The 57,671-nt window shown below is 59.9% G+C and carries 50 protein-coding genes, 1 tRNA gene and 5 pseudogenes (2 of these 56 cut by a window edge); 36 read left to right on the top strand and 20 right to left on the bottom strand.

The window, feature by feature from the left end:
• The 16 genes and pseudogenes from AB4O05_RS14570 to AB4O05_RS14495 form a co-directional block, all read left to right on the top strand.
• Positions 1–889 (top strand): annotated as a pseudogene (locus tag AB4O05_RS14570) (MFS transporter); it begins 300 nt to the left of the window's first position.
• Positions 890–979: 90 nt separating this feature from the next.
• A complete protein-coding gene (locus AB4O05_RS14565; protein ID WP_460136907.1) occupies positions 980–1,900 on the top strand; it encodes a LysR family transcriptional regulator in 921 nt (306 codons plus the stop codon).
• 322 nt (positions 1,901–2,222) lie between these two features.
• Positions 2,223–3,245, top strand: a complete 1,023-nt coding sequence (locus AB4O05_RS14560; RefSeq protein ID WP_460136908.1) for an aldolase catalytic domain-containing protein — start codon at positions 2,223–2,225, stop codon at positions 3,243–3,245.
• A pseudogene (locus tag AB4O05_RS14555) lies at positions 3,245–4,408 on the top strand (isocitrate/isopropylmalate dehydrogenase family protein); the annotation flags it as partial. The gene AB4O05_RS14560 and the pseudogene AB4O05_RS14555, both read left to right, overlap by 1 nt.
• A 22-nt stretch (positions 4,409–4,430) precedes the next feature.
• Positions 4,431–5,138, top strand: coding sequence for an RraA family protein (locus tag AB4O05_RS14550; RefSeq protein ID WP_460136910.1), 708 nt, complete (start codon positions 4,431–4,433; stop codon positions 5,136–5,138).
• Between the two features lie 40 nt (positions 5,139–5,178).
• Positions 5,179–6,347 (top strand): annotated as a pseudogene (locus AB4O05_RS14545) (LLM class flavin-dependent oxidoreductase).
• The gene (locus AB4O05_RS14540; RefSeq protein WP_460136911.1) at positions 6,344–6,904 is read left to right on the top strand and encodes a flavin reductase family protein; all 561 of its coding nucleotides are present in this window, start codon (positions 6,344–6,346) and stop codon (positions 6,902–6,904) included. The pseudogene AB4O05_RS14545 and the gene AB4O05_RS14540 overlap by 4 nt, the downstream one beginning before the upstream one ends.
• A 28-nt stretch (positions 6,905–6,932) precedes the next feature.
• Complete coding sequence (locus AB4O05_RS14535) at positions 6,933–7,301, top strand: antibiotic biosynthesis monooxygenase family protein (protein WP_335943970.1); 369 nt, start codon at positions 6,933–6,935, stop codon at positions 7,299–7,301.
• A 47-nt stretch (positions 7,302–7,348) separates the two neighbouring features.
• Positions 7,349–8,338: an NAD(P)H-dependent flavin oxidoreductase gene (locus AB4O05_RS14530; RefSeq protein WP_460136912.1), complete on the top strand. Its 990-nt coding sequence runs from the start codon at positions 7,349–7,351 to the stop codon at positions 8,336–8,338.
• A 19-nt stretch (positions 8,339–8,357) separates the two neighbouring features.
• Positions 8,358–9,134, top strand: coding sequence for an alpha/beta fold hydrolase (locus tag AB4O05_RS14525; RefSeq protein ID WP_460136913.1), 777 nt, complete (start codon positions 8,358–8,360; stop codon positions 9,132–9,134).
• Positions 9,131–10,000 carry a DUF6282 family protein gene (locus AB4O05_RS14520; protein ID WP_460136914.1) on the top strand — a complete coding sequence of 290 codons (870 nt, stop codon included), beginning with the start codon at positions 9,131–9,133 and terminating at the stop codon, positions 9,998–10,000. Before AB4O05_RS14525 ends, AB4O05_RS14520 begins: the two co-directional genes overlap by 4 nt.
• A gap of 170 nt (positions 10,001–10,170) precedes the next feature.
• Positions 10,171–10,952, top strand: a pseudogene (locus AB4O05_RS14515) (transposase family protein); the annotation flags it as partial.
• Positions 10,953–11,609: 657 nt separating this feature from the next.
• On the top strand, positions 11,610–13,133 hold the full coding sequence (gene ltrA / locus AB4O05_RS14510; protein WP_460136915.1) for a group II intron reverse transcriptase/maturase: 1,524 nt from the start codon (positions 11,610–11,612) through the stop codon (positions 13,131–13,133).
• 80 nt (positions 13,134–13,213) lie between these two features.
• Positions 13,214–13,694, top strand: a pseudogene (locus tag AB4O05_RS14505) (IS3 family transposase); the annotation flags it as partial.
• Positions 13,695–13,859: 165 nt separating this feature from the next.
• Positions 13,860–14,150, top strand: a complete 291-nt coding sequence (locus AB4O05_RS14500; RefSeq protein ID WP_460136916.1) for a type II toxin-antitoxin system ParD family antitoxin — start codon at positions 13,860–13,862, stop codon at positions 14,148–14,150.
• A 2-nt stretch (positions 14,151–14,152) separates the two neighbouring features.
• Positions 14,153–14,509, top strand: a complete 357-nt coding sequence (locus AB4O05_RS14495) for a type II toxin-antitoxin system RelE/ParE family toxin (protein ID WP_460136917.1) — start codon at positions 14,153–14,155, stop codon at positions 14,507–14,509.
• A gap of 86 nt (positions 14,510–14,595) precedes the next feature.
• On the opposite strand, the gene AB4O05_RS14490 is transcribed toward AB4O05_RS14495, so the two are convergent.
• The 5 genes from AB4O05_RS14490 to AB4O05_RS14470 all read right to left on the bottom strand — a co-directional run bounded on the left by AB4O05_RS14490 (position 14,596) and on the right by AB4O05_RS14470 (position 18,308).
• Positions 14,596–14,671 (bottom strand) — tRNA-Gly (locus AB4O05_RS14490).
• Positions 14,672–14,731: 60 nt separating this feature from the next.
• Complete coding sequence (gene pgsA / locus AB4O05_RS14485; protein WP_012723427.1) at positions 14,732–15,292, bottom strand: CDP-diacylglycerol--glycerol-3-phosphate 3-phosphatidyltransferase; 561 nt, start codon at positions 15,290–15,292, stop codon at positions 14,732–14,734.
• Positions 15,293–15,324: 32 nt separating this feature from the next.
• Positions 15,325–17,148 (bottom strand): excinuclease ABC subunit UvrC, encoded by a 1,824-nt coding sequence (gene uvrC / locus AB4O05_RS14480; protein WP_460136918.1) that lies wholly within the window; start codon positions 17,146–17,148, stop codon positions 15,325–15,327.
• A 1-nt stretch (position 17,149) separates the two neighbouring features.
• Positions 17,150–17,791, bottom strand: coding sequence for a response regulator transcription factor GacA (gacA, locus tag AB4O05_RS14475; RefSeq protein WP_003190387.1), 642 nt, complete (start codon positions 17,789–17,791; stop codon positions 17,150–17,152).
• Positions 17,792–17,942: 151 nt separating this feature from the next.
• Positions 17,943–18,308 (bottom strand): helix-turn-helix domain-containing protein, encoded by a 366-nt coding sequence (locus AB4O05_RS14470; protein WP_460136919.1) that lies wholly within the window; start codon positions 18,306–18,308, stop codon positions 17,943–17,945.
• 82 nt (positions 18,309–18,390) lie between these two features.
• On the opposite strand from AB4O05_RS14470, the gene AB4O05_RS14465 reads away from it, so the two are divergent.
• Positions 18,391–18,630, top strand: a complete 240-nt coding sequence (locus AB4O05_RS14465; protein WP_460136920.1) for a DNA-binding protein — start codon at positions 18,391–18,393, stop codon at positions 18,628–18,630.
• A gap of 35 nt (positions 18,631–18,665) precedes the next feature.
• Here the strand turns inward: AB4O05_RS14465 and AB4O05_RS14460 are convergent, their stop codons facing one another.
• Together AB4O05_RS14460 and AB4O05_RS14455 are read right to left on the bottom strand one after the other, a co-directional pair.
• Entirely contained in the window at positions 18,666–19,097 is a 432-nt protein-coding gene (locus AB4O05_RS14460; RefSeq protein ID WP_460136921.1) for a GNAT family N-acetyltransferase, read from the bottom strand.
• Positions 19,098–19,847 (bottom strand): carbon-nitrogen hydrolase family protein, encoded by a 750-nt coding sequence (locus tag AB4O05_RS14455; protein WP_460137585.1) that lies wholly within the window; start codon positions 19,845–19,847, stop codon positions 19,098–19,100.
• A gap of 614 nt (positions 19,848–20,461) precedes the next feature.
• Here AB4O05_RS14455 and AB4O05_RS14450 point away from each other — a divergent pair.
• Positions 20,462–21,526, top strand: coding sequence for a 3-deoxy-7-phosphoheptulonate synthase (locus AB4O05_RS14450; RefSeq protein WP_460136922.1), 1,065 nt, complete (start codon positions 20,462–20,464; stop codon positions 21,524–21,526).
• 161 nt (positions 21,527–21,687) lie between these two features.
• Positions 21,688–22,506, top strand: a complete 819-nt coding sequence (dkgB, locus tag AB4O05_RS14445; RefSeq protein WP_460136923.1) for a 2,5-didehydrogluconate reductase DkgB — start codon at positions 21,688–21,690, stop codon at positions 22,504–22,506.
• Here dkgB and AB4O05_RS14440 read toward each other — a convergent pair.
• The 7 genes from AB4O05_RS14440 to AB4O05_RS14410 all read right to left on the bottom strand — a co-directional run bounded on the left by AB4O05_RS14440 (position 22,503) and on the right by AB4O05_RS14410 (position 32,777).
• Positions 22,503–22,925 (bottom strand): chemotaxis protein CheY, encoded by a 423-nt coding sequence (locus tag AB4O05_RS14440; RefSeq protein ID WP_460136924.1) that lies wholly within the window; start codon positions 22,923–22,925, stop codon positions 22,503–22,505. The genes dkgB and AB4O05_RS14440 overlap by 4 nt on opposite strands.
• A gap of 134 nt (positions 22,926–23,059) precedes the next feature.
• Positions 23,060–26,674, bottom strand: coding sequence for a transporter substrate-binding domain-containing protein (locus tag AB4O05_RS14435; protein ID WP_460136925.1), 3,615 nt, complete (start codon positions 26,672–26,674; stop codon positions 23,060–23,062).
• On the bottom strand, positions 26,675–27,304 hold the full coding sequence (locus AB4O05_RS14430) for a response regulator (protein ID WP_460136926.1): 630 nt from the start codon (positions 27,302–27,304) through the stop codon (positions 26,675–26,677).
• A gap of 304 nt (positions 27,305–27,608) precedes the next feature.
• Positions 27,609–28,325 carry an MgtC/SapB family protein gene (locus tag AB4O05_RS14425; RefSeq protein WP_460136927.1) on the bottom strand — a complete coding sequence of 239 codons (717 nt, stop codon included), beginning with the start codon at positions 28,323–28,325 and terminating at the stop codon, positions 27,609–27,611.
• Between the two features lie 350 nt (positions 28,326–28,675).
• Positions 28,676–31,381: a magnesium-translocating P-type ATPase gene (gene mgtA, locus AB4O05_RS14420; RefSeq protein ID WP_460164744.1), complete on the bottom strand. Its 2,706-nt coding sequence runs from the start codon at positions 31,379–31,381 to the stop codon at positions 28,676–28,678.
• 450 nt (positions 31,382–31,831) lie between these two features.
• A complete protein-coding gene (locus AB4O05_RS14415; RefSeq protein WP_460136928.1) occupies positions 31,832–32,440 on the bottom strand; it encodes a GNAT family N-acetyltransferase in 609 nt (202 codons plus the stop codon).
• Positions 32,433–32,777 carry an FKBP-type peptidyl-prolyl cis-trans isomerase gene (locus AB4O05_RS14410; protein ID WP_460136929.1) on the bottom strand — a complete coding sequence of 115 codons (345 nt, stop codon included), beginning with the start codon at positions 32,775–32,777 and terminating at the stop codon, positions 32,433–32,435. The genes AB4O05_RS14415 and AB4O05_RS14410 overlap by 8 nt, the downstream gene beginning before the upstream one ends.
• Positions 32,778–33,173: 396 nt before the next feature.
• Here AB4O05_RS14410 and AB4O05_RS14405 point away from each other — a divergent pair, with 396 nt between their 5' ends.
• The gene (locus AB4O05_RS14405; protein WP_460136930.1) at positions 33,174–33,419 is read left to right on the top strand and encodes a DUF6124 family protein; all 246 of its coding nucleotides are present in this window, start codon (positions 33,174–33,176) and stop codon (positions 33,417–33,419) included.
• A gap of 55 nt (positions 33,420–33,474) precedes the next feature.
• Here the strand turns inward: AB4O05_RS14405 and AB4O05_RS14400 are convergent, their stop codons facing one another.
• Complete coding sequence (locus AB4O05_RS14400) at positions 33,475–33,726, bottom strand: hypothetical protein (protein ID WP_460136931.1); 252 nt, start codon at positions 33,724–33,726, stop codon at positions 33,475–33,477.
• A 228-nt stretch (positions 33,727–33,954) separates the two neighbouring features.
• Between AB4O05_RS14400 and AB4O05_RS14395 the strand changes: the two genes are divergently transcribed.
• Complete coding sequence (locus tag AB4O05_RS14395; protein WP_460137586.1) at positions 33,955–35,451, top strand: PAS domain S-box protein; 1,497 nt, start codon at positions 33,955–33,957, stop codon at positions 35,449–35,451.
• 104 nt (positions 35,452–35,555) lie between these two features.
• A complete protein-coding gene (locus AB4O05_RS14390; RefSeq protein ID WP_460136932.1) occupies positions 35,556–35,828 on the top strand; it encodes a DUF1652 domain-containing protein in 273 nt (90 codons plus the stop codon).
• Here the strand turns inward: AB4O05_RS14390 and AB4O05_RS14385 are convergent.
• Together AB4O05_RS14385 and AB4O05_RS14380 are read right to left on the bottom strand one after the other, a co-directional pair.
• Positions 35,791–36,984: an MFS transporter gene (locus AB4O05_RS14385; RefSeq protein ID WP_460136933.1), complete on the bottom strand. Its 1,194-nt coding sequence runs from the start codon at positions 36,982–36,984 to the stop codon at positions 35,791–35,793. The genes AB4O05_RS14390 and AB4O05_RS14385 overlap by 38 nt on opposite strands.
• An 88-nt stretch (positions 36,985–37,072) precedes the next feature.
• Complete coding sequence (locus AB4O05_RS14380; protein ID WP_460136934.1) at positions 37,073–37,381, bottom strand: RcnB family protein; 309 nt, start codon at positions 37,379–37,381, stop codon at positions 37,073–37,075.
• A gap of 301 nt (positions 37,382–37,682) precedes the next feature.
• Between AB4O05_RS14380 and AB4O05_RS14375 the strand changes: the two genes are divergently transcribed.
• The 4 genes from AB4O05_RS14375 to AB4O05_RS14360 all read left to right on the top strand — a co-directional run bounded on the left by AB4O05_RS14375 (position 37,683) and on the right by AB4O05_RS14360 (position 43,115).
• A complete protein-coding gene (locus AB4O05_RS14375; RefSeq protein ID WP_460136935.1) occupies positions 37,683–39,839 on the top strand; it encodes a WG repeat-containing protein in 2,157 nt (718 codons plus the stop codon).
• A 248-nt stretch (positions 39,840–40,087) separates the two neighbouring features.
• Positions 40,088–40,660 carry a helix-turn-helix domain-containing protein gene (locus AB4O05_RS14370; RefSeq protein ID WP_460164743.1) on the top strand — a complete coding sequence of 191 codons (573 nt, stop codon included), beginning with the start codon at positions 40,088–40,090 and terminating at the stop codon, positions 40,658–40,660.
• On the top strand, positions 40,657–42,003 hold the full coding sequence (locus AB4O05_RS14365; protein WP_460136937.1) for a glutamine synthetase family protein: 1,347 nt from the start codon (positions 40,657–40,659) through the stop codon (positions 42,001–42,003). The genes AB4O05_RS14370 and AB4O05_RS14365 overlap by 4 nt, the downstream gene beginning before the upstream one ends.
• A 14-nt stretch (positions 42,004–42,017) precedes the next feature.
• Positions 42,018–43,115, top strand: coding sequence for a DNA alkylation repair protein (locus tag AB4O05_RS14360; RefSeq protein ID WP_460136938.1), 1,098 nt, complete (start codon positions 42,018–42,020; stop codon positions 43,113–43,115).
• 47 nt (positions 43,116–43,162) lie between these two features.
• On the opposite strand, the gene AB4O05_RS14355 is transcribed toward AB4O05_RS14360, so the two are convergent.
• Positions 43,163–44,056, bottom strand: coding sequence for a LysR family transcriptional regulator (locus AB4O05_RS14355; protein WP_460136939.1), 894 nt, complete (start codon positions 44,054–44,056; stop codon positions 43,163–43,165).
• Between the two features lie 129 nt (positions 44,057–44,185).
• Between AB4O05_RS14355 and AB4O05_RS14350 the strand changes: the two genes are divergently transcribed.
• From AB4O05_RS14350 to AB4O05_RS14325, 6 genes are all read left to right on the top strand, one after another.
• Positions 44,186–45,853, top strand: a complete 1,668-nt coding sequence (locus AB4O05_RS14350; RefSeq protein WP_460136940.1) for a GMC family oxidoreductase — start codon at positions 44,186–44,188, stop codon at positions 45,851–45,853.
• Positions 45,854–45,968: 115 nt separating this feature from the next.
• A complete protein-coding gene (locus AB4O05_RS14345) occupies positions 45,969–47,591 on the top strand; it encodes an MFS transporter (protein WP_460136941.1) in 1,623 nt (540 codons plus the stop codon).
• 165 nt (positions 47,592–47,756) lie between these two features.
• Positions 47,757–49,706: a DNA topoisomerase III gene (locus tag AB4O05_RS14340; RefSeq protein WP_460136942.1), complete on the top strand. Its 1,950-nt coding sequence runs from the start codon at positions 47,757–47,759 to the stop codon at positions 49,704–49,706.
• 134 nt (positions 49,707–49,840) lie between these two features.
• Positions 49,841–50,281 (top strand): CBS domain-containing protein, encoded by a 441-nt coding sequence (locus AB4O05_RS14335; RefSeq protein WP_460136943.1) that lies wholly within the window; start codon positions 49,841–49,843, stop codon positions 50,279–50,281.
• Between the two features lie 8 nt (positions 50,282–50,289).
• Entirely contained in the window at positions 50,290–51,135 is an 846-nt protein-coding gene (locus AB4O05_RS14330; protein ID WP_460136944.1) for an NAD-dependent protein deacetylase, read from the top strand.
• Between the two features lie 515 nt (positions 51,136–51,650).
• The gene (locus AB4O05_RS14325; protein WP_460136945.1) at positions 51,651–51,980 is read left to right on the top strand and encodes a hypothetical protein; all 330 of its coding nucleotides are present in this window, start codon (positions 51,651–51,653) and stop codon (positions 51,978–51,980) included.
• Positions 51,981–52,039: 59 nt separating this feature from the next.
• Here the strand turns inward: AB4O05_RS14325 and AB4O05_RS14320 are convergent, their stop codons facing one another.
• Complete coding sequence (locus AB4O05_RS14320) at positions 52,040–52,942, bottom strand: LysR family transcriptional regulator (protein WP_460136946.1); 903 nt, start codon at positions 52,940–52,942, stop codon at positions 52,040–52,042.
• 132 nt (positions 52,943–53,074) lie between these two features.
• Here AB4O05_RS14320 and AB4O05_RS14315 point away from each other — a divergent pair, with 132 nt between their 5' ends.
• From AB4O05_RS14315 to AB4O05_RS14305, 3 genes are read left to right on the top strand one after another with little or no spacing between them, the layout of a single operon-like run.
• Positions 53,075–53,773 (top strand): CoA transferase subunit A, encoded by a 699-nt coding sequence (locus AB4O05_RS14315; RefSeq protein WP_460136947.1) that lies wholly within the window; start codon positions 53,075–53,077, stop codon positions 53,771–53,773.
• A gap of 36 nt (positions 53,774–53,809) precedes the next feature.
• Positions 53,810–54,469: a CoA transferase subunit B gene (locus AB4O05_RS14310; RefSeq protein WP_460136948.1), complete on the top strand. Its 660-nt coding sequence runs from the start codon at positions 53,810–53,812 to the stop codon at positions 54,467–54,469.
• 11 nt (positions 54,470–54,480) lie between these two features.
• Complete coding sequence (locus AB4O05_RS14305) at positions 54,481–55,662, top strand: acetyl-CoA C-acetyltransferase (protein ID WP_460136949.1); 1,182 nt, start codon at positions 54,481–54,483, stop codon at positions 55,660–55,662.
• Between the two features lie 423 nt (positions 55,663–56,085).
• Here the strand turns inward: AB4O05_RS14305 and AB4O05_RS14300 are convergent, their stop codons facing one another.
• On the bottom strand, positions 56,086–57,171 hold the full coding sequence (locus AB4O05_RS14300; protein ID WP_460136950.1) for a DUF1615 domain-containing protein: 1,086 nt from the start codon (positions 57,169–57,171) through the stop codon (positions 56,086–56,088).
• A gap of 144 nt (positions 57,172–57,315) precedes the next feature.
• Here AB4O05_RS14300 and AB4O05_RS14295 point away from each other — a divergent pair, with 144 nt between their 5' ends.
• Positions 57,316–57,671: the 5' portion of a LysE family translocator gene (locus AB4O05_RS14295; RefSeq protein WP_460136951.1), read on the top strand. The gene runs 259 nt beyond the window's last position; only the first 356 of its 615 coding nucleotides appear in the window; its start codon is at positions 57,316–57,318; the stop codon falls past the right edge of the window.

Raw genomic sequence — 57,671 nt, 5'->3', positions numbered from 1 at the left:
CATTCCGGCGTTCTTTCATCCGGTGTATTTCTCGCTGGCGTTTGTCGCGGTGGTCTCTCTATATCCCAAGGAACAGGCGACTCAGGCGACGGCCAAGGCGTTTGTCGGCACCAGCATGGGCATGGTGCTCGGCGTACCTATCACCACCTGGATCGCTGCACGTTTTTCCTACGAAGCGGCCTTCCTGTTCTGCACCGCAGTCAACGTGATCGCCGGGCTGGGCATCATCGCGCGGTTACCCGATACCTTTGCCGGGCAGAGGACGCCTTACGGAGAACAGTTGGCTATCCTGCGCAAACCGACGTTGTGGCTCAATATCCTGGCCTCGACACTGATCTTCGGCGCGATGTTTTCGGTGTATTCCTACAGCGCCGAATATCTGTCTCGGGAAGCCGGAATGAGCGGTGAAGTGATCAGTGCCATGTTGATTCTGTTCGGCGTGGGCGGTGTGGCCGGTAATCTGCTGGCAGGCCGTTTGTTGTCCAAAAATAAAGTGGGTACCACGCTAATGCATCCGATCATGCTGGGGGCGTCGTACCTGATCCTGCATTTCTTTGCCAGTCCAGACATCTTGCCGATGATTCTGATCGTCGTACTCTGGGGCGCCACCCACACCAGTGGCCTGATCGTGACCCAGGTCTGGCTGACCTCCGAAGCCCCGGAGGCACCTGAGTTTGTTACTGGCCTTTACATCTCGTTCATCAATCTGGGCGTGACGCTCGGCGCGACTGCCGGAGGCTGGTTCCTGGCCCGCATGGGGATGGAAGGTACCATCGTAAGCGGCTTGGTTTTCTGCGCGCTGGCAGCCGCGACGATCGCGACCAAGGTACTTGTATACGGGGCGCGACAGCCAGGTCTTGCGACGGAAACCCAAGCGGTTTTGCACTAAAGTCATTCATCGGAGACCGTGGCAAGCCACGGTCTTTCTCGAACTCAGCGGAGTTTCTATCGGTCAGAACCACTCGAATGGAGTCACGATATGGATGTTAGCAGCACCTCATTCACAGCCACGCAGGCCGTCGACTTCCCTGTAGACAGCACCCAGTTCGACTGGGAGAACCTTCGGTACTTCATCGCCTTCGCGCGGATACGCTCCCTGGCCGCCGCAGCGCGATCCTTGAACGTCGAGCACGCTACCGTCTCACGGCGGATAGCAGCCCTTGAAACCGCACTGAAAGTGCGCCTGGTGGACCGACGAAGTCACCGGTACGAGTTGACCGAAAATGGGGAACGAATCGCCCAACTGGGTAACCGCATGCAGGAAACCGCTTGCGCTCTGAGTCGCGCCGTCTGCGCGATCCGCACTGACAAGGTCGCAGACATCACCCTCAGCGCGCCTCCCCACCTGACGACACACTTCATTGCGCCCCATCTGGGTCGGTTAAGGGAACAATGCCCCGGCGTCAACGTGCGGATCCTGTCCAACCCGCGCATGGCTTCCATGGCCAGGCGCGAAGCGGATATCGCCATCAGCGTTGGACGCCCGACCGAGACGGATCTGGTCGTGCGCAAGATCGGCACCCTGGACTTTGGCTTCTTCGCCGCACAATCCTACCTTCAGGGCCGCGTCGCCGCAGACGATGAATTCATTGCCCATGACGATGAGCAGGAGCCCTCCCCTCAGCGGATCTGGCTGGAAAATGCCGCAGGCCAACGGCCCGTGGTGTTAAGAGTCAAATCCTTCGACGTACAGGCCGAAGCGGCCAGGGCGGGGGCTGGTATCGCGTTGCTACCGGTCTTCATGGCCGATGCCCCAGGCAATTTGCAAAGGGTCCCGATCGAAGAGCAACCCTTACATGCTGAACTCTGGCTGGTGGTCCATCGTGACATGCGAACTGCTCCTGGAATACGCGCAATGATGGACTTCGTCATTCATTGTTTTGCCCAGCAACATCGTTAATCACGGATTCGGCCCGACTGGGAATTTTTTAACAGCCACTGTTAAAAACAACCTGTTTACAACCTGTAGGAAATTGTCCAGTATCGAATCAGGTCAGGCAAACAAACTTCGCTTGAAACCATAATCTCAAACAAAGCCGTACCTGCTTAACTCCTATAATAATAAATCCCCCTGCCCGTACGATAAATAACGCTGCCTCTGCTGGCATATCGTTATGCGTATTCGGCTGCGCAAGACATTGTAACTCCTGGTTGCCTCTGTTTATTCGAAGTAGAAACGGCACACTTGCGTGCCTTCGAAACATGAAAAAGGGACTGTATTCATGAGCCAGATAAAGATTATCGATGTCACGCTGCGAGACGGTGGATACCGTAATGATTTCAACTTCACCGTTGATTACGCCCAGTCTGCAATTTCCCAAATGATCGAAGCCGGCATTCCTTATTGCGAAATCGGGTACCGCAACGGTTCGTTCGTACGTAAAGACGAGCATGGACTGACCAGCGCTGTCGATGCCCGGTACCTGAGTGCGGTCGATACCGCTGCAGCGGGTCGGATCGACTTGTGTGTCATGGTGCATCCGCACAATGTCGATGCCAGTGATTTCCAGCTGCTTCAGGAACATGGCGTGTCCATGATCAGGGTTTGTCTACGCCGCGACCGCCTGGAAGACGGGTTGGCGACCGTGCGACTGGCCAAGGCTTATGGCTTCCAGGTGAGCGCCAATATCACCCACGTCACGACCCTGGGGCCAGGGGAAATCTCCGACATGAGCCTGCGCGCGGAAAACGCCGGGGCAGATTTGCTGGTGTTCGCGGACTCCAACGGCAACATGATCCCTGCCGATGTCGACCGGTTGATCACGCGGATCTCCAGTCGGGTGCTGATTCCCCTGGGCTTTCATGCCCACAACAACCTTTCCCTGGCGCTTTCCAATTCCATCGCCGCCATGGATGCCGGGGCCGAATACATCGATGCGTCCATTTGCGGCATGGGCAAAGGGGCTGGCAACCTGCACCTGGGCGTGTTTGTCGCCTACCTGCACCGCGCGGGCATACGCAACGACTACGACCTGGTGAGTGCCCTGCATTTATCCCAGCGCACTGCTGAAACTGTGCCAGCCAGCAGCCTTCCGCTGTCGCTGACGGATGTCATGATGGGCACTTACAACATGCCGTTCGACGTTCAGCAACGCTTGGACGAAGTGATAAAGGCACACAGCCCCGCTTCAACTTTCCATGCCTTGCAGATATTGCATGAACAAGGCAACCGGAAACCGGAAAAGACCATCAAGCCGTTGTCGACAACTCCGTCACCCTCGCTTGCAAGTGGGGGTATCCGCTAATGAGCCAGCGCCAACAAGTATGTGTATTGGCAGGTGATGGCATTGGCGTCGAAGTCACTGAAGCGGTACTGCCTTTATTCGACGCTCTTGAATTGCCCATCGACCTCAGGTTTGGAGATATCGGCTGGAGTTGCTGGCAGAACGAGGGAAATTGTATTCCAGACAAAACCTGGGACCTCATCAATCAAAGTAATGCAACGCTGTTAGGAGCGATTACCAGTAAGCCTCTTCGCGAGGCAGAGGCAGAACTTTCATCGACACTCAGAGGAACCGGACGAGTCTATGTTTCACCGGTTATCCAGCTTCGCCAAAAACTTGGGCTGTTTGCCAATGTGCGGCCTGTTACCGATGTGCTGGGCACCAACCGTTATCGATTTTCGGTGATTCGAGAGAACACCGAGGGCCTCTATGCAGGCCTGGATTTTGCCAGCATTCCGCAAGCCTTCGAGCCGATCCTGGCTGAGCGCGAACGCAATGGAGCGCCATGGACGCGAGAGAGCTGCACCGACGCCACGATGACGGTGCGCCTGCAAACTCGCGCAGGACTTTTGCGCCTGTTCCGCTTTGCCTTCGAGCACGCGCGCCAGCAGGGCTATGACCGCGTCACGCTGGCGGATAAACCCAACGTCCTGAGGTACAGCGGCGCGTTCGCCCGAGAGATCCTGGAGTCGGTTGCCGCTGATTTTCCCGACATCCAATGCAACATCGATAACGTCGACGCCGTTGCGTTGTGGATGGTCCGACGGCCCGAGCGCTTCGGGGTGATCGTGGCGGAAAACATGTTCGGCGACATTCTTTCCGACCTCGGGGCCGGGGTCATGGGTGGACTGGGCCTGGCGCCCAGCGCAAACATCGGGGCCCAGGGTGCCTACTTCGAACCCGTACATGGCAGCGCGCCCGCCTATGCCGGCCAGCATCGGGCCAACCCGAGCGCAATGTTTCTGTCGGTCGCGCTGATGCTCGAGCACCTCGGACATGTGCACGCCGCCGAGGCAACTCGCAACGCCGTCTCCCAGGTGGCACGCAGTGATTGCCGCACCTACGACCTGGGCGGAACGGCCAATACCTTCGAAGTGGCGGCAGCCATTGTCAAGCAAACCCTCGAATGGGCGGAGCGGCTTGATGGGGCGGCCGCCCAGCAGACCGGAAACCAGGACAAGCACGCCCTGAAAAAGGAGCCCACGCATGAACGCGATCATCTCTCCCTCCGTACAGAACAACGATGCGCTGCTCAAAGCTTGCGAGGCTCTCGACACCGCCAGCCTGTCGGATGCACTGGACAGCCTGGGGCTTGCCGGCGGCTTAGCGGGCCTCAACCAGCAGGTACCGGGGACCCGCTGCGTGGGTTTCGCCTACACGGTGTTGTACGAGCCCGTGCAAGAACGAAGCGGCTTCAGGACCGCCGCCAACTACATCGATGAGGTGCCGTCTGACGCGGTCATCGTTTCCAGCAACCCTGGGCGCACCGACTGCACAACCTGGGGCGACATCCTGACCCACGTCGCGATAAGCAAGGGCATTCGCGGCACGCTGATAGATGGTGCTGCGCGGGATATCGATACGGTCCAGCGCCTGAACTATCCACTGTTCAGTCGCGCCCGCTTCATGCAGTCGGCAAAAAACCGAGTGCAGCTCAAGGCGACCCAGGTGCCCGTGCAGATATCCGGGGTGACGGTCAATCCGGGTGACCTGGTGATCTGCGACAGCAGCGGCTGCCTGGCAATACCTACCGACAAGGCCGAACAAGTCATCCAACGCGCCCAGGCCGTCGAACAAACCGAGAAGGAGATCATCCAGAGCGTGAGCGATGGCTACACCCTGGAACAGGCCCGCGCCCTGCACCGTTACGACCAGCCCTGGCTGTCATCCAGGGAAAAGCAGGCCAACGTCTGAGTTGCGACTTATTCCGTTCATTTGAAAGAGTATTGACGACATGACCACTGCAAACGTGTCCACTCGCAAGCCTAACCCGGTGCGCGACAGCCAAAACAAAATCAAACTCGGCGTGTTCGGTTTCAACATTGAAGGCGGCTGCACGCTGACGAGCGCCCCGGAGCGCCACCGGGCGGCCGATTGGCAAAGCAACTTGGCAATCGCCACCCTGGCCGATCGCGCCGGCCTGGAGCTTTTGCTGCCCGTCGGCCGTTGGCGCGGCTGGGAAGGCGCCAGCAACCCGATGGGCGTTTCCTACGAAACCTATACCTGGGCCGCCGGTCTGGCATCGGTCACCGAGCAGATCGCGTTGTTCACCACATCCCACCTGTCCACGGTCCACCCTTTGTTTGCCGCCAAGCAGGCGGCGACCATCGATCACATCAGCGGTGGCCGTTTCGGGTTGAACATGATCTGCGGTTGGTTCGGCCAGGAAATGGGCATGTTCAATGGTCACCAGCGTGACCACGATAAGCGCTACGACCATGCCGATGAGTGGATAGAGATCGCTAGAAAAGCGTGGGAGGCCAACGGGTACTTCGACTATGAGGGCGAGTTCTTCAATGTGAAGCAAGGCTACGCCGAACCCAAGCCGATCAACCGGCCGTTCCTGATGAACGCCAGTGGTTCTCCAAGGGGCCGCCAATTCTGTGCCAAGCATTGCGATGCGGCGTTCCTAATCCTCAAGCACGAGGATGACGACGACACCATACGCGCGCAGATCAAGGCTTACCGCGATCTGGCGCGCCTGGAGCATGGCAAGGAACTGCAAATTTGGGTGTACGCCTACGTCGTTCACGAAGACACCCTGGACCAGGCGCACCAGCAGCTCGACTACTACGTCACCCAGCATGGCGACGACGCCGCGCTGGATAATGTGACCCGCGAGATCGGTGTGCAAAGCGGCATGTTCAAGGACGCCGCCGATGCCGAGCGTTTCCGCTTTCATTTCAAGGCGGGGTTTGCAGGCGTGCCGTTGGTGGGTACCTCCGGATGATCGTCGACCAGATGCAGCGCTGGTCCGACCTGGGCGTGGACGGCATCAACCTGACGTGGCTGGACTACCAGAGCGGACTCCAGCGCTTCGTCAAGGAAGTGTTGCCCTTGATGGAGCAAGCAGGCCAACGCGCGCCGCACAAACCTGGCAGGATCATGGAGGCCGTGGCATGAGCAAACTCTCCCAGGCCCGCAATGCTTCGGGCAACGTCACGGTCTTGCCCATCGCCACCGATGTCGACGCTGACGAATTGGCGGATCAGTTCAAGAACGCCATGCGCAGGCTGACGTCCAGCGTGGCAATCATTGCCAGCCGCGACGGCAATGACCCGGTAGGTATGGTCGCGACGGCAGTGATCTCAGTGAGCACCACGCCCCCCGCGCTACTGATTTGCGTCAACCGCTCGGCCAGCCTCCACAGCCCGCTCATGCTGGCTGGACGCTTTAGCGTCAACCTGCTGAGCGCGGCCCATAGCGCCCTGGTGCCGGTGTTCGCCGGCCAGGTCAAAGGCCCCGCACGTTTCGCCCACGGGCAATGGGAAGACATCCAAGGCCTGCCCTGCCTGACGGATGCGCAATCGAGCCTTATCTGCACCTTGGACAAGCGCCTCAGCTACGGCACCCATGATGTGATCATCGGCCGCGTCGACGCCGTCCAGTTCGCCGAACCTATCCATCCACTGCTTTGGGAAAACGGTAGTCCGGCGATATCCGCCCGGCTGACGCAATGACCCACCCCAATCCCCAGGAGAATGACTCATGACTCAGATCGAACAATTCCAGGCGCCACAACCGGACGAAGACCAGGCCATTTTTCTGGTGAACGTAGTCCATGTGAATCCAGGCCAGCAGGATGCCGCTCTCGCCGTCCTGCGCGACACCGTCCAGTACGTCGCGCAAACCTATCCGGCCTTCCAATGGAGTCGACTGTATAAAAGCCTTGATGGGAAGACCGTCATCAACCAGGCGCAATGGACCAGCAAGGACGCCTTTGACTCGTTGTTCCAGGACGAGTCATTCATGTCCCGTTATTCAGGCCTCAAGGACACCGGAACCTGGGAGTTCCACCTTTACCAGGTGAGCGATTTCATCCCCCAGGCGCTGACTGCGGCACTTATCGCTGAGTGAATCCAAAAGCCGAACCGGCCTGCCCGCACGAGAACAGGAGTATCGATATGGCTGACTTCAACACGCGCTTTACACAAAGCTTCAATATCTCCCACCCCATCATCCTCGCCCCCATGGGAGGTGCCTCAGGGGCGAAACTGGCCACTGCGGTATCCAGGGCCGGTGGGTTGGGGCTGGTCGGCGCCAGCTATGGCGACGAGCAGTGGATGCGCACCGAGCTGGCGCCCATGCGGGAACTGAAGCAGCCATGGGGTGTTGGTCTGGTGATGTTTACCGTGGCCCGGAACATGGCGCTGCTGGACCTGGCACTGGAATACGGGCCAAACGCCGTCGCATTGTCGTTTGGCGATCCTGCGGCATTCGTGCCGATCATCCATCGGGCCGGCGCGAAAGCTATCGTACAGATCCATGAGCTGGACCAGGCCAGTGCGGCCCTGGACGCCGGGGCCGATGCCTTGATCGTCCAGGGTGCCGAGGCTGGCGGGCACAGCTTACGTCGCGGCCTGATGCCACTGTTGCCCGCCGTGCAGGATCAAGTCGGCGACAAGATTCCATTAATTGCCGCCGGAGGCATCGCAGATGGGCGGGGCGTGGCAGCAGCGCTGATGCTGGGTGCCGACGGGGTCATGCTGGGCACACGCTTTCTTGCGTCCGAGGAGGCCCTGCCCTCGGCCGCATTTAAGAAACGCCTGATCGAGTCCAGCACATCGGACACGGTGCGCACACGGATTTTCGATCTGGTGCGCGGCATTGAATGGCCTGAACATTACAGCGGCCGAGCCATCGCCAACCGCTTTTCGCAAGCTTGGCTAGGCCGCGACGGGGCACTCCGGGAAGCGCCGGATTCGATCCGCCAGGACTACGCCAGGGCGGTCCTTGCTGACGATCTCGACAATCGGGCGATTTGGGCGGGTGAAGTTCTGGATCTGGTAAGCGACATCAAGCCGGCACGCCAGATCGTCCACGACCTGTTGAACGAAACCACGCGAATCTTGCGCAACAGCCAACAACTGTTGGCTCTCGACAAAATCGCCTGATTCATCCGGGAGAAGGATTATGCAAACGTCCAATGCAGTAAGCAGCCATTGGGGCGACGGCAGTCAACTGGCGGTGGTCATGTCGCCGGTCATGCCCGTTTGGGATGAAGGGCTGTTCTTCCAACCCATGATCGCCCCACTGGTAAGAGCGGGTTACCGGGTGGTCGTATTCGACACGCTATCGCTACTGGCCGACGAAAACGAATCGCTTGAGGATTTTTCACAACGCTGGCATCAAGTGTTGTCGGCTCTGGGCCAGATCGATCTGCTGGTGGGCTCGGCCCTGGGTGGCGCGGTTGTCCAGGCGCTACTCGGCACCAGCCTTGCGCGCCACGTCAGTAACGTACTGTTGCTGTCCTCGCCTGCCCTGGCGGATGGAATTCTTGACGGTCGACTGGGAAAAATGGCTGATCTGGCCTTGCTCGGCGATCTCGAACAAGCGCTACAACTACTCGATCAACTCGTACAACCGGCGACCCGGATACGCCCCAGCGAGCCAATCAACATCGATCTGGCCAGTGCCGCACTCCAGGCCAGGCGCCTGCACCTAGGTTTCCGGCTGCTCAATCGCCTCGACCTGCGGCAAGCCAGCCATAGCTTTCCCGGTGCGTTATTGACGGTCTACGGCGAACAGTCACAGCTGGTGCGCGGTATCAATGTGCATGTCAACGAGCAGGCCCGCCATTACCGGTTACCCATTCCTGATGGCGGCATGCGCCCATTGTTCGATGCGCCGGCATTGGTCATGCGCACCGTGCGCGACCACTTGGGCATCAACCTGGAGGTGGCCGCATGAGCCACCTGCGCCGTTTACTCGAAGCTGACTTTATCGATGTGCATTATCACACCGGTCCCGACGCCTACCTGCGGCGCCATGGCGTGATGGAGGCCGGTCGGCGCTACAGCTCGCTGAACGGCTGGGTGGTGTTGAAAAACCACCTGGGCTGCAGCGCTTCACAAGCCTGGGAGGCTCGACAGGAAGGGCTTCCCGTCTCTGGCTCGGTGGTCCTCAATGAAATCGCCGGCGGTATCGATTTCAGGGTAGTACAGCGTTCACTGTGCCATCACGGGGACAGCGAAGCCCGGCTGATCGTGCACCTTCCCACCGTCACGGGCCGCACCCACCAGTCCCATCTCAAGCGCAACAGTGGTCATTGGATCCTGGATAAATACCCCATCCGGCCGCTGACCGTGAGTCATGAGGGGAAATTGAACGCGCAAACACTGGATGTGCTGCGGATGGCCCAGGACTACCCGATTGTCATCTCCACCGGCCATGCCGACGCTCAGGAAGTGCGTCTGTTGGTAGACGCGGCGGTGCGGTTGGATGTGCCCAGAATGATGCTTAACCAACCGGCCAACCCCTTGACTGGATTGGACGCCAGTACCCTACTGGAATTGGCTCAAGCCCCCATGGTCTACACCGAACAAACCGCCCTGACCTACCTGCTCGGTTACCAGCCATGGGAAGACTTCACTCGGGTCCTACGCCACGTGCCCAGGGCGCTCTATAGTTCCGACCTGGGGCAGACCTCTCAACCTGATATCGAACAATGGCAGGTAGACAGTTTGCTGTGGTTTGAAAGGATGGGATTAGGCAGTGAGCGAGCGCAGCGAGTCAGCCAGGGGAATGCGCAGGAACTTTTGCAACTGGAACCGTAGTGCGGATGGGCCGCTGTTTGTTCGGAGCAGTCTTACGGAATCAATATTTGTTAGAGCACGCTCTAAGCAAGTGCTGAGTGCCTTCAGCTAAAGGGGCACGCTTTTTTTCTGTGCCTTGTCCCGTCCTGAATAAGGTTTACACCTTCTGATCGGTTTTTCAGGAGGATGTAATGGAATCAGCAAAAAGGCGTAGTCAGCGAGACTACACGCTGACCTTTAAATTGTCGGTCGTCGACCAGGTCGAAAAAGGCGAGCTGAGTTATAAAGAGGCTCAGGAGCGCTACGGGATTCAAGGCAAAACGACCGTTCTGACGTGGTTACGTAAGCACGGCCGGCAGGATTGGAGCCCAGGCACATACATTGGCTCGCCGAGGATGGGGTCTATGCCCGACAAAAACCGACCATTAACGCCAGAGCAACGTATCAAAGAGCTTGAAGAGCAGTTGGCGCTATCCAATCAGAAAGCGCAGTTTTTCGAGGCGGTCGTGGATGTCTTGAAGAATGACTACGGTCTGTCTGTCGTAAAAAAGCGTCCCGGCAAGTCCTCGCGCAAAAACGAATCCAAAACCTGAGCATCAGCAGGGCTTGCCAGTTCATGGGAATAAGCCGACAGGCTTACTACAAAGGCAATCGCGCCGATGTTGCTCGTTTCGTTCTGGATCAGAAAGTTGCCGATTTTGTTCAGCAAAAACGTCAGCGGCAGCCGCGGCTGGGCACCCGAAAACTGCATTACTTGCTGCATTGCCAGCCTCAACTTGAGCTGCAAGTGGGTCGAGATCGGCTGTTTTCGATTCTGCGGGAAAGACGTCTATTGGTAGCTCGCAAGCGGGCTTACCACAAGACGACCGACAGCCATCATCGCTTCCGGCGCCATCCGAATCTGCTCAAGCCCGGTCCCGATCAGGTTGTTCCAAGCGGCCCAGAACAAGTCTGGGTCGCGGACATCACCTATTGTGTGCCCGGAGTTCAGAGCGAGCATGGACGCTCAATTGAACCACGAGTCTATCTGGAATGTTGAACTGAAAACTCATGATGAGGAACCAAACAACCCCACCGACTGTGACGGTGGTGAACCTGAGCGGCAGTGACCTGTGGCATGCCTGCAGGGTGATGTAACCCGCTGACAACGGGGATTGAGGCGAGATCACTAAGCCAAGATGATCCTCAAGGTTGAGTGTTGAAAGGCTGAAGAACATGAATCCATTAATCCGCCTCTGAGGGTTGAAATGTCACCACGGCTTACGTGATCTGATAAGCCGTACAGAAGGAACAGGCAGTGACAAATAGGCGCTGCCGACCGAAGGAGCTCTGATAGGTAAGCGGAACTCTGGGACAGCGGAATCCATCACAGATCGGACTGCTGCCTTCTGTCAACTTGCGGCAAGCAAGGGTAAAGAGTGCGATGGGCAGCCTCCTCAATATGCTTGAGTCCAGATAGGTAAACCGGGGAAGGTCAATGACGGATGCCAAGGGGGCATGGCCCCGATGCCGCATTGACTGGCGGAGCTTCCGTAGTAGTTCGAGATGGGGAAAGCCCATTACATGGCGAAGGGAAGCAGTTTAAATGTGTTTGCCAAGCGAATTAACTGACCTAACAAGGTGAAGACCTTTGATAATCAGCGAAATGCAACGCAAGCTTGCCACATGGGCAGCAACAGATCCGCCCCAGCGGGTTGACCGGTTGCTGCGCCTGATAGCACAGCCGGACTGGCTGGCAGAGGCTGCGCGAATCACCCTGTCATCAAAAGGTGCCCGTACGCCTGGCGTTGATGGAGTGGATAAGCCAATGCTGCAAGCCAGACTGGCGGATGTATTGCAAAAGCTCAGGGAAGATCTTCTCTCAGGTAACTACCAGCCTCTGCCGGCCAGACGGATTTACATCCCCAAGGCCAATGGCAAGCGAAGACCTCTCGGCATCCCCACTCTGCGAGATCGTATTGTTCAACGGGCTATGCTGATGGCTATGGAGCCCATTTGGGAGAGCGAGTTTCACACGCTCTCGTATGGTTTTCGGCCTGAACGCAGTGTCCACCATGCAATTCGTACTGTGAAGCTCCAACTCACAGACAATGCAGAAACGAGGGGCCGCTGGGTCATTGAGGGTGACTTATCCAGCTACTTCGATACCGTGCATCATCGCCTGCTGATGAAAGCCGTACGCCGTAGAATCAGAGACACTCGTTTCATGGAGCTGCTGTGGAAAACAATCAAGGCTGGGCATATCGATGTCGGACTCTTCCGGGCTGCCAGTGAAGGAGTGCCGCAGGGTGGTGTTATATCGCCGCTACTGTCGAATATCATGCTCAATGAATTCGATCAGTACCTGCATGAACATTACCTGAACCAGAAGGCCCGAAAAGATCGGTGGTACTGGAACCATAGCATCCAGGTTGGTCGAAGCACGGCGATCAGAGAGAACTGGCAATGGAAGCCAGCCGTTGCTTACTGCCGATACGCCGATGACTTTGTGATCATCGTCAAAGGCACTAAAGCACAAGCGCAAGCCATCAGAGAAGAATGCCGGAGTGTGCTCGAAGACAGCCTGAAACTAAGGCTGAACATGGAGAAGACCAAGATCACTCATGTGAACGACGGGTTTGTCTTTCTGGGCCATCGGATTATCCGCAAGTGTAGCCGCTACGGCGATATGCGCGTGGTAACGACGATACCACGAGACAAAGCCAGAAGCTTCGCAGCATCCCTGACGGCTCTGTTATCAGGTAACTACAGTGAAAGCAAAATCGATATGGTTGAATCGATCAACCGAAAGCTGAAAGGCTGGGCCGCGTTTTATCAATTCGTTGATTTCAAGGCCAAAGTGTTCAGTTACATCGATCGTGTCGTGTTCTGGAAACCGGCCCATTGGCTGGCTCACAAATACCGATCCCGTATCAAACCCCTGATGCGTCAATGGTGCAAAGCTCCTAAGCCCTGCCAAAGTAAGACCTGGGTTTTATTTGGCAAGACTAATAATGGCAAGCTCAGTGGTGAAACACTATATCGGTTAGTTGGGCAAGGCAAGAAGCTGTTCCGATGGCGTCTGCCCGAAGGTAATCCTTACCTGAGGTCGGAACCCAGGAACACATGGACCTCGCGCTTCACTGAAGTGGCCATGGCGTTCGCCGGCATTTAAACGGAGAGCCGGATGCATTGAAAGGTGCACGTCCGGTTCGGTGAGGAGAGGCAGGGAAATAGTCCGACTACGCCCTGCCTCTTACTCAACTGCCAACGCAGGAAGGTGTGGCCTATCTGAGCCTTGTGACGGATGCTTTTTCGCGAAAGATCGTGGGCTATCACGTCCATGAAAGCCTGCACGCCGAGTCGGTCGCGCATGCACTGCGCCGGGCGGTGAAACACCGTCGAACGGAGCAGCCGCTGATCCATCACTCAGATAGAGGCAGCCAGTATTGCTCGGGAATGTACCAGGAACTGCACGCGAAACACGGCATCCGGTGTTCGATGACGGACGGCTATGACTGCTACCAAAACGCCTTGGCAGAGCGGGTCAACGGGATATTGAAGACAGAGCTTTTGCTCCAGCGACCTCAGGATTTAATGCAAGCGAAGAAGATGGTGAGTGAGTCGATATCGATCTACAACCGCGAGCGTCCGCACCTGTCTTTGAAGTACAAAACGCCCGATGCTGTGCATCGGGCGTTAGGGTGAAACAGGTGTAAACCTATTTCAGGACTAGACAGGTTGCTTTATTAATGGATGGATCACTTTGACCCTTGCTGATTGGCGCCGAGTCAGCCATCACCTGATCGCCGGATGTCGGCCCCAAGCTATTCTCCTGAGCGAAAATGGCATAATATGCCAATGATCGAAAGAACCTGCTTGCCCAGAGCTGGAGTTAATTATGGCGACGCGAAACGTTGTGCTCACCCCTCACCAGGAACAGGTTATCCATGACCTGGTGCAGTCCGGCCGTTATCAGAATGCCAGCGAAGTGATGCGAGAAGGTTTGCGTCTATTGGAACAGCGCATCGCCGAAGACATCGCTAAAATTGAAGCCCTGCGTCAGGCTACCTCGATAGGCATCATGGACCTTGAGCACGGGCGCTTCACTCAGTTGAACGAAGGGGATCTGGAGCATTTCCTTGAGGGATTGAGCCAGGAGGCAACCATCCCGGCGAGGGAGAAACACTGAACATGCCGCAGTATCGGATTTCCAACGCGGCGCGCGCCGACATTGTCGACATCCTCAGGCTCTCCCTGACGCAGTTCGGCGATCATGCACGCCAGCGCTACCAGGCACTGATCCTCGCCGCGCTGCAAGCGGTTGCCGACACGCCTTATCGCGTTGGCAGCCACGACCGCGATGAGCTTGCACCGGGCCTTCGCAGCTATCACCTCATCTATTCACGCCAGCAGGCCAAACAAATTCATGGAGTGGTCAAAAGTCCGCGACATATCGTGTTCTATCGTGTAGGAGACGGCAACGTGATTGAGATCGTCCGACTCCTCCATGACGCCATGGAGGTGCAGCTGCATCTGCCCAACGATTGACCACAAACGCTAAAGGCCAACGCCTCCTGCACATTAATTTTAGACAAAAAAAAAGCCACTCATATGAGTGGCTTTTTTCTGAATCTTGGAGCGGGAAACGAGACTCGAACTCGCGACCCCGACCTTGGCAAGGTCGTGCTCTACCAACTGAGCTATTCCCGCTTGGTGATGCGCATTCTATAGAATCCTCGGCACCCGTCAAGCCCTTGATTCAAAAAAGTTTTATTTCTTTTCAACGGTGGTGCGCAGGTGCGGCCAGGCGGCGCGCAGGTATTGGAGCATGGACCACAGGGTCAGGCCGGCGGCGATGAGCAGCAAGGCGTAGCCCAACAAGACCCAGAAGGTGAAGTCCGAGGGGTTGGCCAGCAGGATCACCAGCGCAAGCATTTGCGCGGCGGTTTTCCATTTGCCCATGTTGGATACGGCAACGTGGGCGCGGGCGCCGATTTCGGCCATCCATTCGCGCAGGGCCGAGACAACGATCTCGCGGCCGATGATCACCGCAGCCGGCAGGGTCAGCCACAGGTTGCCGTGTTCCTGCACCAGCAGCACCAGCGCGACGGCCACCATGAGTTTGTCGGCCACGGGGTCGAGGAACGCGCCGAAAGGCGTGCTCTGCTCCAGGCGGCGGGCCAGGTAGCCATCGAGCCAGTCGGTGGCGGCCGCGAAAGCGAATACTGAACTGGAGGCCATATAGCTCCATTCGTACGGCAAATAAAACAACAAAATGAAAATCGGGATAAGCAGAACGCGTAGAACGGTGATCAGATTAGGGATATTCATCGGCACAACTGGCTACGAGGTGGAAAGGCATTCTATTCGCTATGCAGATTCGCATAAATCAACTCAGCGAGCTTTTTACTGATACCGGGTGCTTTGGCTATCTCGTCAATGCTGGCACGGGACAGCTCCTGCAAGCCACCAAAATGTTTGAGCAAGTCACGACGCCGCGTCGGGCCTACACCCGCCACCCCTTCCAGGGTTGAGGTTCGCCGGGTTTTGCCACGCCGGGCGCGGTGGCCGGTAATGGCGAAGCGGTGGGCTTCGTCGCGGATCTGCTGAATCAAATGCAGTGCGGGTGAGTCGCCCTTCAAGGTGAACTCATGGGCGGCATCATTCAAGTACAACGTCTCGAAGCCGGCTTTGCGCGTGGCGCCCTTGGCCACGCCGAGCAGGATCAGGTCAGGCACCGCCAGTTCGTTGAGCACGTCACGGGCCATGGACAGCTGGCCTTTGCCGCCGTCCACCAGGAGAATATCGGGCAGCTTGCCCTCGCCGTCCTTCAATTTACTGAAGCGCCGAGTGAGGGCCTGGTGCATGGCGGCATAGTCATCGCCGGCAGTCACGCCTTCGATATTGTAGCGCCGGTAGTCGGACTTGATCGGCCCTTCCGGCCCGAACACCACGCAGGAGGCCACCGTAGCCTCGCCGCTGGAGTGGCTGATGTCGTAGCACTCCAGGCGTTGAGGCGGTTCGTCCAGGTTGAGGACTTCGGCCAGGGCGTCGAACCGTGCGGCGACATGTTGCCGGTTGGCCAGGCGCGCACTCAGGGCCTGCTCGGCGTTGGTCACCGCCAGTTGCTGCCAGCGTGCGCGGGTGCCGCGTACGCGGTGGCTGATGTCCAACTCGCGGCCGCGCAATTCATGGATGGCCTCGATCAGCGTGGGGAAGTCTTCATGCACCACATTCACGATCAACTCCGACGGCAGGTCACGCTCGGGGCTGCTGACGTAGTACTGGCCAAGGAAGGCGGCCATCACTTCGGCGACTTCTTCGTCGATACCAGTCTGCGGGAAGAAATTCTTGCTGCCCAGGACCCGCCCGCCCCGCACGCTGATCAGGTGCACACAGGCACCGCCCGGGTTGACGAAGGCGGCGATCACGTCGACGTCGCCGCTGCCGCCTTCCATACTCTGTTGGTCCTGGACCCGGCGCAGCAGCGAGATCTGGTCGCGCAACCCGGCGGCCCGCTCAAAGTCCAGGGTCGCGGCAGCCTTCTCCATGGCGACGGACAACTCATCAGTGAGCGCATTGCTGCGCCCCTCGAGGAACATCACCGAATGGCGCACATCCTCGGCGTACTCCGCCGGATCCACCAAGCCCACGCAAGGCGCTTTGCACCGTTTGATCTGATATTGCAGGCACGGCCGGGTGCGGTTCTTGTAGAAGCTGTCTTCGCACTGGCGCACAAAAAAGGTTTTTTGCAGCAGGCTCAGGCTTTCACGTATCGCACCCGCGCTCGGATAGGGCCCGAAATACTTGCCCTTCTGCTTCTTCGCCCCACGATGAATGCTCAGGCGCGGGAAATCGCCGTCGGATAAATACACGTAGGGGTAGGATTTATCGTCACGCAACAAGATGTTGTAGGGCGGCCGCCATTCCTTGATCAGCGTTTGCTCAAGCAGCAGCGCTTCGGTTTCGTTGGCGGTGATGGTGGTTTCGACCTGCGCAATGCGCCCCACCAGGGCAGCGGTTTTCGGCGCGAGACCGGTCTTGCGAAAGTAGCTCGCCAGGCGGCTTTTCAGGTTCTTGGCCTTGCCGACGTACAGCAGGCGTGCCTCGCTGTCGAACATGCGGTACACGCCGGGGCGGCCACTGCAGGTTGAGAGAAAAGCACTCGGATCAAACGGTGTGGTCATGTCAGGCGCTGGCGTCCACCATGCCGTGGCGCACCGCGAGCAGGGTCAATTCAACATCACTGCTGATGGCGAGCTTCTCGAAAATGCGATAACGGTAGGTGTTGACGGTCTTGGGTGACAGACACAACTTGTCGGAGATCGTCTGTACCTTTTGGCATCCGACGATCATCAAGGCGATCTGGATTTCCCGCTCCGACAGCGCATCAAACGGCGAGTCACTGGTGGGCTGGAAGGATTTAATGGCCAACTGCTGGGCAATCTGTGGGCTGATGTAACGCTGGCCGGCAAATACCAGGCGAATGGCTTGCACCATTTCCGCCAGGCCCGCGCCCTTGGTCAGGTAACCGGCGGCGCCAGCCTGCAAAAGGCGGGTAGGAAACGGATCTTCCTCGCACACGGTCACCACCACGACCTTGATGTCCGGATGGCTGCGCAACAACTTGGTAGTGGCACCAAGACCGCCGATCCCAGGCATCTTGACGTCCATCAACACCACATCGGGTTTCAACTCCCGGGCCTTGATCAGGGACTCCTCCCCCGACTCGGCCTGGCCGACCACTTGCAGGCCATCGATGTCAGCCAGCATTCGTGTAATGCCTGTACGAACGAGATCATGGTCATCGACTACTAGCACCCTAATCAAGCAGACACCTCGCGATATGGTCTTATAGGTTGCTGAACACCTTAGCAAAAAACCAAGGCGCAGACCTAGCTGCAAGCGTCATATATATAGAGTTTGAATACGCGGCAGCCCCCCACCAAGAGGCGGAGGGCTGAATTTGCTGGGCAAACGATCAGGAATCCTGGAACTGCGCCTTGGATTTCCCATTCATCGAAACGGAGTGCTCGGCCAGGGTAGAGGTCAAGCGACGGATCGCATCCTGATCTTCCTTGAACATTGAGCGGTAATTCCCGAGCACCTTCTCTTCGACCTGGCTCAAGGTTTCAAGCTGCATCGGCGTGGCCGTGCCAGTTAACACGTACAGCACATCAACACCTCTTTCGGCAACACGAGACAAGTAATCCGCTTTGGGCGCACGCTCTCCACTTTCGTACTTACCTTGTGCGTTAGCTTCAACCCCTCCTATTTCACCAAAGACTTTTTGCGACAGACCAAGTCGCTCCCTTTCCTGCCTCAAACGCGAACCTATTCCACTCATTTGGATGTATGATCCTGGTTGGCACACCCCTAGAGGTGACACACTCATCTCTTTATTGAACGAATTTGAACGGTTTTGAACTATGCCCGGAATCCGTACTGCCGCACAAGCAAAGGCCTGGCTGGAACATCAGGGAAAGTCCGTTCAAGCGTTCGCCCGCGAACATGGCGTTGATCCGGCAACCACCTATCAAGTGCTCGCTGGGCGCAAAAAGGGACGGCGTGGGGAGGCCCATAAGGTAGCGGTCCTTCTGGGCATGAAAGAAGGGATCATCCTGTCCGAGGCAGATAGCCTGAACAGCGATCAGGAAGTCGGCTCCTGAGGCCAGTATGCGCCTATTAGGCTTGCACGCATGCTTTAGCTCGAACGACAGACAAGCTCCATGCGCCAGAAGCAATCCTCTTCCCCAACAATGATGAGCCCCATGCGCTGATAGAGCCTTCTGGCTGGATTCGTCTTGAACACGGTCAACCTCAGCAGGCCCAGGCTCTGCGCCTTGAGCGCCATCTGCTGCAATACCCAGCTCCCCGCGCCAAGCCCGCGACACGCCTCGAGCATATGCAACTCGCGAATATAAAGTGCCCTGTTGTCACGGCTCAGGCTGACAAAGCCCAACACCGCCTCGTCCTGGCAAATCAACCAGTTTTCCCGACCGGCCCAGGCGGTATCAAAGCCATCGCCGGACCACAGCAGATCATATTGGCGGTAGTAGTAGCTCATTGCCTCGCGGGTCAGGGTTCGCGCAAAAGGCAGGTCCTGCTCCGTTGCAGCGCGCAGATGAAATGCCATTTACACAGCCACCACGCAGCCTGCCCAACGCCCACCCGCCTGGCGGGCAATGACCAGCGCATCGCCCGTGCCTGGCACCGCAGCAAGCAAACGACCATCGGCGGCCCAGATCGCGCTGCGACCGGCACAGGCCCAGCCACCCGAAGGGCCACCATGATTGGCCATCAGTACCAGCAGCCCATGTTCAGCGGCGTAGCCCTGGAGCAACGCACTGTCCGCCGGGTAACCGCCCTCACTGATCAACACGCCGGCGGCGTACACCGTGGCGCCTGCCTGCGCCGCAGCACGCGGGTGGCTGGCATGGGAAAAGTCTGCACACACCGCCAGCGCAATCCGTTCATCTGCCCATTCCAACGCCGCGCCACCCTGCCCCGCGATAAAGGCCAGTTCTTCGCCTGGATGCAGATGCTGCTTGGTGTAGACCGCCAGGGACCCGTCCGCCCCCAGCACCAACGCGCCAATGAACACCCCCGAGTCCGGAGCCAATCGGATCGGCATGCCCACCACCGCCGTCAACCGCAACGCCTGGGCCATCTCACGCAGTGGCGCCAGCCGCAAATCGTCCGGCGAAAGGGCCAATTCACTGGCCAGGGAGGGTTCATACCCGGTCAGTGACAGCTCCGGGAATACCAACAGTTGCACACCCTGCTGCGCAGCCGCGCGCATGAACGCCAGGTGCCGTTGGATATTCGCCGGCACATTGCCCGCAATAGAAATGGATTGAGCAGCAGCAAGGGTCAAGGCAGTCATCGTCGCGTCCAGGCCATCATCAAATGCGAGCAGCATATCGACACCCCCCCATAGCCGTAAGTCCCCCTACCCGATAGAAATTACTGATTGAATCTCCCCGTACGCCTCTAGTAAGCTGCGCCCATCATTCGGAGACACATCATGTTGCCACTCACCCACACTCAGGTTTGCCCTGCTGCCAGCGCCCAACGCTCGGTATCGGCCGCCCGTGTGAACGGTTCGAGCGCACCTGCCAGCTTTTATTTTGGGTATTGGTTTAGCCACTGGCGCGCCTGATACCTGAAATCGGCGCCCACTGTTCAAGGGGTCGCCTACCAGAGAAATCTAACCCCCGGTCGGCTCCCCGATCGGGGGTTTTGTTTTTTCAGCGGTTATTTTTTGCTTGATCTCGAACACTTAAGAAGGAATCACGACATGAACTACGCCACCTATTACCGCTACGACACGTCCACCGCATGGCGATTTAGCCAGCTCCGTTCGGGACAGCCTGCCGCCTCCGACCGGTCACCGATGGGTGGCAAACCAACACACGTAGCCGATACGGCCAATTGTCGAACACCCCAGTAGGCCAGCCGCGCGGGAATCGCCCGCCGCCTGCCCAGGAAGCCTTGAATATGAACTCCTCCGTCGCCGCTCTGCCCGTCTCTGCCCTGTCCAGCGCCAATGAAGCCCTGACTCAGCGCCTGCCCAGCGCCCTTGAACTCAAGCACCAGTTGCCCCTCAGCCCGTTCCTCAACGAACAGATTCATGCCCATCGCCAAGCCGCGCGCGCCATCCTCAATGGCCAGGATTCACGCTTGCTGGTGATCGTCGGCCCATGCTCGATCCACGACCCGGAATCGGCCATGGAGTACGCACGCAACCTGAAGAGACTGGCCCTGGAAGTCAGCGACCAGATGCTGCTGGTGATCCGCGCCTACGTCGAAAAGCCGCGGACCACCATCGGCTGGAAAGGCCTGGCCTACGACCCTCATCTGGATGGCAGCGATGACATGGCTGCCGGCCTGAGCCTGTCCCGCCAGCTGATGCGCGAAATGTTGCGTCTGGGCCTGCCGGTCGCCACCGAGCTGCTGCAACCCATGGCCGCCGGCTACTTCGATGACCTGCTCAGTTGGGTCGCGATTGGCGCACGCACCACCGAATCGCAGATCCACCGTGAAATGGCCAGCGGCCTGGGCATGCCCGTGGGCTTCAAGAACGGCACCGACGGCGGCGTGGCGATTGCCTGCGACGCGATGCGCTCGGCGTCCCACCCGCACCGCCACTTCGGTGTCGACAGCCAGGGCCACCCGGCGATCATCCAGACCCCTGGCAACCCCGACACCCACCTGGTGCTGCGCGGCGGTCACCGTGGGCCTAACTACGACGCACACAGCGTGGCGCAGGTAAAGCACGACCTGGCCAAGTCCAAGGTAGCGCCACGACTGATGGTCGACTGCAGCCACGCCAACAGCGGCAAGGACCCCTTGCGTCAACCGGCGGTGTTCAACGACGTGCTGGAACAACGCCTGCGCGGCGACACCTCTCTGATCGGCATGATGCTTGAAAGCCATTTGTTCGAAGGTTGCCAGCCGTTGAGCGCATCGATGCAATACGGTGTGTCGGTGACCGACGGTTGCCTGGGCTGGGACGCCACCGAGCAACTGTTGCGCAGCGCGGCCGAGCGCCTGCGCGCTTAACCCTGACCGATCAAGGCGCTGCCGCAGCGGGTACAGCGCCTTATCGCACGGCTCAAGCGATTCGTGACTGGAGGTCAAAAGTCCCTTTCGGGTTTAGCGGTTTTTCCGACGCCGTGGTGGGCGGATACTCGACGCCACTGTTCACCCTTCAGGAGCGACTGATGTCCATCCCCACACACAGCATTCCCGCCTTCGGCCTCGGCACCTTCCGCCTGCAAGGCCAGGTGGTGATCGATTCGGTCAGCACCGGCCTGGAGCTGGGCTACCGCGTCATCGATACCGCACAGATCTACGAGAACGAAGCAGACGTTGGCCTGGCCATCGCCAACAGCGGCATCCCCCGCGATGAGCTGTTCATCACCAGCAAGATCTGGATCACCCATTTCGCCGAAGGCCAGCTGATCCCAAGCCTCAAGGAAAGCCTGCGCAAGCTGCAGACCGATTACCTGAACCTGACCCTGATCCACTGGCCCTCGCCGGAAGACCAGGTTCCCGTCGCCGAATTCATGGGTCAACTGCTGGAAGCCAAGCGCCTGGGCCTGACGCGCCACATTGGCGTTTCCAACTTCACGGTCGACCTGATGAAACAGGCCATCGCGGCGGTGGGCGCAGAACACATCGCCACTAATCAGGTTGAACTGCACCCCTACCTGCAAAATCGCAAGGTGGTGGATTTTGCCACCGCCAACGGCATCCACATCACCTCGTACATGACCCTGGCCTATGGCGAAGTACTGAACGACCCGGTGATCCAACAGATCGCCGAACGCCACCAGGCCAGCGCCGCACAAGTCGCCCTGGCCTGGGCCATGCAACTGGGCTATGCGGTGATCCCGTCGTCGACCAAGCGTGTCAACCTGCAAAGCAACCTCAAGGCCCTGCAACTGACCCTGAGCGCCGACGACATGGCCCGTATCGCCAGCCTGGAACGCGGCCAGCGCTTGACCAGCCCCAAGGGCATCGCCCCGGCGTGGGACTAGACCCCGGTCACGGGCCTGCGGGATAACTCACGCAGCCAAGGCAGCACCCGCAGGCCCGCTGCGGCCTCGGGTGGGTCGATGATGTCCATGAAGTGTTCAAGGTTGACGTTGTCCGGAACGCCCTGCAGGCGTATCAGTACCGCCGGCGTTATACCGGCCGGTGCGCCCAGGTCGAGGTGGTCGTAGACCAGCACATGCCGCACCTGGGGCTGTGGCTCGCAGGTAGTGATCGCCAGCCCGGCATTGATGATCAACACGTCGAAGGGCTCGGCCGGAATGGCGGTGAGTATCTGCACCTCTTCGAACGTTTGCACCGGGACAATCCGGTGGTAACCCAGTTGGTTGAGCATTTTCTCGATGTACAGCCTTTGCAGGTGCTGTTCATCGGCAATCAGGATGGTCAGTGCTTTGTTCGGCATGGCAAACCTCCGGGCAGGCGGCGCTCTTCATTGAGTGCCGCCCATTCTCCAGACATATTCCGACGACAAAATCAGGCATATTCCCCCTTCGTGTAGGAATTATCCTAAATTAACCGAGCGGCCATCCACCTCGGTCAAGCCTGATTGCAGTAGCGGGCCAGGCTGTGATGCAAATCGTCGATGGCCGCACACGCGGCCTCAACCGCCGCGCCCAAGGCATTCTCATCCTGCCGTTCGCACACGCTCTCCAGGGTCTCGCAGCACGCGATCAACGCCTGGGCCTTGACCATCCGTGCGCCACCTTTGATGCGGTGAGCCAAGTCATGCAGCTGGGGGAAATGCGCCTGCTGGTCCATTGCCGACAACACCCGGCGGTCCTCCTCCAGGCTGGCAAGCAATGGTCGCAACAACTCTTCGAGGGCGGCTTTATCCCCTCCCGTCAACGTGATCAGTGGGCTGAGGTCAAACACCGGCTCGGCGTCTTCCACGGCACGGAAGGTGCGAGAGGCCAAGGCCAGCCGCAAGTCTTCAAGCCCGGTCGGCTTGAACAGGCAACCATCCATGCCGGCCTGGCGACAGCGCTCGGTCTCTTCCGGTTGGGCATTGGCCGTGAAACCCAGCAACAGGCAAGGCTCCAGGCCGCGCTCGCGTTCCTGTGCACGGATATCACGCGCCAATGCGTAACCATCCTTTAAGGGCATATTGCAATCGGTGATCACCCCATCGAATTGCCCGGCCTGCCACAGTGCAAGCCCTTGAACGCCATCTTCGGCGGTGACGATGCGATGCCCCAGAAAGCTCAGTTGCCGCGCCAGCAGCAGGCGGTTGGCGGGGTAATCATCCACGACCAGGATGCTCAACCCGCGCGCCGACGGGCGAGTCGCAACAGGCAGCGCCGCCGGTGCCACCGTGGTCAGTGCCAACGTCAGCGTCACATCCACCCGCGTGCCCTTGCCCAGCACACTGCTCAGGTGCAATTGGCCACCCATCATCTCGCACAAATTGCGACTGATCACCAGGCCCAGGCCCGAACCGCTGCGCGCGGATTGCTCGTTGTTACTGCCCTGGATAAACGGGTTGAACAACCGCTGCTGGTCTTCGGCGCTGATGCCCACGCCGGTATCTTCAATCCATAACCGCAGGTTCAAATCGCCGCCGGCCGATGTGGGGGCGCCCAAGGCCCCCAGGCGTACATAGCCTGTCGTGGTGAACTTGATGGCATTGCCCAACAGGTTGGAGACCACTTGCTTGAAACGCAACGGGTCGACCAATACCGGGCGGTTGATCAACGGGTCCAACTGCACGTGCAGGACCAGCCCCTTATCCCGCGCCAGTCCCTCGAATACCCGCGCCAGCGAGGTCAGCAATTCATGCAGGTTGGCCGGTTCCAGGCTCAGGGACAGGTGGCCGGTTTCGATCCGCGCAATATCGAGAATATCGCCGATCAACTCCAGCATGCTCCGGGACGCCACCGACGCCACCTCCAGCGCATCGCGGTCTACCCGACCCTGCTCGGCGTTTTGCAGGGCCAGTTCGATCATGCCGATCACCGCATTCATGGGCGTACGAATCTCGTGGCTCATGGTTGCCAGGAACGTAGTCTTGGCACGGTTGGCCGCGTCGGCCTCCTCCTTGGCCTCCTGCAACTGGCCCAACAGACGCTGACGTTCGCTCACGTCGACCCAGCCGGCAATCATGCCCACGACTTTTTCGTCGCCATCGCGGTAGGGCAACATCCACTGATAGATGGTCAACACCTCGCCACTGGGCACCTTGAGCACACGGTCAAGGATCCGCGGCTCGCCCTGCTCCATCAAACGCAGGTAATCGGCGTGGAACGACTGGGCCTGGGGCGGGTTGCCGGTGTCGGTTTCCACCACGGTCTTGCCGATCACATCTTCGAGCTTGAAGCCGAACACATCGAGGTAAGCGTTATTGCAGGCCATCAACCGGCCCTGGCGATCACGCACGTAAATCGGGTGAGGCGTGCCATCGATCAGCACGCTCATGAAGCGCATCTGGTCGCTCAAGGCCCGCTCGGCCTGGGCACGCTTGCGGATCAGGTTACGCAGGTAGAACACCCAGCCCAGGGCGACCAGCAGCAACAGCGCCGCCAACCCGAACCCTTGGATAATCACGTTGCGGTGACGCTTCCAGTAGCTGTCTTCCAGGATGATCTCGCTGCGCCAGTGGTTGGTCAGCTCGTCCATCTCTTCGGGGGTAATGCTCAACAACGCTTTGTCGAGGATCGAATACAACTCCAGCTGGCTGCGGTTGACGCCAAAGGTAATACGCGCAGGTTCGGTACCGACAGTGCTGGTGATGCGCAGGCGGTTACGGTATTGGCGCGCAATCATGTAGCGCGCGCTGATCAGCGAAATGACCGTGGCATCGACACTGCCCTTGGCGACAAACTCCATGGCCTGCTCGGGGTCCTCGACGTCGACAAACCCGACACTGGGATAATCGCGGGCGATTTGCGCCGCCAGGCTGTTGCCGCGAATAAACGACAGGCGCTTGCCGGCCATATCCTCCAGGGTCACCAGGCGCTCATCGCCTGCGCGCACCACCAGCACGTAGGGGTTGGACAAGTAAGGCCGGGTAAAACGGATCTTTTCCGAGCGCTCGATGCTCGGCGTGACCACCGCCAGCATATCCACGCGCCCGGCACTGGTGTCGTCGATTTGCCGAGGCAGTGAACTGTCGCGCTGCACATCGAATTTGAGCCCCGTGCGCAAGCTGATGCGCGACAGCACCTCGGCGCTCACGCCTTCGAATTGCCCCCGCTCGTTAAAAAAGGACAGCGGCACGAATTTATCGAGCACCGCGACTTTCACCCGCGGATGCTTCTCCAGCCAGCGCTGCTCACTGTCACTCAGGCGCAGCCGGTCGACCTCCAGGAAGCGACTGTCGCCGGCACTCCAGCGGCGCAGGATTTCCATCTGCTGGTTGTCCGGAATGATGGCCAGCGCGGCGTTGATGATGTTCAACAGGCGCGTATTGTCCTTGGCGAACGCGAAGCCGAACGGGTTGACCTCCAGCGCGGAAAAGTCCGCCATGCGCACGTTGTTGTGGTGGTTCTTGTTGATCAAGTAATGGGTGCTGATGGCGTCGCCCAGGTACACGTCGGCCTGGCCGAACGCGACCGCGCCGATGGCTTCGAACGTCGAGGCAAACAAGAGCAACTGCGCGTGGGGGTAAAACGCCTGGACGGCGGCCGGTTGCATGTAGTGATACAGCATCGCCACGCGCTTGCCCGCAAGGTCAGTGCTCAGTGCGTGACTGTCATCCCTGCGCGTCAACAGCGTGGGCTGATCGTTGGCGTAGGAATGCGACAGCACCAACTGCGGGTCGGCCGCCTCATAACCGTTGGCCGATCCCAGGAAATCCACGGCCCCGGTCTTCAGGGCTTCGATCACTTCGTCGCGGGTGTCGTAGCGCCGCACCTCGATGGTGACATTCAGCGCCTGGGCGATCAGCGCCGTGTAATCGGCGGTGATGCCTTCAAGTTCATCGTTGTTGTTGGTCAGGTCGAACGGCGCGTAGTCGGGTGCCGACACCCCCATCACCAAGGTGCGCCGTTCGCGCAGCCAGCGCCAGTCGGCTTCGTCCAGCACCACCGAAGGGCGTTCAAGCGTGGAGTGGCCCAGCAAGCGTAACGTGCGCGGTTCATCCAAGGCCATCGCCGTCCAGGGCAACAACCCCAGCAACAGGATGGCCAACGCTTTGAGTAAGCGGACGGCGCTCATTCAGATCAGATGATTACGCTGGGCGAACTTGGACAAATGCACCACCGACGACATACGCAGCTTCTCCTTGAGCCGCGTTTTGTAGGTGCTGATGGTCTTGTGGCTCAACAGCATGTCTTCGGCGATTTCTTTATTACCCAAGCCAAGGGCGAGCTTTTGCAGCACGGTCAATTCGCGGTCAGACAGCGCCTCCACCAGTTCCTGCTCCGTGGACTGCAGATCGTCGCGGCGCACCGAACTGGTCGGCAGGCTTGGGAAGCAACTGTAGCCCGACCTGATCGCCCGGATTGCTTTTTGCAGCTCATCGAGTTCTCCCGTCTTGGCGACAAACCCCATCGCACCGGCACGCATGCAGCGAGTGGAAAAGAACACGGCCAGATAAGAGGTCAAGACCAGGATCCGGCATGGCAACTCCAGCGCCTTGATCCGGCTGATCACCTCCAACCCACCGAGCTTGGGCATCGCCAGGTCGAGGATGACCAGGTCCGGGCGCTCCTCGCGGGCCACCTGCATGGCATCGGCGCCGTTACCCGCCTCGTAGATAGTATCGAAGCCTTCCTGCTTCAACAGATACTTCACGGTGGCGCGTATAAAAGGGTGATCATCCACAATTAAAGCTTTGTTGCTCATAAGACTCCCCTGGGAAGATCAGTACGCTTACATATCACGCGAGACCCATCTACCTGTGAAAAGTAACAGTTCCGACAAGCGGTGCTGATTACTCTGCAAAACTTCAGGCAGGACAGGCCCCTCCTCTTGAAAAACACCCTAACCACGTAAAGCCGCCCGTTGATTCCTGGGCAGGCGCAAGCGCGCCACCTTAACAACGGCGTGTATTTTCAACTGAAGGGATAGTCTCGCTACATTGTAGGACTTTTCCTCACCACTACAGCGTCAGCTGTTATGCAAGAGGCCCAGCCCGGGCCTCTTGGGGCTAGTCGGTGGTACTCGGGCTCCAGAAGGCTTGCACCACCAGGCTCGACCTGGAAATACGCGCCACCAGCGCATCCAGTTCGTCACCGTCCACCGAGGTCACGGCCAGCGTGGCTTCGATTTCCACTTCTTCGCTACCGAACGGCCGCACATCGACGTCACTGGCCGGGTAGTTGCAGCGCGCCAGCTCCGCTTCCAGCAACGCCAATACCGCGGTTTGCTGGGTACGTCGGGCGATGACATAAAGGATGTTGGTGACCTCCGCCGACACCACATCCAACGGCTGGCGGTTGATGTTATTGACGATCGGCCGCAGCAAGGTGTTGGCCGCCAGCACAAACAGCGTGCCCAGCAGCGCTTCGAGTACCAGGTCGGCACCCGCACAGGCCCCCACTGCCGCCGACGCCCAGAGCGTGGCGGCGGTGTTGAGCCCGCGCACATTGCCCTCTTCGCGCATGATCACGCCGGCACCGAGAAAGCCGATGCCCGACACCACATACGCGACCACCCGCACCGCGCCTTCCGCGCCGCCGAGGCGGTTGGCCATGTCGACAAAAATCGCCGCGCCCACCGCCACCAGCACATTGGTGCGCAGGCCCGCCGTGCGCTGGCGGTACTGGCGCTCGAGACCGATCAGGCCACCGAGGATGAACGCAGCGGTGAGACTGACCAGGGTGTCGACCAGGGAATCGAGGTTGATGTTGTTGATTGCTTGCATAAAGAATCTCCCTGTATGCAACTGCACATTGAAACCAGCGCCAATCCGTGCAGGCGCTGGCTCACCCACGTGCCCCCGCTCGGCACGGGCACTGACCGTTAACTTTTGTAGGAGCGAGGGGGACGCCTAGTTCTTGCTCGCGAAAAACCCGAGAACGCCGCGGGGATCAGGTTTCCCGCGTTATCGTTGACGTTCTTCGCGAGCAAGCTCGCTCCTACAGTGGGGCCTGGGTGCCCCGTTCGGCATGGGCACTGGCCGCTCCTACATTTGATCTTTGTTGCGTTCGCTAACTGATCGGCATTAGGGCAAGCCCGGCTCCCACAGCGTTCTGGGGCGCTTGAGAGAACGTGTTACTGCCAGCCAAACTTGCGGATGTAGTAGCCCTTCACCGCCTGGGTCAACGCCATGTAGGCCAGCAGAATCACCGGCAGGAAAACGAAGTACAGCGACGGCAGCGCCTGCAATTTGAAGTAATGCGCCAGCGGCCCCATCGGCAGGAAAATCCCCACGGCCATGATCACGCCGGTCATCACCATCAGTGGCAACGCCGCGCGGCTTTGCAGGAACGGAATTTTCGGCGTGCGGATCATGTGCACGATCAGCGTCTGGGTCAGCAGCCCCACCACGAACCAGCCCGACTGGAACAGCGTCTGATGGTCCGGGGTGTTGGCATCGAAGACGTACCACATGAGGGCGAACGTGGTGATGTCAAAGATCGAACTGATCGGCCCGAAAAACAGCATGAAACGCCCCACATCCCCCGGCTGCCAGCGTTGCGGCTTGGCCAGCATCTCCTCATCGACGTGATCGAACGGAATCGCGATCTGCGAAATGTCATACAGCAGGTTTTGCACCAGCAGGTGCATCGGCAGCATCGGCAGGAACGGGATAAACGCACTGGCCACCAGCACCGAGAACACGTTGCCGAAGTTGGAACTGGCGGTCATCTTGATGTACTTGAGCATGTTGGCGAAGGTACGCCGCCCCTCCAGCACGCCCTCCTCCAGGATCATCAGGCTTTTTTCCAGCAGAATGATGTCGGCCGCTTCCTTGGCGATGTCCACCGCGCTGTCCACCGAAATGCCGATATCCGCGGTGCGCAGCGCCGGCGCGTCGTTGATCCCGTCGCCCATGAAGCCCACCACATGCCCGTTGGCCTTGAGCAGGCGCACGATGCGCTCCTTGTGGCTGGGCGTCAGCTTGGCGAACACATTGGTGCTTTCCACGGCCTTGGCCAGTTCGGCGTCGGTCATGTCTTCGATGTCGTTGCCCATCAGCAGGCCCTGCTGCTCCAGGCCCACTTCCCTGCAGATCTTCGCCGTCACGCGCTCGTTGTCGCCGGTCAGCACTTTGACCGCCACACCGTGGGCCTTGAGGGCCTTGAGGGCCGGCGCGGTGCTTTCCTTGGGCGGGTCGAGGAACGCGACATAGCCGATCAGGGTCAGGTTGTTCTCATCCGCCAGGCTGTAGGCATCGCGGCCCGGCGCCATCGGTTGCGCAGCCACGGCCACCACGCGCAGGCCTTCGTCGTTGAACGCGGCGGTGACCTCGCGGATACGCGCCAGCAACTCATCGGTCAGTGCTTCATTGGTGTCGCCATGGCGCACGGTGTCGCACACCGACAGGATCTCCTCCACCGCACCTTTGCAGATCAGCAAGTGCGGCTGGCCCTGCTCGGCGACGACCACCGACATGCGCCGCCGGTTGAAATCGAACGGGATCTCATCGATCTTTTGGAACGCGGTGCCCACCTTCAACTCGCGATGCACCTCCACATGTTCCAGCACCGCCACATCCAGCAGGTTCTTCAGGCCGGTCTGGTAGTAGCTGTTGAGGTAGGCCATTTCCAATACATCGTCGGACTCTTCACCCCAGACATCCACATGGCGCGCCAGGAAGATTTTGTCCTGGGTCAGGGTGCCGGTCTTGTCAGTGCACAGCACATCCATGGCGCCGAAGTTCTGGATCGCATCCAGGCGCTTGACGATGACCTTTTTACGCGACAGGAACACAGCGCCCTTGGCCAGGGTGGAGGTCACAATCATCGGTAGCATTTCCGGGGTCAGGCCCACGGCAATCGACAATGCGAACAACAGCGCTTCGGTCCAGTCACCCTTGGTAAAACCGTTGATGAACAGCACCGCCGGCGCCATCACGAACATGAAGCGGATCAGCAGCCAGCTGACCTTGTTCACGCCATGCTGGAACGAGGTAGTGGCACGGTCGGTGGCGGTTACCCGTTGGGCCAGGGCGCCGAAATAGGTGCTGTTGCCGGTGGCCAGGATCACCGCCGTCGCCGAGCCGGACACCACATTGGTGCCCATGAACAGGATGTTTTCCAGGTCCAGCGGGTTGCGGGTGTCCGCGTCCTGTTGCTGGACGAACTTCTCCACCGGCATCGATTCCCCGGTCATCGCCGCCTGGCTGACGAACAGATCCTTGGCACTGAGCACACGGCAGTCGGCGGGGATCATATCCCCGGCCGACAGCACGATCAGGTCGCCCGGCACCAGTTGCTTGATCGGCAGTTCGATGCGCTTGGCTTCGTCGCGGCGCAGTACCGTGGCGGTGTTACTGACCATCGCCTTCAACGCATCAGCCGCCTTGTTGGACTTGGCTTCCTGCCAGAAGCGCAGGAGCGTGGAGAGCACCACCATGGAGAAGATCACCGTGGCGGCCTTCATGTCCTCGGTCAGCCAGGAAATCACGGCCAGCAGGGTCAGCAGCAGGTTGAACGGGTTTTTATAGCAATGCCACAGATGCACCCACCATGGCAGCGGCTGCTCATGCTCGACTTCATTAAGGCCGTATTGCACACGCAGGGCATCGGCTTCCAGGGTATTCAACCCGTCGCTGTGGCTGCCCAAGGTACCGAGCAATTGCACGGCACTGCTGTTGGCCGCGACCACCAGGGTTTGCGCCAGGGTCGGCGGGACTTCGCGGCTGACGCTGGCGTCGGTCACGGTTTCGAGCATCGCCAGGCGACGGAAATGCCGAGCGATGTGCCGGGTCCGCAGGAAGCCGGCGAAGAACTCTTTCAACAGGGTGAGGTTCATGGTGTTACTCCTGCGCGAGGAAAAAACCGTCGTGCAGGTACTGCCCGTCCGTACCGTGCCCTTGAACAGGCACAGCCAGATATGGCCCGCCCGCCGTAAAAGGCAGGCGCGTCCGTAGCATCCCGAGATGAGCCGGGTTGCTGGTCAGCGTCGATGAGAGAGGATCAAGACAAGGCCAGGACTGGCCGCTGTCGGGATGCCGCTTCTCGCTTTGTTGGCGAGACAACGGCATCGGAAGAATGCGCGTTACCTTGCCAAGTATGTGCCGGTTACCGAAACCGGCCGACTACTGTCACTCGAACAAGTACCCACTGAGGGTCTCCGCTATTGATGAAAACGCGCGAAGCTTACGCCGCGATTCCAGGGGAGTAAACCGTAGGAAAGTTTCCGCATGATGAATAAGAAAATTCTTCAGGATGGGTTCAGGAAGCCGCTACCTTGAGCTCACATTTACGGCGTGCCGGGCCGATCCCGCTCAACCAACGCCAGGTACTCAGCGATCTGCCCACCCGCCAACGCCTTCACCTGAATCGACACCCGATTCACCTGCCGCCCCATCCTGATCCCGTCACGCAGGCGTACGCACACATACCCGAGCCTGGGCCAGAAACGCTCGGCCCTGGTATTGCCCACCACCACCGTCAGCCGCAGCCATTGAGCGTTGTTCTCCACAGCCCAGTGTTCAAGGTCTGCATGCAGCCGCTGCGCAAACCCCGTGCCCTGCAACTGTGAGCCGACCAGCAACAGCCCGATATGCCATACCCCATCAGCGAGCACATCCGCCGCAATATTCACCACGGCCACCAGTTGCTCATCCGCATCGCGGTAACCCAGCCAGTACATGCGACGGCAACGCCAGCCCGGTGGCAAGGGGCTATGCAACTCTTCCCGTGCTTCGGTTGGCGTGGCGGGCTCGCCGTTGACGGCGATGAAGTAGTCCGGGGCACGTTCGAAAAACCGCTGCAGCTCACCCTCATCGCCCGCGCTCAGCTCAACCACCCGGACGCCGTCGATGGAACACCTGATACCCAGGTCTTTTTCACGCGCTGCGTCAATCATCTCGCGTCAGCACTTCCAACAACTCAATCTCAAAGCGCAGGTTGCTGTCGGGCTTGATATGCGCGCCCATGGAGCGCTCGCCATAGGCCAAGTGCGCCGGCACAAACAACCTGCGTACGCCACCCACCCGCATGCCCATCAGGCCCTGGTCCCAGCCCTTGATTACCCGCCCGGTGCCGATCACGCACTGGAACGGCTTGCCGCGCTCCCAGGACGAATCGAACACCGTGCCATCTTCCAGGGTGCCGGTGTATTGGGTGGTGATCAGCGCGCCCTTGACCACGGCTTTGCCGTCGCCCAGGCGAATGTCGGTGATCTGCAGTTCGTCGTGGCTCATGGAGTTCTCGTTGAATGCGCAAAGGCTGGGGTTTTCCCAGAATCGAGAGGGTTTGGCAAGTGTAGGAACAGTCGCAGCCGTGACATTTCCCTTTAACTTGCAGGACGTTTCCGAGAGAATCCCAAGCGCTTGCGCCACTCAAATCACGTGGCTAGTCTTCGGCGGTCACTGCCAATTCAGTGATTCGGGGTTTGGTAGACCACGAGTGATTAGGCGCTAAGCGCCCCCTTCTGCAAGGCGCTTTTTTTCGGCCCTGCATTATGGTGGCCGTGCGCAGGGCACCTTCGGGTGCACCGGTTCCTAATCACCGGTCTACCAATCTGCGTATGGCCACCGCCCTTAAAGTCGTTTGGTAGCGATGGTGGTGGCTCTCCAACTTAGATTAGGAGTTGAACCATGGACAAACTTGTCCCCTCACCACCCGCCTCAGAACCGTCATTTTTCACCACCACCCCAGACCTCAGCTTCGAAGACGCCCTGGCCCACGCCAGCAGCGTGCTGCGTTGCGCAGCCGTTGCCGCGCAAACGGCGGGCGATCAACTGGACGGCACTTCGCGCACGCTGGTGCTGTCGGTCATGCACCTGGTGGGCATGGCGAGCGTGATGGTGGACCGCTCATTGGAGTGTGTGCAGCCGCGCTGATTACGCCACAGGCGGGGTGGGGGCAGGCGCCCTCACCTCAGGTGTCAGCAAACCCTCACCCTTCAAGCTCGTTCAACAGGGTCTTCTTGGATTCGAGCAGCCCCAGCGTCTGCAAAACATCATTGACGGCGCCGACGGTGCCCAAGTTTTCTGGCGTGGCACTCCCACCGACAACAGCCCTCAACGCCGTCAAAAACGCGGCCCTGCCCGTATCAACCTTGTCGGACTTGGTCATTTTGGCCGAGGTCCGTTGCTGGGCAGATGAGATTTCCACGGCCAGGTAATCGAGAAATTCGGATTTAGTCATGACAGGTTCCTTCTTCAATATTCCAAGGGGGCGAAGCCTCAGCCTACAAAGGTGAGCGCAACCTGCCTACTGTCAGAGTTGACAGGTATGCCAGTCAGGCGCCAGCACTGAAGACGTCGTCACGCGCGACGGCTGCCTGGTGCAGGTGCATACCGTGCCGATGAAATTCTGTGCACTATCCTAAAGCCCAGGTGTCGTACTCCCATGCGCCCAACCCCCGGAGAAACCATGCCCCAGGATGTGCTTGCCAAAGAAACCAATCGCCGACAACTGCAGCAGATCATCTCCGGGCTGTCCGACGGGATCATCCTCGCGGAAGTCGACCAGACCATCCTGTGGGCCAATGAGGCCGCGCTGAACATGCACGGCGTGGATGAGGTGCAGGCCCTGGGCGCCAACACCGAGGCGTACGCCGAGCGCTTTGCCCTGCGTTACCGCAACAACCATCCCGTCCAGCTGGATAACTACCCCTTGGCCCGCGCGGCAGCGGGTGATGAATTCAGCGACGTGGTGGTGGAAGTCACGCCCACCGCAGCCCCGGAAAAAACCTGGGTCCACCGCCTGCGCAGCCTGGTGATGACCGACTCACATGGAGAGCCCGAGTTGCTGGTACTGGTGCTCAGCGACGCCACCGAATGGGCCAGCGCCGAGCAGCGCTTCGAAAAAACCTTCAACGCCAACCCCGCGCCGGCAGTGATCTGCCGCTTGAGCGACCTGCGCTACATCAAGGTGAACCAGGGTTTCCTGGAAATGACCGGCTACAACCGCGACCAGGTGATCGGCCATTCGGTATACGAGCTGGATGTGCTGGAACAGGCCGAGCGCAAAGACCTGGCCATCCAGCGCCTGAACGAAGGGGGGACCATTCCGCAGATGCAGGCCGAACTGCGCCTGCCCGACGGCGGCAGCAAGCTGGTGATCGTCGCCGGCCAACCGTTGGACATGAACGAGGAAGACTGCATGCTGTTTTCCTTCACCGACCTGGAGCCGCGCCGCAAAGCCGAAATTGCCCTGCGCCAGAGTGAAGAGCGCTTCGCCAAGTCGTTCCGCCTCACGCCAGTACCGACATTGGTGTGCAACGCCGCCAACCGCCAGGTGGTGGACGTCAACGAAGCCTTCATGAGCATTACCGGTTACATCAGCGAAGAACTGATCGGCAAATCCATCGAAGACATCGACTTTATCGACAGCCCCCAGGCCTGCGCGCAATTGTTCGCAACCCTGGAGAAAGCCGGCAATCTCGACGGCCAAGACCTCAAGGTGCGCAAGAAAGGCAACGAGGTGATCGACTGCGTGGTCTCGGCCGACACCGTGATCATCCAGGACCTGCCCTGCTACCTGTTAGTGCTGATGAACATCACCGAACGCAAGCGCTCGGAACTCGAGCTGGTGGCGGCCATCGAGGAAGTGATGCAGGACGCCTCCTGGTTCAGCCAGACCCTGATCGAAAAACTGGCCAACGCCAAGAGCGTCAACAGCCCCAACCTGCCGACGGTCAATTTCACCGACCTCACCGCCCGTGAGCGTGATGTGCTGGGCTTGATCTGCGAAGGGCTGGCCGACAAAGAGATCGCCTCGCGCCTGAAACTGGCGCCCAACACCGTGCGTAACCATGTGGCCACGGTGTACTCCAAACTGGGGGTGCATAGCCGTAGTGCAGCCATCGTCTGGGCCCGTGAACGCGGGCTGTTTGCGGGGGAGCGGCGCCTGAAAAGCAAGCGATGAACGTGCAAATGCACTAATGCGACTAGTGCGAATTCGCCTTATGGCGCATCGGCTCAATCAATAACCTTCAACGCATCGCATAGTGATGCCTTGAAGGAACCTGCATGTTTACCCTCGCCCAACTGCGAAATTGCATCGAAGAAGGCCTGTCGCCGCTGACCTGTGAATTCACCCTGTGCCGGGATGCCTCCTTGACCCTCAAGGTCTACGACGCCGAAACCGGTCGGGTTGACCTGGTGGTTACCGGGATCAGCACCAACCGGCTACAGACCACGCAAGAAGTGGAAAAAATGGTGGAGGAACTCCGCTACGAACTGCAAAGCAACAACATGGGCAATCTCACGCTGGAGGAGCAGCCTTCAACGACGAACCGATGAAATAGAACACCCCGCCCGCGACAATAAATGCCCCTAGCATGTAGAACATGGAGTGGGCCGGCAGGCTGGCCAGCACCAGCCCACACAGCACCGGCCCCAGCGCCGCGCCGAGGTTGGACAGGTTCTGCGCCCCGTAGTACATGCCCCGCAGGTGGTCCGGGGCGATCCGGTCGATAAACATGTACTCGGCCGGAAACACAATGATCTCCCCCACCGTGAACACGGCCATCGCCAGCACCCACCACAACACGCTGGTGGACAGCGCAAAACCGATCAACCCGAACATGAACATGCTCAAGCCAGCGATCAGCCATTGGCTCAGATGCCGGTGCGAAATACGCCGGCCGATCACATATTGCAAGGCGATCACCAGCACAGCGTTGGTGGTGAGCACGGCGCTGATCACCGTGTAGGTGTACTGCGCCGTGGTGGTGGTCACCAGGTATTGCGAGAGGTACGCAGTGAACTGGCCAAACACCACCGCACTGAACAGGCCGCCGAGGGTAAAGCACACCAGCCGACGATCCCGCAGCAGCACGCGCCCCACGGCAAGAAACGGTACCGGCTTTTGCGTCGCATCGGCAGTGGCCAGCGTACGGTCACCCCACCGCCAATACACCAGGAAAAACCCAGCCCCCAGCAGCGCCGACAATATAAACGGCAAGCTGATATCCAGCTTGGCCACCATCGCCCCGAAAAAGGGCCCGACCGCGTAGCCGATATTGGTGAGGGTGTACTTGATGGAAAACACCTCACTGCGTGCCTCTTCCGGCAGCAGGCTGGCAAAACCGGCCTTTACCGCGATATCGATGACCGCGTAGGCCAGGTTGATCAGGATCAGGCAGCTGTAGAACGCCCAGATATTGCTCGCCAACACGGTGCCGATAAACCCCAGCGCAAACAACACGCTCAGGCCCAGCAGCAGGCGATAGCTGTTGATACGGTCGACGAGAAAACCACCGTAGACACTGAGCAGCGAACCGACGATCAATGAGCTGCCGATCACCAGGCCGACCTGGCTGATATCCAGGGCAAAGTGGTCGGTGAGATAGATCACGAGGTACGGAAAGGTAATCGCCTTGGCCAGCGTCAGCAGCAACGTGGCGCACAGCAACAGGTTCACGGTACGGGGGTAGTTTCTGATGGTGGCAAGCATCCTGCTCTCATTCTTCGAAGGTAAGGCGACCATTGCGGCCGGTCACCTTAACGCAAGAATGTGAAAACGAGCAGGTGGTGGCGCAGGATTATTTCTTGACCGGGGTGATCTCGAGAATGGTGCCGTTGGTGGTTTTGAGCAGCACGTATTTATCACCTACCCGCGCCCATTGGCTGTCTGCTTCGGGCTGCTTGAGGCCGCGCTTTTTCCAGTCGCCAAGCGCCGACTCCTTGCGCATCAGAATATCCGGGGCGCGGTCGCCCTCTTTCAGGTCACGGGTATTGATGTTGGAAGGCTGCACGGTTTCCTGGGGCGTATCACCGGCCTGCACCACGAAGCTGGCGGTGGACAGGCTGGCGGCAACTAAGACGCAGGCAACGAGGGACTTGGACTTCATGGGGGCTCCTTCAATGAATGACGCGTACCCAGGTTCCGACCGCAGGCGCACAAAATCATTCACCGCATGAAATCCGCTTGGTATCTAGCAATATGCCTTTATCTTGCGACTGGGCAGTACTGCTGACCCGACTGCGTGAGTGATGTGCAGGAAAATTAGTGAACAACGTCACGGTTCGCCATGGCAGGAATAGAACAATTGACTCTACTTAAGCCACTTTAAGCGAACTGCGCACATCCAGACCGCTTGGCGCCCCTCAGCTGCTAACCTTGCGCCAGCCCTGTCTTCGAGCCCGACAATAATGAAAACCGCCCTGACCCGAACCAAACTCCTCGCCAGCGCCCTGGTGGTGGTCGCCGTCATCGGCGGCGCGGCCTATTACCTGATTGACCGGCACGTCATCACGGGCATGGTCAGCGGCACCGAATACAGCGAAGAACAGCTCAATGAAGGGGCCGTGGACGACATCCACAGCCTGACACTGCCGCAAGCGAAAAAACGCCTGAACTACCTGGTGCAGGATGCACGCGACAGCATCAACCAGATCGCCATGATTGAAAGCATGCGTCTGGAGATTTCGCCGGTAGCCAGCAGCGACCAGCCACCTGCCGCGAAAAAAGAGCTGCGCTATGGCGAGCCCTTCGTGCCCTTCCCGGCTGCCGAGCTGAAGACTGCGCTGGAAGACCTCACGCAGAAAACGTCGGCCTTCCAGCAGTTCTTTTTTGACGGCCAATCGGGGCTGAAACTGGACGTGGAGGCGATCCGCGAGATCCTCAAGCGTGGCGCCCTGCCGGACCAGCGCGAGGAAGAACGTTACGCGGTACAAGCCGTGTACTTTCGCGACGGCACGCAACAGGCGTTTGCCGACGTAGGGGTCGACAACGCTGAGGAACAGGACACCTCCAAGGTCGAGCTCAAGGTTAACAAGCCGGTGGAACGCGTCAGCGTCACGCTCACCTATCCGAGCTACCCCGGCTTCAAAAAAATCGTGCTGGATGCGAAACATCCAAAGGCCACTGGCAGCGACGGTGAGGTCTATCAACTGACCGGCCTGGCTGACGATCGCGCCTCGCTGCTGCTGGCCACGCCAAAGAACAAGACCTACGTGGTCGAGGGCCTCAGCGCCGACGGCAAGACGCTCTACAGCGGCGGCAACAGCAGCAATTCCTCGCCCACCGCCGAACAAAAGGCCAACCTGCGTGCGTACTACGACGAATTGCTGCGCATGCAGGACAATTTCTCCCGCTACACCACCAGCGCCGCGCTGCAGGAACACCTGGAGCAATTCGTCAAAGGCCTGCCGGATAGCGCCAGCGCCCTGACCAACGTGCAAGCCACCTACCAGTTCGAAGACACCCCGGCGAGCATCGTCATCTACCTGCTCGACCCCGCCCAACCACAAACCCTGGCGCTGGAGATGCACAACAGCTTACCGGCCCAGGCGCGCTATATCGCTTACGACAACGCCACGAAAAAAAGCGGCTTTATCGACAACAACGGACAATGGGTAGTCAAGCCGCGCTTCGAACGCATCGAGTACAGCCCCATGCCCGATGTATTCAATATGCAGGTGGGCAAGACACCGCAGAAGGATGGCTGGAGCCAGTTGCTGTTCAAGTATTTTACGTTCGTGCCCGGCGGGCATACGTTGAAGCAATTGCCGTTCGAGATCATCGAGAAGCCGATCAACGCTGATCTGATGATCGTCGAGCGCGAAACCAACGGCCCCTATGGCGTGTACGACGCGAAAAAACAGCAGGTGGTGGTGCCGATGAAGTATGTCAATGTCCAGGTGGTCGGCGACCTGTTCATTGCCCGGCCTGGGCTTAAGACCTACGAGGGCGATTCGTCCTATGGTGTATGGAACCTGGCCGGCAAGGAACTGCTGGCGCCACGTTTCGCCAACATCGAAGCCATCGGTGACTACCTCTACACCACCTCCGCCGACGGGCGACAAATAGACGTCTACACCCTGCAACTGCAAAAGCTCAACCCGCCGGGCAGCACGGCGATCGGGGCGTTTATCCAAGGCCAGCCGCAACTGCTGCAAGACCGCAAGAGCCAGAAATACAGCTTCATCGCCCCAGACGGTAAACCCGTGCCCATCAGCCTGCCGTATGACGAAGTCGAACCGTTCTCCAACGGCATGGCCGTGGTCAAAAAAGGTGAGCACTACGGCGCGCTCGATCTCACCGGCAAACTGCGCGTGCCCCTCAAATACACGCGCCTCAACCCCTTTCAGAAAAACCTCGCCTCGGCGGAAATGGACGGTTTCAGAGGCCTGGTACTGATCGACAAAAACAACACCCTGGTGAAAAAACTCGGCTCGTACACCACCTACAGCCTACCCACCAACAGCAACGACGCGACGTACAGCATCTGGGATGCGAAGGACGAAAACCGGGTGAATGTGTTCAATGCCGATGGGGTCCAGGTGGACAGCTACGAGCGCGAGTAAGCATCGATGTGGCGAGGGAGGCCCCGCTACCTCTGTGGCGAGCGGGCTTGTCCCGCGTTGGGGTGCGAAGCGCCCCTGATGAAGACGAGTACGGTGTATCAGGTGCTCCTCTGCGCCTGGTTTTGGGGCTGCTGCGCAGCCCAACGCGGGACAAGCCCGCTCGCCACAGAGGGGCACAGGCCGATGCGCCCATTGCCAGCGTGAAATTAATCCTGTAATTTTTCATGAAATTTACAGACATAAATTTCATGACACCACAAGAAGAACTCGCCACCCTCGCCGCGCTGATCCACGACCTGCGCAAGCACAAGAAGCTCACCCTGGCGCAACTCGCCCAGAAGATCGAGCGCTCGGTGGGCTTCCTGTCCCAGGTCGAACGTGGCCTGTCGCGCCCGACCGTGGCGGATCTCACCGCCATCAGCCACGCCCTTGACGTGCCCACCACCTATTTCTACAGCCAGCCCAAACCCAAGGCGGTGGACTGGATCACCCGCCCCAACGAGCGGCGCACGGTGTATTACGCCAATGGCATCACCGACATTCTGGTTTCTCCCAGCATGAACGGCGCCTTCTCGATGCTCGACAGCCTGCTCGCCCCCGGTGCCAACAGCGGCGAGCAGACCATGAGCGACCGCGCCGAGCAGGCAGGTTTTGTGCTGGAAGGCCAATTGACGCTGTGGGTCGAAGGCGAGGCCGACGCGGTCACCCTCGGCCCCGGTGACAGTTTCCACCTGGCCAGTTTCGCCCATTGCCGCTACGCCAACCTGACCGACCTGCCCGCCCGCGTGTTGTGGGTTTACAACCAGGAGCTGTACCCGTGAAAAGCCATGCCGCCACGTTACTGGCCGAAGTGCGGACCTTTCGCCAGCATCACCCCGATGTGCGTTATGTCGACCTGATCGCCCTGGATATCCCTGGGCATTTCTACGGCAAGCGCTATCCGATAGACATGCTGGAAAAGGTCGCCGCCGGCAGCCCGTTGAAGCTACCGCAGAATGCCGTGCTGCTGGGCGCGCAAGGCGGCTTGTTCAAGATCGGCGATTACTGCTTCAACGACGGCGACCCGGACGCCAACCGTCGCCTGGTGCCGGGCACGCTCAAGCCGGTGAACTGGGAAGCGCAGCCGTTGGGGCAGATGCTGATCACCTCGGATGGCACCGAAGCGCCCATCGAATTCGAACCCCGTGAAGTGCTGGCCAAAGTGCTCGAACGCCTGCAGCACAAGGGTATTCACCCGGTGGTGGCGTTCGAGCTGGAGTTCTACCTGTTCGACAAGCAGCTCGACCAAGGCCTGCCGCAATTCGCCCGCGACCCGTTGAGCGACGATGCCGATGACCAGCCCAACCTGCATATCGAACGGCTGTCGCGTTTCAGCGAAGTGCTGGACGATGTGGCGCAGACCGCCAAGGACCAGGGCATCGACATCACGGTGATCACCGCCGAACTCGGCCCCGGTCAGTTTGAGATCAATTTCGGTCACCTCGACGACGGCCTGCGCGCCGCCGACTGGGCCGCCCTGTTCTGCCGCAGCACCCGCGGCGTGGCGCTCAAGCATGGCTACCGCGCCAGCTTCATGGCCAAGCCCTACCTGCAATTTCCCGGCAGCGGCATGCACGTGCATGTGAGCCTCTACGACAGCGCGGGCAATAACCTGCTGGCGGCGCATCAGCAGCAACCGTTGCGCCACGCCGTGGCCGGTTGCCTGGAATTGCTGCCCCACTGCATGCCGATCTTCTCGCCCAACCACAACGCCTTCCGCCGCCTGGGCGGTACGGTCAACGCCGCGACCCGTGCCAGTTGGGGGTTTGAAGACCGCGACGCGTGCGTGCGCATCCCTGACTCCGACCCGCGCAACCTGCGCATCGAACATCGCCTGGCCAGTGCCGACGCCAACCCGTATCTGGTGCTGGCGGCGATCCTGGTCGGCCTTGAGCATGGCCTTGAAACCAAGCACGACCCCATCGCACCACTGAACGAGGACCGCAGCAGCGGCACCGACTTTCCCGTCGAAATGCTCGATGCCGTGCGTGCCATGCAGCATCAGCCGGTATTGCGCGATAAGCTGGGCGCTGAATTTATCGACGTGTACTGCGAGAACAAACGCCAGGATCACTTGGCCTTTCAACAAGAGATCAACGCGCGGGAATACCGCTGGTTTCTTTAACCCTGGAATAACCGATGACCGACCAAAGCGCCCCGGCCCTCAAGGAAATTTTCAACGTCGAACGGCTGCAACACATCGCCAGTGAAATGACGGCGGTGTACCCGGCATTCGACGCCAAGGGATTTCTCAAGCATGCCAAGGCCGGGCTGGCCGAGTTGTCGGTGATGCAGCGTATGGCGCGGGTCAGCGAAAGCCTGCATGCGGTGATCCCTCTCGATTATGCGCAAACGCTCAAACGCCTCTACGCTCTCGCCCCGCGCCTGAACAGCGGGTTTGTCAGCCTGTTCCTGCCGCACTACGTGGCGAGTTACGGCCTGGGCGACTTCAAGCGCTCCATGGCCGCGCTCAAATACTTCACCACCTTTGGCTCGGCTGAATTCGCGATAAGAGCCTTCTTGCTGCACGATTTCGAACGCACCCTGGCGGTCATGCACGCGTGGTCGCTGGATGCCAACGAACACGTGCGCCGCCTCGCCAGCGAAGGCTCGCGCCCCCGCCTGCCGTGGTCCTTCCGCCTGGCCGAGGTACAGGCCAACCCCGAGCTGTGCGCGGCGATCCTCGACAACCTCAAGGCCGACCCCAGCCTCTACGTACGCAAGTCGGTGGCCAACCACCTCAACGACATCACCAAGGACCACCCGGATTGGGTACTCAGCCTGATCGAAGGCTGGAACCTGGATAACCCCCACACCGCCTGGATCGCCCGTCACGCACTGCGCAGCCTGATCAAGCAAGGCAACAGCCGTGCCCTGACAATCATGGGCGCGGGCGCCAAGGCCGAGGTGAAGCTCCATCACCTGAGCGTCACGCCAGCGGTGATCAGCCTGGGCGAGCGGATCAACCTGTCGTTCAGCCTGGAATCCACCGCTGCCACCGCACAAAAGCTGGTGGTGGACTACGCCATCGACTACGTCAAAAGCGCCGGACATAGCGCGGCCAAGATGTTCAAGCTCAAGGCATTTACGCTGGGCGCGGGTGAACACCACAGCATCCGCCGCGAGCAACATATTCGCGAGTTGACCACGCGCAAGCACTATCCCGGTCGGCATGTGGTGCATGTGATGGTCAATGGTGAGCGATTGGGCAGTGCGGCGTTTGAGCTGCGCGATTGACGACGGTTGAATGAACATACGCAGCTCCCACTTTTGACCGTGTTCATTCAGTTGGATTCGCCGAGCAGCAGCTTTTGCTCACGCGCACACAACTCCACCACGTAATCCCACAACACCCGCAACCGCACTGATTTGTGCAGCTCCCGACGCGAGCTGATCCAGTAACTGCGCTGGATGTTCTCCCCCGGCAGCAAGGCCACCAGATCCGGATCGCCGGCGGCCATGAAGCACGGCAATACCGCGATGCCCAGTCCGGAGCGCGCCGCCTGATGCTGGGCGATGACGCTGGTGCTGTGGAACACCACCTTGGGGGTGCGGCAGAAGCTGCTGAGGAATTTCAGTTCCTGGCTGAACAGCAGGTCGTCCACGTAATCGATCCAGGCATGGGCGGCGAGGTCTTCGCGCTTTTCAATGGGCGGGTTGCGCGCCAGGTAGGCGCGGCTGGCATAGAGCGCCAGGCGGTAGTCGGTGAGTTTGCGCGTGACCAGTTGATCGACGCTGGGGCGTTCGAGGTGGATGCTGATTTCCGCTTCGCGGTTGAGGATGCTGACAAAACGCGGCACGGCCACCAGTTCCACTTCCAGCCCGGGGTAGCGCTCGAACAGGCCGGCCATGCGCCCGGCAAGGAACATCACGCCCAGGCCTTCGGCCACGCCAAGGCGGATCTTGCCCAGGGGCACCGCAGAATGGGTGAGCTCGTCTTCGGCCAGCAGCGCGACGTTTTCCATCGCTTCGGCGTGTTTGAGCAGGGCTTCGCCCGCGGGGGTCAGTTCGTAGCCGTGGGCGTGCTGCACGAACAGAGCGGTGCCGAGGCTCTTCTCGATAGCCTCGATATGCCGGGCCACGGTGGCATGCGTGGTTTTCAGGCGCTGCGCGGCGGTGAGCAGACGCCCGCTGCGCTGCAACTCAAGAAAATACCGCAGGTCGTTCCAATCAAACATCTCGCCTCCATCGCATGGGCCAGGGCCGCGCTGTTTAAAAACGCACAGCAGCTGGGTAAAAACTAACATTTTTAAGACGAAAACTAACAACTAGGATGGAGCCAATAAGAAAAACAAGCGAGGCCTCAGATGCCCATTGCAGCTGCGCAATACGATTACGTGATAGTAGGCGCCGGCCCCGCCGGCTGCCTGCTGGCCAATCGGCTGTCCGCCAACCCCGCCCACCGCGTGCTGCTGCTCGAAGCCGGTGGCCGCGACAACTACCCCTGGATCCACATACCCGTCGGCTACCTGTTCTGCATCGGCAACCCGCGCACCGACTGGTGTTTCAAGACCCAAGCCCAGGAAGGCCTGCAAGGCCGTGCCCTGAGTTATCCGCGAGGCAAAGTGCTGGGCGGCTGCTCGTCCATCAACGGCATGATCTACATGCGCGGCCAGGCCCAGGACTACGACGGCTGGGCCGCTGAAGGCAACCCCGGCTGGGCCTGGAAGGACGTACTGGCGCTGTTCAAACAGAGCGAAAACCACTTTGCCGGCAGCTCGGAGTTTCACAGTGATGGCGGTGAATGGCGGGTCGAGCAACAGCGCCTGCACTGGCCGATCCTGGATGCCTTCCGTGACGCGGCGGCGCAAAGTGGTATCGCGCCGACCGGGGACTTCAATCAGGGCGATAACGAAGGCTGCGGTTACTTCCAGGTCAACCAGAAGGCCGGTGTGCGCTGGAACGCGGCCAAGGCGTTTCTCAAGCCGATCCGCCAGCGGCCCAATCTCACCGTGCTGACGGAGGTGGAGGTGGACCGGGTGGTCCTGGAAAACGGCCGGGCCTCGGTGGTGGTCGGGCGCCAGCACGGCCAGCAGGTCTATTGGAAGGCACGCCAGGAGATTGTGCTGTGCGCCGGCTCCGTCGGCTCCCCCGGCATTCTGCAACGTTCGGGCATCGGCCCCGCAAGCGTACTCAAGCCGCTGGGCATCAATGTGTTGCACGAACTGCCCGGCGTCGGCGGCAACCTGCAGGACCACCTGCAATTGCGCCTGATCTACAAACTGGAAAACGCCCGCACCCTGAACCAGATCGCCGGCACGGTGTGGGGCAAGATGGGCATGGGCCTGCGCTACTTGTATGACCGCAGCGGCCCGTTGTCGATGGCGCCCAGCCAGCTCGGCGCCTTTGCCCGCTCCGGCCCGGAACAGGCCTCGGCCAACCTTCAATACCATGTGCAGCCGCTGTCCCTGGAGCGCTTTGGCGAACCATTGCATGCGTTCCCGGCGTTTACCGCCTCGGTGTGCGACCTGCGCCCGCAAAGCCGTGGCCGTATCGATATCCGCTCGGCCAACCCGGCGGATGCGCCGCTGATCCGGCCCAACTACCTCAGCCACCCGGAGGACCTGCGCGTAGCCGCCGATGCGATTCGCCTGACCCGACGCATCGTCGCCGCACCGGCCCTGAGCCAGTTCAAGCCAGTGGAATACCTGCCCGGCGACGCGCTGCAAAGCGAAGAACAACTGCACGAAGCCGCCGCGCGTATCGGCACGACGATCTTCCACCCGGTGGGCACCTGCCGCATGGGCAGCGACAAGGACGCCGTGGTCGATGCGCAACTGCGGGTGCATGGCATACCTGGCCTGCGCATTGCCGACGCGTCGATCATGCCGCGCATCACCTCCGGCAATACCTGCTCACCGACCTTGATGATCGCGGAAAAGGCCGCGCAACTGATCCTTTCGCCGAACACTGCAGGAGCGAGCGTGCTCGAGAAAAACGCAACGGCGCCGCGCTCATCCAGCTTTCCCGCGTAATCGTTGACGATTTTCGCGAGCACGCTCGCTCCTACAGAGGAACGGAAAACAGACCGGCGCCGAGATTGGCGCCGACAGTGGAACAACAATAAATAATCACTGTGAGGGCTACCCGATGTCAGACCATGCTCAACCCCTGGGCTCGGCAGTTACCGCGAGCACCAGCAACGAATCAAGAAAAGTCATCTTCGCCTCGTCCCTGGGGACGGTGTTCGAGTGGTATGACTTTTTCCTCTACGGCGCCCTGGCGGCGGTAATCAGCAAACAGTTCTTTGCCGGGGTCAACGACACCACGGCGTTTATCTTTGCCTTGATGGCCTTTGCGGCGGGCTTTGTGGTGCGTCCCTTCGGAGCGCTGGTGTTCGGACGCCTGGGCGACATGATCGGGCGTAAATACACGTTCCTGGTGACCATCATCCTGATGGGCGTGGCGACTTTCTGCGTCGGGCTGCTGCCGACCTACGCCAGCATCGGCATTGCGGCACCGATCATCCTGATTGTGCTGCGCATGCTGCAAGGCCTGGCGCTGGGCGGTGAATACGGTGGCGCGGCCACCTATGTGGCCGAACATGCACCGGTCGGCAAACGCGGCTTGCACACCAGTTGGATTCAATCCACCGCCACCCTTGGCCTGCTGCTCTCGCTGCTGGTGGTGCTGGCCTGCCGTTACTTCACCGGTGACCAGTTCGACGTGTGGGGCTGGCGTATTCCGTTCCTGTTCTCCATCGTGCTGCTGGGCATTTCCACCTGGATCCGCATGAGCCTGCACGAGTCGCCGGCCTTCCTGAAAATGAAAGAGGAAGGCAAGGCCAGCAAGGCGCCGATCCGCGAGTCCTTCGGCAAGTGGGAAAACCTCAAGGTGGTGCTGATTGCCCTGTTCAGCATTAACGGCGGGCAGGCAGTGACCTTCTATGCAGCGCAGTTCTATGTACTGTTCTTTCTCACCCAGTTCCTGAAGATGGACCCGGCCCTGGCCAATATGCTGCTGATCATCAGCGTGGTGATTGGCGCGCCGTTCTTTATCTTCTTTGGCTGGCTGTCGGACAAGGTCGGGCGCAAGCCGGTGCTGATGCTCGGGCTGCTGCTGGCGACGGTGTTGTATTTCCCGATCTTCAAGAGCCTGGCGCACTACACCAACCCGGCGATGGACCAGGCCAGCCAGCAGGCGCCGATCAGCGTGCTGGCCGACCCGGCCACCTGCACCTTCCAGTTCGACCCGGTGGGCAAGGCGCGTTTTGACAGCCCCTGCGACAAGGTCAAGACATTCCTGGTCAAGCAAGGCCTGCCCTACAGCAGCGTCGCCGCGCCAGCCGGCAGCCCGGTGCAGGTGAGCGTCGGCGAAGTGCGTATCGACGGCTTTGACGAAGCAGCCCTGCGTGGCGCCGTGACCCTGGCCGGTTACCCGGCTTCAGCGGATATCGCCCAGGTCAACCAGGTGATGGTGGTGGTGCTGATCGTGGCGCTGATCCTCATCGCGGCCATGTGCTACGGCCCGCTGGCGGCGTTGATGGTGGAACTGTTCCCGACGCGTATCCGCTACACCTCGATGTCGCTGCCCTACCACATCGGTAATGGCTGGTTTGGCGGGTTCCTGCCCACCGTGTCGTTTGCGCTGGTGGTGTACACCGGGGACATCTTCTACGGCCTGTGGTACCCGGTGGTAATTACCGGGGTGAGCCTGATCGTGGGGTTGTTTTGCCTCAAAGAAACGCGGCATGTGGATATCGATAACAACTGAATAAGCTTCAAGGGGCAAGCTGCAAGCGGCAAGTAAAAGCCAATCGGCTCTTTCTTGAAGCTTGCAGCTTGAAACTTCAAGCTGTACATCCATACAGATAATGGTTGCCGAATCAACGTTGACTGAGCATCCTGCACAGCATCAACCCGATCTGATGTGATGACCATGCGGCTGTACCTCTGTGAAAAACCCTCCCAGGCCAAGGACATCGCGGCCGTGCTCGGCGCCAGTCGTCGCGGCGATGGGTGCTGGCTGGGCAATGGGGTCACCGTCACCTGGTGCATCGGCCACCTGCTGGAAACCGCTCCGCCCGATGCCTACGACGCCAAGTACAAACGCTGGGTACTGGCCGACCTGCCGATCATTCCCGATAAATGGAAAATGCTGGTCAAGCCCAAGACAGCCAGCCAGTTCAAGGCGGTCAAGCGCCTGCTGGGAGAAACCCAGGAACTGGTGATCGCCACCGACGCCGACCGCGAGGGCGAGATGATCGCCCGCGAGCTGGTGGAGCATTGCCGCTATCGCGGGCCGATCCAGCGCTTGTGGCTGTCGGCGCTGGACGATGCCTCGATTCGCAAGGCCCTGGCCGCACTCAAGCCCGGCGCGGAGACGTTCAGCCTGTATCACTCGGCCCTGGGCCGCTCCCGCGCCGATTGGCTGATCGGCATGAACATGAGCCGCCTGTTTACCCTGCTTGGGCGGCAGTCCGGTTATCAAGGCGTGTTGCCAGTGGGCCGGGTGCAAACGCCGACCTTGCGCCTGGTGGTGGATCGCGATCGCAGCATTGCCGATTTCGTGCCGGTGGCGTACTGGGCCATCGATGTGGATTTGCACCACGAGCGCATGACCTTCACCGCCCAGTGGCGCGCCGCCGAGGATGCCTGCGACGATCAGGGCCGCTGCCTCAACCCGCAACTTGCCCGTGACGCAGCCGACGCGATGAGCAACGCCGCCAGCGCGCGCCTGGTAAACCTGCGCACCGAGCGCCTGCGTGAAGTGGCGCCCCTGCCCTTCGACCTCGGCACCCTGCAGGAAATCTGCTCCAGGAAACTCGGCCTCGGCGCCCAGGAAACCCTGGATATCGCCCAGTCACTCTACGAAACCCACAAAGTCATCACCTACCCGCGCAGTGACTGCGGCTACCTGCCCGTGAGCCAGCACAGCGAGGCGCCAACGATTCTTGCCGCGCTGGGCCGTGCCGATACGGCAGTCAGCGAACTGATGCCGCATATCGATCCCCAGCGCCGCTCGCGGGCCTGGAACGACGCCAAGGTCAGCGCCCACCACGGCATCATCCCCACCGGGGCGGGCAAGGATGTCGGCCAACTTACAGGCAAACATCGGGCGGTCTACACCTTGATTCGCGCGCGCTACCTGGCGCAATTTCTGCCCAACCATGAATACGATCGTACCCAGGCGGATTTCGACTGTGCAGGCTTTGTGTTGCGCGCAGTGGGCAAAGTGGTGATCGAACCGGGCTGGAAACGCGCCCTGCCCGAAGCACTGGCGCCCACCAAGGGCCGTGAGGTTTCTGCGCCACAGGCCTTGCCGACGTTGGTCCAGGGCCAGGACTATGCGGTGGCCAAGGTCAATCTCAAGGACCTCTGGACCCAACCGCCCAAGCCCTTTACCGAAGGCGACCTGATCAAGGCGATGAAAAACGTCGCCAAACTGGTGGAAGACCCACTGCTCAAGCAGAAACTCAAGGACACCACCGGCATCGGCACCGAAGCGACCCGTGCCGGAATCATCCAGGGCCTGCTCGACCGTGGTTACCTGATGAAGAACGGCAAGGCGCTGTCGGCAACCCCGGCGGCGTTCAGCCTGATCGACGCGGTGCCCCGCGCCATCGCCGACCCCGGCACCACCGCCATCTGGGAACAGGCGCTGGACATGGTGCAAAACGGTGAGATGAGCCTGGAGGAATTCGTCGCCAAGCAGGCCGCCTGGATGAGCAAGCAGGTGGCCCGCTGCAACGGCTTGCGCATGACCATCAGCGGCCCGGCCAGCCCGGCGGGCAAAGGCGCCACACCCTGGAAAAAGAAGCGCAAGGCAGCGCCTCGCAAAACGGCGGCCAGCCTGAAACGGGCACAAAAACCGAAAAATGCCGGATGAAAGGCGAAAAAAGCCGGCGAATGACGTTTTTCGACGGGTTTGACGCCGCATTGGACCTTGCTCCGACGTGGTCCGTCTAGGATTCTGTAGGGGACGCTGACTTTCCAATAACAACACGCCCCGGAGTGGCCACCATGAAGACCATCGCACAACTGCTGAAAGCCAAGGACCCGAAAAACCAGGACGTCCACACCGTCCAATGGGATCACACCGTGTTCGAAGCGCTGGTACGGATGTCAGAGAAAAACGTCGGTGCCTTGCCAGTCCTTAAGAAAGGCAAGGTGGTGGGCATCATCAGCGAACGCGACTACGCACGAAAAATCATGCTCAAGGGGCTGTCGTCGGTCACCACCAAGGTTCATCAGGTGATGAGTTCGCCGGTGAGAACCGTTGACACCCGCAAAAGCGTCGAAGAATGCATGAACATCATGACCAACAGTCACCTGCGCCACTTGCCGGTGGTCGAAGGCGGAAAACTGCTTGGCCTGCTCTCCATCGGTGACCTGGTCAAGGAAGCCATTGCAGAACAGGCGGACCTGATCAAGCAGCTGGAGCAGTACATCCGCGGCGAATAGGCAACCCCATGCTCGATACCCTGGAACATCAGGAAGACCACCTCGACACCCTGCACCGGGCCATGGCCGCACGGCGTTTTCTGGTGTTGACCGGTGCCGGGATCAGCACCTCGTCGGGAATCCCGGATTACCGCGACAGCGAAGGCGTGCGCCGGGGCAAGGCGCCGATGATGTACCAGGAGTTCCTCGCCACCGCCCAAGCCCGGCGCCGTTATTGGGCACGGGCGATGCTGGGTTGGCCGCGCGTACGCATCGCCCAACCGAATAACGCTCACCGTGCGCTGGCAGCCTTGCAGCAACGCCAGTGCATCAGCGGCCTGATCACGCAAAACGTCGACACCCTGCATGATCAGGCGGGCAGCCACGATGTGATTGAACTGCACGGCAGCCTGCACCGGGTGCTGTGCCTGGACTGCCTGCAACGCAGCGAACGCGATGTGATTCAACGGCTGATGGAGAGCGAAAACCCATACCTGGCGGGCGTCGATGCGGTGCAGGCGCCCGATGGCGACACCTTGCTTGATCCCGCCTTTGAGGAACGCTTCCAGGTTCCCCGCTGTCCCCATTGCAACGGCCAGCGGTTGAAACCGGATGTCGTGTTTTTTGGTGAAAACGTGGCACAAGCCACCGCGGCCAAGGCAATGGCTGCGGTGGAGCACGCCGAAGGGTTGCTGGTGATCGGCTCATCGCTGATGGCCTATTCGGCGTTCCGCCTGTGCAAGGCAATGGTCGAGCAAGGCAAGCCGGTGATTGCCATCAACCTGGGCAAGACCCGTGGGGATGAGCTGTTGCAGGTGAAGATCGAGGCATCGTGCGAGCATTTGTTGCCATTGCTGGCTGAGCGCCTGGGATAGCAAGCCAGCTCCCACAGGGGTTTGGTGGTGAACCGAGCATCCAGCCTCAGCGACCCAGCGCTCCAGAAAATGACGCCCAAGTCACGTTCCTGCGCATTCCCCCGTCGCTACAACGATTTATGTAGTGAGCAAAAATAATCACTACATAACCGTTGACGTAACCTTTTTGTCCTTGCATGATCTAGACGTCTCCCGGATCGGGAACGTTGGTAACACGCGTTTTGAAATCGCTCGTCTGACCGCCGAGCTGTTTTTTCCGGATGTGCACTGCCCACAAGGCAGATTGATGAAGCTGACCTGCCCCGAAAGGGATAGGTACAAGGAGCTCAAACGCTGCTTGTCTTCGTTATGAAACCATTGCGTAGCAGTTCATCAGCAAAACTACATGCATCAGGTTCAAGACCCTGCCCGTATTCGGCAGACCGTCACTGACGCCCGGTTTTTTAAACCGGAGACAACTAAGCAGTTTTAACGGAATCAACTGATAGATCGCCAACTGGTCAAGGGGCTTACACATGAATCTGAACAACCAACCAACTATCGATGAATTGGCTGAGATGTTCGCAGCGCAGAAAGACACACTCGACGACCATATCCTGTGGATTGGCAAATCGGGCGAAGTGCAAATTGACTGCCTGGCGCCCCACACCGAAGAAGCCGAGTTCGACCGCAATAACCGTGAACTGGCGGCGCGCCTGAGGATGTACCGCCGTGGCCAGGGTTATGTCGGCAAAAAAGCCGCAGCCGATCGTAACTTTATCGAGCAAGTGTTCGACACGCTTAACAAAGCCTGGGAGTCTTTTAAAGACAACTCGCAAGTTAAAGTGATCGACCGTTACTACTAAGTACAACTCGACTCAGTAAGGGAGCTGGCCAGCCAGCTCCCTTTTTACTTGTCGCCCTTTTAAAAAGTTGGAAACCGGCTCTTCCCCGCTTCATCCCGAAAGATATCAAACAACACCTGCGCCGCCGCCGACAGTTCATGTCCGGGTTTGGTCAATACGCCAATCGGCCGTTCGATCACCGGGCTGGTCAAGGTGATGCAGTGCGCACCCGCTTCCTCCATCTGCTGCGCGCACAATGCAGGCACCGCACTGACGCCCAGGCCGCAGGCAACCATCTTGCCCACCGTCGCCAACTGGTGGCTTTCCAGCGCCACGGGCAACTTCATCTGCAAGGCGCCCAGGTGCTCTTCCAGCATGACCCGCACCGTCGACGGCCGCTGCAAGGTAATGAAGGGGTGTTCCAGCAAGGTGTGCCAGTCGATTTCGGCACACTGTGCCAGAGGTGAATCGCCCGGCACCACGGCAATGAAGCGGTCCAGGTACAGCGGCGTGAACGCCAGCGACGAACCTGGCGACGGCTCAAACGCCACGCCCAGTTCTACCTGACGATCACGGACCATCTCCAGCACCTGCTCGTTGATCAAGTCATGCACCGTTACGTTCACCTGGGGGTAACGCGCACGGAATATCTTCAGGATCGGCGGCAACAGGTTGCCCGCAAACGAGGGCATCGCCGCCACCGTCACCCGTCCGCGTTGCAGGGTGAAACGCTGGCGCAGCTCGTCCTCGGCATTGTCCCAGTCGGCAATCAAGCGACGCGCCAGAGGCAACAGCGATTCACCTTCCGGGGTCAGCGCGACATTGCGGGTGTTGCGGCTGAACAGACGGCCACCCAGCCCTTCTTCCAGCCCCTTGATGGTCAAGCTCAGCGCCGATTGAGAGAGATGCAGACGCTCGCAGGCAGCGGCAAAACTCAGGCTCTGGGCCACGGCGAGAAAGGCGCGCATCTGTTTAACGGTCATGAGGCTACTCCGAACGGGGATCAACTATGCTGTTTTCTAAATTAATCAACCATAAAAAACAACTTAACAAATCAATCCGTCAGCGCAACACTCAATCCATTGGCTGGCCCACATATAATAAAAGAGGTGCATATGGCAGGTTTCGATAAACGCGTGGCGTCCTACGAGGAAGCGCTGGCAGGCCTGGAAGACGGTATGACCGTGCTCGCGGGTGGTTTTGGCCTGTGCGGCATTCCGGAAAACCTCATCAAAGAGATCAAGCGCAAAGGCACCCGTGACCTGACCGTGGTGTCCAATAACTGCGGCGTCGACGGTTTCGGCCTGGGCATACTCCTGGAAGAAAAGCAGATCCGCAAAGTGATCGCCTCCTACGTCGGTGAAAACGCGCTGTTCGAGAAGCAATTGCTCAGCGGCGAAATCGAAGTGGTACTGACCCCCCAAGGCACCCTCGCGGAAAAAATGCGCGCAGGCGGTGCCGGCATCCCGGCCTTCTTCACCGCCACCGGCGTCGGCACTCCGGTCGCCGAAGGCAAGGAGACCCGTGAATTCAACGGCCGCCCGTACCTGATGGAAGAATCCATCACCGGCGACTTCGCCATCGTCAAAGGCTGGAAAGCCGACCACTTCGGCAATGTCATCTACCGCCACACCGCCCAGAACTTCAACCCCCTGGCCGCCACCGCCGGCAAGATCACCGTGGTCGAAGTCGAGGAAATCGTCGAACCGGGCGAGCTGGACCCGGCGCAGATCCATACCCCTGGCATCTACGTCGACCGGATCATCTGCGGCACCTTCGAGAAGCGCATCGAACAGCGCACCGTCCGCAAATAATCCGCCTCCAGCCCTAAGAATAAGAGGAACACAACCATGGCTCTGACCCGCGAACAAATGGCCCAACGCGTCGCCCGCGAAATGCAGGACGGTTTCTACGTCAACCTGGGCATCGGCATTCCAACCCTGGTGGCCAACTACATTCCCGACGGCATGGAAGTGATGCTGCAATCGGAAAACGGCCTGCTGGGCATGGGTCCGTTTCCCACCGAAGACACCATCGATGCCGACATGATCAACGCCGGCAAACAGACCGTAACCGCGCGTATCGGCGCGTCGATCTTCTCTTCCGCCGAGTCGTTCGCGATGATTCGCGGCGGCCACGTTGACCTCACCGTACTCGGCGCGTTTGAAGTGGACGTGCACGGCAACATCGCCTCGTGGATGATCCCCGGCAAGCTGGTCAAGGGCATGGGCGGCGCCATGGACCTGGTGGCCGGTGCGGAAAATATCATCGTGATCATGACCCATGCGTCCAAGGACGGTGAATCGAAGCTGCTCAACCAGTGCAGCCTGCCGCTGACCGGTGCCCACTGCATCAAGCGTGTACTGACGGACCTGGCCTACCTGGAAATCGAAAATGGCGCTTTTGTCCTCAAGGAACGCGCACCAGGCGTCAGCATTGAAGAGATTGTGAGCAAGACCGCCGGTAAACTGATCGTCCCGGACCACGTTCCAGAAATGCACTTCCAGTGAGGACAGATCTCATGCAAGACGTCGTGATTGTTGCTGCCACCCGCACCGCCGTGGGCAGCTTTCAAGGTTCGCTGGCCAGTATCCCGGCCCCGGAACTGGGCGCCGCCGTGATCCGTCGCCTGCTGGAGCAGACCGGCCTGGACCCGGCCCAGGTGGATGAAGTGATCCTCGGCCAGGTGCTCACAGCAGGCTCAGGCCAGAACCCGGCGCGCCAGGCCTCGATCCTCGCCGGCCTGCCCCACGCGGTGCCGAGCCTGACACTGAACAAGGTCTGCGGCTCGGGCCTCAAAGCCCTGCACCTGGGTGCCCAGGCCATCCGTTGCGGCGATGCCGACGTGATCATCGCCGGCGGCATGGAAAACATGAGCCTGGCCCCCTACGTCCTGCCCGGCGCGCGCACCGGCTTGCGCATGGGCCACGCCAAGATGATCGACAGCATGATCACCGACGGCCTGTGGGATGCGTTCAACGACTACCATATGGGCATCACTGCCGAGAACCTGGTGGACAAGTACGGTATCAGCCGTGAAGCCCAGGACGCATTCGCCGCCGCCTCCCAGCAAAAGGCCAGCGCCGCTATCGAAGCCGGCCGTTTTGTCGATGAAATCACGCCGATCCTGATCCCCCAGCGCAAAGGCGATCCAATCGCCTTCGCCGTGGATGAACAGCCCCGCGCCGGCACGACTGCCGAGTCCCTGGCCAAGCTCAAACCTGCCTTCAAGAAAGACGGCAGCGTCACCGCCGGCAACGCTTCCAGCCTCAATGACGGTGCCGCCGCGGTGCTGCTGATGAGCGCTGATAAAGCCAAGTCCCTTGGCTTGCCGGTACTGGCGCGTATCGCCAGTTACGCCAATGCCGGTGTGGACCCGGCGATCATGGGCATCGGCCCGGTGTCCGCCACCCGCCGCTGCCTGGACAAAGCCGGCTGGAACCTGGGCGATCTCGACTTGATCGAAGCCAACGAAGCTTTTGCCGCGCAATCCCTGGCGGTGGCCAAGGAGTTGGAGTGGGACGCTGAAAAGGTCAACGTCAACGGCGGCGCCATCGCCATCGGCCACCCGATCGGTGCCTCAGGCTGCCGCGTGCTGGTGACCCTGCTGCATGAAATGATCAAGCGCGACGCCAAGAAAGGCCTGGCGACCCTGTGCATCGGTGGCGGCCAAGGCGTGGCCCTCGCCCTCGAACGCAACTGATTCAAAGAGCAACACGGAAGAGGCCCGGTTCCACGAAAACCGGGCTTTTTCTTTGCGCAGCTGTATCGAATGAAACACAGCTCTTATCAAACGACCCCTGTGTTTGTGGCGCACTTCAAACTTCTGTAGGAGCGAGCTTGCTCGCGAAGAACCCGAGAACGCCGCGGGGGATCAGGTTTCCCGCGTTATCGTTGACGGTCTTCGCGAGCAAGCTCGCTCCTACGGTAGTGCATCGGCGGTCGCCTGCGATGGCGGTGGATCAGTAGACCCCTATGCCACCTGCCCCACCACTTTCGCGAGCAAGTCGAGTCGTCGCACCGCCGCTCCCACAGGGGATCTGCGCTTAACTGATTGACACCCCCCTGTGCTGCTCCCGCCGCACCATGATCCACTCCCCGACCATGCGCACTGCCAAGGACATCATCAGCGCTTCATGCAGCGCTGATAACGCTCATCCACCCGCTTGGCAAACCATGCGGTAGTGAGGTTGCGGGTGATCTTCGGGCTCTTGAGCACAATGCCCGGCAGGATCGCCCGCGGCATTGGCTGACCGTTCGCCTTGTCAGCCAGAGCAAACACGCGTTTGTAGAGGGTGGTGTCCTCAAAATCCAACTGCTCGCCCTGTTCCAGCTGGCTGCGGATGCTGGGGTTGCGCATATCCAGCTTGGTGCCCAGGGAACGCACCGCCAACTCGGTAGTGCCGGGCATTAATGAGCCATAGCGAATCAGGTCTCCATCCAACGCCAGCTCGGTGCCCGAAGCGCGGCTGACAGCCGCCTGGAACGCGGCATTGCGGCTGGCGTACCAACCGGCATTGAAGTCGGCGAAGCGGTACAGCGGCTGGTCGTAGTTCACCGGGTAACCGAGCAAGTGGGCGATGCCGAAGTACATGCCACCCCGCCGGGTGAAAACTTCGCGACGAATCGTGCCGTCCACCGTGTAGGGATAACCGCGCGCCTGTTTCTGCGCAAAGTCGATACTGACCTGCATGGGCCCGGCGGTATGCACCGGGTTGAAACCGCCAAACAGAGTGTTGCCCAGCGGCACCATGCTGATGAAGTCATCGAAGATGCCGCTGAGGTCTTTCTCGGTGCGCGCAGCGTTCAAGCGGTCGGCGTAGGACTTGCCGGTGGGTGACTTCAATTGCAGCGCGCTACGCACCACGAACGCAGGCACATGCACCTTGCCGGCCCGGCGCAGGATTTCGTCCTGGGCGATCTTGCCCATGTTCGGTACCGGCGGGTCTACCTGAAAGGTGGACTCCTGCTCGGTCACCGCCAGCACGGCGCAGATGTTTTCGGTGCTGGGGTAGATCTCCTGGGTGTCGAAGGCGGTGTAGATGTCCTGGGCCCAACCATCGCGGTCTGCCACCTTGGCCGGCAGCAGGCGCACGATCTGCGCCTTTACCTCTGCCTCGCTGCGCTCCGGCTGCTGCGGGCCGCGTGAGGTGGAGCAGCCGGCCAGCACCAGCAAGGGGGCGAGGCACAGGATCAGGCGGCGTAGGGACATTGGACTTCCTTGAAGGCGATGGGCCGGGCGTTGCCGATATGGACCGGTAAGTCTAACGCGGGTTCGCCAACCTGCCCTCTCGCCAGCACAGGGCGAACGTGACAGGATCTTTCATCCCCCATTCGTACAAGGAGTTTGAATGCCATGCTCAGCCTGAACTTCCTCATCACCTGCCTGATCGTCGTGCTGATACCCGGCACCGGCGTGATCTACACCATTTCCACGGGCGTTACCGCCGGCAGGCGCGCCAGCGTGTGGGCCGCGCTGGGTTGCACCGCCGGAATTATCCCTCACCTGCTGGCCTCGACCCTCGGCCTTTCGGCCCTCTTGCACACCAGCGCCCTGGCGTTCGAAGCGCTGAAATTCGCCGGCGCCGCCTACCTGCTGTACCTGGCGTACGCTACTTGGCGGGATCGCTCGGCCTTTGCCATGCATGACGCACCGGTGGCCTCCAGCGCGCGCAGCCTGATGATCCGTGGCGTCCTGCTGAACATTCTCAA

This window comes from Pseudomonas sp. S1_G07 (assembly GCF_054668565.1).
Note: the sequence above shows the minus strand (reverse complement) of the source record. Positions and strands in the feature narration are given on the sequence as shown.

Coding starts and splice junctions, on each gene's coding strand:
- AB4O05_RS14360 (WP_460136938.1), top strand. CDS start 42,018: ATGACCGACCAAAGCGCCCCGGCCCTCAAGGAAATTTTCAACGTCGAA.
- AB4O05_RS14460 (WP_460136921.1), bottom strand. CDS start 19,097: ATGGCATTTCATCTGCGCGCTGCAACGGAGCAGGACCTGCCTTTTGCG.
- AB4O05_RS14500 (WP_460136916.1), top strand. CDS start 13,860: ATGGCGACGCGAAACGTTGTGCTCACCCCTCACCAGGAACAGGTTATC.
- uvrC (WP_460136918.1), bottom strand. CDS start 17,148: ATGACCACACCGTTTGATCCGAGTGCTTTTCTCTCAACCTGCAGTGGC.
- AB4O05_RS14355 (WP_460136939.1), bottom strand. CDS start 44,056: ATGTTTGATTGGAACGACCTGCGGTATTTTCTTGAGTTGCAGCGCAGC.
- AB4O05_RS14540 (WP_460136911.1), top strand. CDS start 6,344: ATGAGCAAACTCTCCCAGGCCCGCAATGCTTCGGGCAACGTCACGGTC.
- AB4O05_RS14405 (WP_460136930.1), top strand. CDS start 33,174: ATGGACAAACTTGTCCCCTCACCACCCGCCTCAGAACCGTCATTTTTC.
- AB4O05_RS14560 (WP_460136908.1), top strand. CDS start 2,223: ATGAGCCAGATAAAGATTATCGATGTCACGCTGCGAGACGGTGGATAC.
- AB4O05_RS14370 (WP_460164743.1), top strand. CDS start 40,088: ATGACACCACAAGAAGAACTCGCCACCCTCGCCGCGCTGATCCACGAC.
- AB4O05_RS14300 (WP_460136950.1), bottom strand. CDS start 57,171: ATGTCCCTACGCCGCCTGATCCTGTGCCTCGCCCCCTTGCTGGTGCTG.
- AB4O05_RS14470 (WP_460136919.1), bottom strand. CDS start 18,308: ATGAGTGGAATAGGTTCGCGTTTGAGGCAGGAAAGGGAGCGACTTGGT.
- AB4O05_RS14455 (WP_460137585.1), bottom strand. CDS start 19,847: ATGACTGCCTTGACCCTTGCTGCTGCTCAATCCATTTCTATTGCGGGC.
- AB4O05_RS14535 (WP_335943970.1), top strand. CDS start 6,933: ATGACTCAGATCGAACAATTCCAGGCGCCACAACCGGACGAAGACCAG.
- AB4O05_RS14305 (WP_460136949.1), top strand. CDS start 54,481: ATGCAAGACGTCGTGATTGTTGCTGCCACCCGCACCGCCGTGGGCAGC.
- dkgB (WP_460136923.1), top strand. CDS start 21,688: ATGTCCATCCCCACACACAGCATTCCCGCCTTCGGCCTCGGCACCTTC.
- AB4O05_RS14525 (WP_460136913.1), top strand. CDS start 8,358: ATGCAAACGTCCAATGCAGTAAGCAGCCATTGGGGCGACGGCAGTCAA.
- AB4O05_RS14375 (WP_460136935.1), top strand. CDS start 37,683: ATGAAAACCGCCCTGACCCGAACCAAACTCCTCGCCAGCGCCCTGGTG.
- AB4O05_RS14565 (WP_460136907.1), top strand. CDS start 980: ATGGATGTTAGCAGCACCTCATTCACAGCCACGCAGGCCGTCGACTTC.
- AB4O05_RS14335 (WP_460136943.1), top strand. CDS start 49,841: ATGAAGACCATCGCACAACTGCTGAAAGCCAAGGACCCGAAAAACCAG.
- AB4O05_RS14430 (WP_460136926.1), bottom strand. CDS start 27,304: ATGAGCAACAAAGCTTTAATTGTGGATGATCACCCTTTTATACGCGCC.
- AB4O05_RS14435 (WP_460136925.1), bottom strand. CDS start 26,674: ATGAGCGCCGTCCGCTTACTCAAAGCGTTGGCCATCCTGTTGCTGGGG.
- AB4O05_RS14345 (WP_460136941.1), top strand. CDS start 45,969: ATGTCAGACCATGCTCAACCCCTGGGCTCGGCAGTTACCGCGAGCACC.
- AB4O05_RS14520 (WP_460136914.1), top strand. CDS start 9,131: ATGAGCCACCTGCGCCGTTTACTCGAAGCTGACTTTATCGATGTGCAT.
- pgsA (WP_012723427.1), bottom strand. CDS start 15,292: ATGAATATCCCTAATCTGATCACCGTTCTACGCGTTCTGCTTATCCCG.
- mgtA (WP_460164744.1), bottom strand. CDS start 31,381: ATGAACCTCACCCTGTTGAAAGAGTTCTTCGCCGGCTTCCTGCGGACC.
- AB4O05_RS14550 (WP_460136910.1), top strand. CDS start 4,431: ATGAACGCGATCATCTCTCCCTCCGTACAGAACAACGATGCGCTGCTC.
- AB4O05_RS14310 (WP_460136948.1), top strand. CDS start 53,810: ATGGCTCTGACCCGCGAACAAATGGCCCAACGCGTCGCCCGCGAAATG.
- AB4O05_RS14530 (WP_460136912.1), top strand. CDS start 7,349: ATGGCTGACTTCAACACGCGCTTTACACAAAGCTTCAATATCTCCCAC.
- AB4O05_RS14495 (WP_460136917.1), top strand. CDS start 14,153: ATGCCGCAGTATCGGATTTCCAACGCGGCGCGCGCCGACATTGTCGAC.
- AB4O05_RS14340 (WP_460136942.1), top strand. CDS start 47,757: ATGCGGCTGTACCTCTGTGAAAAACCCTCCCAGGCCAAGGACATCGCG.
- AB4O05_RS14390 (WP_460136932.1), top strand. CDS start 35,556: ATGTTTACCCTCGCCCAACTGCGAAATTGCATCGAAGAAGGCCTGTCG.
- AB4O05_RS14395 (WP_460137586.1), top strand. CDS start 33,955: ATGCCCCAGGATGTGCTTGCCAAAGAAACCAATCGCCGACAACTGCAG.
- AB4O05_RS14410 (WP_460136929.1), bottom strand. CDS start 32,777: ATGAGCCACGACGAACTGCAGATCACCGACATTCGCCTGGGCGACGGC.
- AB4O05_RS14385 (WP_460136933.1), bottom strand. CDS start 36,984: ATGCTTGCCACCATCAGAAACTACCCCCGTACCGTGAACCTGTTGCTG.
- AB4O05_RS14330 (WP_460136944.1), top strand. CDS start 50,290: ATGCTCGATACCCTGGAACATCAGGAAGACCACCTCGACACCCTGCAC.
- AB4O05_RS14380 (WP_460136934.1), bottom strand. CDS start 37,381: ATGAAGTCCAAGTCCCTCGTTGCCTGCGTCTTAGTTGCCGCCAGCCTG.
- AB4O05_RS14415 (WP_460136928.1), bottom strand. CDS start 32,440: ATGATTGACGCAGCGCGTGAAAAAGACCTGGGTATCAGGTGTTCCATC.
- AB4O05_RS14350 (WP_460136940.1), top strand. CDS start 44,186: ATGCCCATTGCAGCTGCGCAATACGATTACGTGATAGTAGGCGCCGGC.
- AB4O05_RS14450 (WP_460136922.1), top strand. CDS start 20,462: ATGAACTCCTCCGTCGCCGCTCTGCCCGTCTCTGCCCTGTCCAGCGCC.
- AB4O05_RS14400 (WP_460136931.1), bottom strand. CDS start 33,726: ATGACTAAATCCGAATTTCTCGATTACCTGGCCGTGGAAATCTCATCT.
- AB4O05_RS14325 (WP_460136945.1), top strand. CDS start 51,651: ATGAATCTGAACAACCAACCAACTATCGATGAATTGGCTGAGATGTTC.
- AB4O05_RS14315 (WP_460136947.1), top strand. CDS start 53,075: ATGGCAGGTTTCGATAAACGCGTGGCGTCCTACGAGGAAGCGCTGGCA.
- AB4O05_RS14320 (WP_460136946.1), bottom strand. CDS start 52,942: ATGACCGTTAAACAGATGCGCGCCTTTCTCGCCGTGGCCCAGAGCCTG.
- AB4O05_RS14465 (WP_460136920.1), top strand. CDS start 18,391: ATGCCCGGAATCCGTACTGCCGCACAAGCAAAGGCCTGGCTGGAACAT.
- AB4O05_RS14440 (WP_460136924.1), bottom strand. CDS start 22,925: ATGCCGAACAAAGCACTGACCATCCTGATTGCCGATGAACAGCACCTG.
- AB4O05_RS14425 (WP_460136927.1), bottom strand. CDS start 28,325: ATGCAAGCAATCAACAACATCAACCTCGATTCCCTGGTCGACACCCTG.